Annotated in this window: 60 protein-coding genes and 2 tRNA genes (2 of these 62 cut by a window edge); 34 read left to right on the plus strand and 28 right to left on the minus strand. The window is 36.8% G+C overall.

The window, feature by feature from the left end; translation table 11 throughout:
• On the minus strand, positions 1-722 hold the beginning of the coding sequence (locus EPI11_RS15405) for a T9SS type A sorting domain-containing protein (RefSeq protein WP_128390878.1). Its footprint begins 895 nt before the window's first position; only the first 722 of its 1,617 coding nucleotides appear in the window; the start codon lies at positions 720-722; its stop codon lies off the left edge, out of view.
• Positions 723-840: 118 nt separating this feature from the next.
• On the opposite strand from EPI11_RS15405, the gene EPI11_RS15410 reads away from it, so the two are divergent.
• Positions 841-1,482 (plus strand): O-methyltransferase, encoded by a 642-nt coding sequence (locus tag EPI11_RS15410; RefSeq protein ID WP_128390879.1) that lies wholly within the window; start codon positions 841-843, stop codon positions 1,480-1,482.
• Here EPI11_RS15410 and EPI11_RS15415 read toward each other — a convergent pair.
• From EPI11_RS15415 to EPI11_RS15460, 10 genes are all read right to left on the minus strand, one after another.
• Complete coding sequence (locus EPI11_RS15415) at positions 1,479-2,054, minus strand: phosphatase PAP2 family protein (RefSeq protein WP_128390880.1); 576 nt, start codon at positions 2,052-2,054, stop codon at positions 1,479-1,481. The two genes, EPI11_RS15410 and EPI11_RS15415, sit on opposite strands and share 4 nt — an antisense overlap.
• A gap of 1 nt (position 2,055) precedes the next feature.
• A complete protein-coding gene (locus EPI11_RS15420; protein ID WP_128390881.1) occupies positions 2,056-2,352 on the minus strand; it encodes a Sec-independent protein translocase subunit TatA/TatB in 297 nt (98 codons plus the stop codon).
• A 107-nt stretch (positions 2,353-2,459) separates the two neighbouring features.
• Positions 2,460-4,712 carry a M1 family metallopeptidase gene (locus EPI11_RS15425; RefSeq protein WP_128390882.1) on the minus strand — a complete coding sequence of 751 codons (2,253 nt, stop codon included), beginning with the start codon at positions 4,710-4,712 and terminating at the stop codon, positions 2,460-2,462.
• A gap of 9 nt (positions 4,713-4,721) precedes the next feature.
• Positions 4,722-5,225, minus strand: a complete 504-nt coding sequence (locus tag EPI11_RS15430) for a DUF6702 family protein (RefSeq protein WP_128390883.1) — start codon at positions 5,223-5,225, stop codon at positions 4,722-4,724.
• A 27-nt stretch (positions 5,226-5,252) separates the two neighbouring features.
• Positions 5,253-6,044: a carboxypeptidase-like regulatory domain-containing protein gene (locus EPI11_RS15435; RefSeq protein WP_128390884.1), complete on the minus strand. Its 792-nt coding sequence runs from the start codon at positions 6,042-6,044 to the stop codon at positions 5,253-5,255.
• A 9-nt stretch (positions 6,045-6,053) separates the two neighbouring features.
• Complete coding sequence (locus EPI11_RS15440) at positions 6,054-6,794, minus strand: hypothetical protein (protein WP_128390885.1); 741 nt, start codon at positions 6,792-6,794, stop codon at positions 6,054-6,056.
• Positions 6,787-7,533 (minus strand): hypothetical protein, encoded by a 747-nt coding sequence (locus tag EPI11_RS15445; protein WP_128390886.1) that lies wholly within the window; start codon positions 7,531-7,533, stop codon positions 6,787-6,789. The genes EPI11_RS15440 and EPI11_RS15445 overlap by 8 nt, the downstream gene beginning before the upstream one ends.
• Positions 7,523-8,254 carry a hypothetical protein gene (locus EPI11_RS15450; protein WP_128390887.1) on the minus strand — a complete coding sequence of 244 codons (732 nt, stop codon included), beginning with the start codon at positions 8,252-8,254 and terminating at the stop codon, positions 7,523-7,525. The genes EPI11_RS15445 and EPI11_RS15450 overlap by 11 nt, the downstream gene beginning before the upstream one ends.
• Entirely contained in the window at positions 8,247-8,993 is a 747-nt protein-coding gene (locus EPI11_RS15455) for a hypothetical protein (RefSeq protein ID WP_128390888.1), read from the minus strand. The genes EPI11_RS15450 and EPI11_RS15455 overlap by 8 nt, the downstream gene beginning before the upstream one ends.
• The gene (locus tag EPI11_RS15460) at positions 8,980-9,693 is read right to left on the minus strand and encodes a hypothetical protein (RefSeq protein WP_128390889.1); all 714 of its coding nucleotides are present in this window, start codon (positions 9,691-9,693) and stop codon (positions 8,980-8,982) included. The genes EPI11_RS15455 and EPI11_RS15460 overlap by 14 nt, the downstream gene beginning before the upstream one ends.
• Positions 9,694-9,810: 117 nt before the next feature.
• Between EPI11_RS15460 and pepE the strand changes: the two genes are divergently transcribed.
• Positions 9,811-10,518, plus strand: a complete 708-nt coding sequence (pepE, locus tag EPI11_RS15465) for a dipeptidase PepE (protein ID WP_128390890.1) — start codon at positions 9,811-9,813, stop codon at positions 10,516-10,518.
• Between the two features lie 49 nt (positions 10,519-10,567).
• Here the strand turns inward: pepE and EPI11_RS15470 are convergent.
• Positions 10,568-10,640 (minus strand) — tRNA-Gly (locus EPI11_RS15470).
• Positions 10,641-10,767: 127 nt separating this feature from the next.
• Positions 10,768-10,840, minus strand: a tRNA-Gly gene (locus EPI11_RS15475).
• Between the two features lie 125 nt (positions 10,841-10,965).
• Here EPI11_RS15475 and EPI11_RS15480 point away from each other — a divergent pair.
• Both EPI11_RS15480 and EPI11_RS15485 read left to right on the plus strand, forming a co-directional pair.
• On the plus strand, positions 10,966-11,403 hold the full coding sequence (locus tag EPI11_RS15480; RefSeq protein WP_128390891.1) for a GNAT family N-acetyltransferase: 438 nt from the start codon (positions 10,966-10,968) through the stop codon (positions 11,401-11,403).
• A gap of 86 nt (positions 11,404-11,489) precedes the next feature.
• The gene (locus EPI11_RS15485) at positions 11,490-13,082 is read left to right on the plus strand and encodes a L,D-transpeptidase family protein (RefSeq protein WP_128390892.1); all 1,593 of its coding nucleotides are present in this window, start codon (positions 11,490-11,492) and stop codon (positions 13,080-13,082) included.
• Here the strand turns inward: EPI11_RS15485 and EPI11_RS15490 are convergent.
• Positions 13,071-13,778, minus strand: a complete 708-nt coding sequence (locus tag EPI11_RS15490; RefSeq protein ID WP_128390893.1) for a murein L,D-transpeptidase catalytic domain family protein — start codon at positions 13,776-13,778, stop codon at positions 13,071-13,073. The two genes, EPI11_RS15485 and EPI11_RS15490, sit on opposite strands and share 12 nt — an antisense overlap.
• Positions 13,779-14,116: 338 nt before the next feature.
• Here EPI11_RS15490 and gpmI point away from each other — a divergent pair, with 338 nt between their 5' ends.
• Positions 14,117-15,637 (plus strand): 2,3-bisphosphoglycerate-independent phosphoglycerate mutase, encoded by a 1,521-nt coding sequence (gpmI, locus tag EPI11_RS15495; RefSeq protein WP_128390894.1) that lies wholly within the window; start codon positions 14,117-14,119, stop codon positions 15,635-15,637.
• 40 nt (positions 15,638-15,677) lie between these two features.
• Here the strand turns inward: gpmI and EPI11_RS15500 are convergent, their stop codons facing one another.
• Positions 15,678-16,946, minus strand: a complete 1,269-nt coding sequence (locus tag EPI11_RS15500; RefSeq protein ID WP_128390895.1) for an acetyl-CoA hydrolase/transferase family protein — start codon at positions 16,944-16,946, stop codon at positions 15,678-15,680.
• Between the two features lie 129 nt (positions 16,947-17,075).
• Between EPI11_RS15500 and map the strand changes: the two genes are divergently transcribed.
• Together map and EPI11_RS15510 are read left to right on the plus strand one after the other, a co-directional pair.
• Positions 17,076-17,894, plus strand: a complete 819-nt coding sequence (gene map / locus EPI11_RS15505) for a type I methionyl aminopeptidase (RefSeq protein ID WP_128390896.1) — start codon at positions 17,076-17,078, stop codon at positions 17,892-17,894.
• Positions 17,895-18,662 (plus strand): class I SAM-dependent methyltransferase, encoded by a 768-nt coding sequence (locus EPI11_RS15510; protein WP_128390897.1) that lies wholly within the window; start codon positions 17,895-17,897, stop codon positions 18,660-18,662.
• 75 nt (positions 18,663-18,737) lie between these two features.
• On the opposite strand, the gene EPI11_RS15515 is transcribed toward EPI11_RS15510, so the two are convergent.
• Positions 18,738-21,545, minus strand: a complete 2,808-nt coding sequence (locus EPI11_RS15515; protein ID WP_128390898.1) for a M16 family metallopeptidase — start codon at positions 21,543-21,545, stop codon at positions 18,738-18,740.
• 173 nt (positions 21,546-21,718) lie between these two features.
• Here EPI11_RS15515 and EPI11_RS15520 point away from each other — a divergent pair, with 173 nt between their 5' ends.
• From EPI11_RS15520 to pruA, 3 genes are all read left to right on the plus strand, one after another.
• A complete protein-coding gene (locus EPI11_RS15520) occupies positions 21,719-22,987 on the plus strand; it encodes a type IX secretion system plug protein (protein WP_128390899.1) in 1,269 nt (422 codons plus the stop codon).
• Positions 22,988-23,101: 114 nt separating this feature from the next.
• Entirely contained in the window at positions 23,102-23,488 is a 387-nt protein-coding gene (apaG, locus tag EPI11_RS15525) for a Co2+/Mg2+ efflux protein ApaG (protein WP_128390900.1), read from the plus strand.
• A gap of 112 nt (positions 23,489-23,600) precedes the next feature.
• On the plus strand, positions 23,601-25,226 hold the full coding sequence (gene pruA / locus EPI11_RS15530) for an L-glutamate gamma-semialdehyde dehydrogenase (protein WP_128390901.1): 1,626 nt from the start codon (positions 23,601-23,603) through the stop codon (positions 25,224-25,226).
• A gap of 42 nt (positions 25,227-25,268) precedes the next feature.
• Here the strand turns inward: pruA and rsmG are convergent, their stop codons facing one another.
• A complete protein-coding gene (gene rsmG / locus EPI11_RS15535; protein ID WP_128390902.1) occupies positions 25,269-25,898 on the minus strand; it encodes a 16S rRNA (guanine(527)-N(7))-methyltransferase RsmG in 630 nt (209 codons plus the stop codon).
• A 111-nt stretch (positions 25,899-26,009) separates the two neighbouring features.
• Here rsmG and EPI11_RS15540 point away from each other — a divergent pair, with 111 nt between their 5' ends.
• The 4 genes from EPI11_RS15540 to purT all read left to right on the plus strand — a co-directional run bounded on the left by EPI11_RS15540 (position 26,010) and on the right by purT (position 30,088).
• Positions 26,010-27,104: a fatty acid desaturase family protein gene (locus tag EPI11_RS15540; RefSeq protein ID WP_128390903.1), complete on the plus strand. Its 1,095-nt coding sequence runs from the start codon at positions 26,010-26,012 to the stop codon at positions 27,102-27,104.
• 26 nt (positions 27,105-27,130) lie between these two features.
• Positions 27,131-28,315: a pyridoxal phosphate-dependent aminotransferase gene (locus EPI11_RS15545; RefSeq protein ID WP_128390904.1), complete on the plus strand. Its 1,185-nt coding sequence runs from the start codon at positions 27,131-27,133 to the stop codon at positions 28,313-28,315.
• A 46-nt stretch (positions 28,316-28,361) separates the two neighbouring features.
• A complete protein-coding gene (locus tag EPI11_RS15550; RefSeq protein ID WP_128390905.1) occupies positions 28,362-28,856 on the plus strand; it encodes a hypothetical protein in 495 nt (164 codons plus the stop codon).
• 65 nt (positions 28,857-28,921) lie between these two features.
• Positions 28,922-30,088 (plus strand): formate-dependent phosphoribosylglycinamide formyltransferase, encoded by a 1,167-nt coding sequence (purT, locus tag EPI11_RS15555; protein ID WP_128390906.1) that lies wholly within the window; start codon positions 28,922-28,924, stop codon positions 30,086-30,088.
• Positions 30,089-30,156: 68 nt separating this feature from the next.
• On the opposite strand, the gene EPI11_RS15560 is transcribed toward purT, so the two are convergent.
• Positions 30,157-31,785 carry a hypothetical protein gene (locus EPI11_RS15560; protein ID WP_128390907.1) on the minus strand — a complete coding sequence of 543 codons (1,629 nt, stop codon included), beginning with the start codon at positions 31,783-31,785 and terminating at the stop codon, positions 30,157-30,159.
• A 345-nt stretch (positions 31,786-32,130) separates the two neighbouring features.
• Between EPI11_RS15560 and EPI11_RS15565 the strand changes: the two genes are divergently transcribed.
• The 8 genes from EPI11_RS15565 to EPI11_RS15600 all read left to right on the plus strand — a co-directional run bounded on the left by EPI11_RS15565 (position 32,131) and on the right by EPI11_RS15600 (position 38,300).
• On the plus strand, positions 32,131-32,805 hold the full coding sequence (locus EPI11_RS15565) for a response regulator transcription factor (protein ID WP_128390908.1): 675 nt from the start codon (positions 32,131-32,133) through the stop codon (positions 32,803-32,805).
• 1 nt (position 32,806) lies between these two features.
• A complete protein-coding gene (locus EPI11_RS15570; RefSeq protein WP_128390909.1) occupies positions 32,807-34,207 on the plus strand; it encodes a sensor histidine kinase in 1,401 nt (466 codons plus the stop codon).
• 77 nt (positions 34,208-34,284) lie between these two features.
• Positions 34,285-35,010 (plus strand): adenine nucleotide alpha hydrolase family protein, encoded by a 726-nt coding sequence (locus tag EPI11_RS15575; RefSeq protein WP_128390910.1) that lies wholly within the window; start codon positions 34,285-34,287, stop codon positions 35,008-35,010.
• Positions 35,011-35,048: 38 nt separating this feature from the next.
• A complete protein-coding gene (locus tag EPI11_RS15580) occupies positions 35,049-36,002 on the plus strand; it encodes a bestrophin family protein (protein WP_128390911.1) in 954 nt (317 codons plus the stop codon).
• A gap of 113 nt (positions 36,003-36,115) precedes the next feature.
• The gene (gene fabD / locus EPI11_RS15585) at positions 36,116-36,994 is read left to right on the plus strand and encodes an ACP S-malonyltransferase (protein ID WP_128390912.1); all 879 of its coding nucleotides are present in this window, start codon (positions 36,116-36,118) and stop codon (positions 36,992-36,994) included.
• Positions 36,995-37,085: 91 nt separating this feature from the next.
• Positions 37,086-37,268, plus strand: coding sequence for a hypothetical protein (locus tag EPI11_RS15590; RefSeq protein WP_128390913.1), 183 nt, complete (start codon positions 37,086-37,088; stop codon positions 37,266-37,268).
• A gap of 6 nt (positions 37,269-37,274) precedes the next feature.
• Positions 37,275-37,751, plus strand: a complete 477-nt coding sequence (locus EPI11_RS15595; RefSeq protein WP_128390914.1) for a GNAT family N-acetyltransferase — start codon at positions 37,275-37,277, stop codon at positions 37,749-37,751.
• A 54-nt stretch (positions 37,752-37,805) separates the two neighbouring features.
• Positions 37,806-38,300 carry a GNAT family N-acetyltransferase gene (locus EPI11_RS15600; protein ID WP_128390915.1) on the plus strand — a complete coding sequence of 165 codons (495 nt, stop codon included), beginning with the start codon at positions 37,806-37,808 and terminating at the stop codon, positions 38,298-38,300.
• 80 nt (positions 38,301-38,380) lie between these two features.
• On the opposite strand, the gene galE is transcribed toward EPI11_RS15600, so the two are convergent.
• The 6 genes from galE to EPI11_RS15630 all read right to left on the minus strand — a co-directional run bounded on the left by galE (position 38,381) and on the right by EPI11_RS15630 (position 43,401).
• Complete coding sequence (gene galE, locus EPI11_RS15605) at positions 38,381-39,394, minus strand: UDP-glucose 4-epimerase GalE (RefSeq protein ID WP_128390916.1); 1,014 nt, start codon at positions 39,392-39,394, stop codon at positions 38,381-38,383.
• Positions 39,395-39,396: 2 nt separating this feature from the next.
• Positions 39,397-39,831 (minus strand): hypothetical protein, encoded by a 435-nt coding sequence (locus EPI11_RS15610; protein ID WP_128390917.1) that lies wholly within the window; start codon positions 39,829-39,831, stop codon positions 39,397-39,399.
• The gene (locus tag EPI11_RS15615) at positions 39,831-40,961 is read right to left on the minus strand and encodes a DegT/DnrJ/EryC1/StrS family aminotransferase (protein ID WP_128390918.1); all 1,131 of its coding nucleotides are present in this window, start codon (positions 40,959-40,961) and stop codon (positions 39,831-39,833) included. Before EPI11_RS15615 ends, EPI11_RS15610 begins: the two co-directional genes overlap by 1 nt.
• Before the next feature lie 106 nt (positions 40,962-41,067).
• Positions 41,068-42,519, minus strand: a complete 1,452-nt coding sequence (locus tag EPI11_RS15620; RefSeq protein ID WP_128390919.1) for a LytR/AlgR family response regulator transcription factor — start codon at positions 42,517-42,519, stop codon at positions 41,068-41,070.
• A complete protein-coding gene (locus EPI11_RS15625; RefSeq protein ID WP_128390920.1) occupies positions 42,519-43,034 on the minus strand; it encodes a hypothetical protein in 516 nt (171 codons plus the stop codon). Before EPI11_RS15625 ends, EPI11_RS15620 begins: the two co-directional genes overlap by 1 nt.
• A gap of 115 nt (positions 43,035-43,149) precedes the next feature.
• The gene (locus EPI11_RS15630; protein ID WP_128390921.1) at positions 43,150-43,401 is read right to left on the minus strand and encodes a hypothetical protein; all 252 of its coding nucleotides are present in this window, start codon (positions 43,399-43,401) and stop codon (positions 43,150-43,152) included.
• Between the two features lie 242 nt (positions 43,402-43,643).
• On the opposite strand from EPI11_RS15630, the gene EPI11_RS15635 reads away from it, so the two are divergent.
• Both EPI11_RS15635 and EPI11_RS15640 read left to right on the plus strand, forming a co-directional pair.
• A complete protein-coding gene (locus EPI11_RS15635) occupies positions 43,644-44,873 on the plus strand; it encodes a 3-deoxy-D-manno-octulosonic acid transferase (RefSeq protein WP_128390922.1) in 1,230 nt (409 codons plus the stop codon).
• Positions 44,873-45,325, plus strand: a complete 453-nt coding sequence (locus EPI11_RS15640) for a GNAT family N-acetyltransferase (protein ID WP_241657645.1) — start codon at positions 44,873-44,875, stop codon at positions 45,323-45,325. The genes EPI11_RS15635 and EPI11_RS15640 overlap by 1 nt, the downstream gene beginning before the upstream one ends.
• Before the next feature lie 38 nt (positions 45,326-45,363).
• On the opposite strand, the gene EPI11_RS15645 is transcribed toward EPI11_RS15640, so the two are convergent.
• Together EPI11_RS15645 and EPI11_RS15650 are read right to left on the minus strand one after the other, a co-directional pair.
• A complete protein-coding gene (locus tag EPI11_RS15645) occupies positions 45,364-45,798 on the minus strand; it encodes a carboxymuconolactone decarboxylase family protein (protein WP_128390923.1) in 435 nt (144 codons plus the stop codon).
• Between the two features lie 80 nt (positions 45,799-45,878).
• Positions 45,879-46,451, minus strand: coding sequence for a Crp/Fnr family transcriptional regulator (locus EPI11_RS15650; RefSeq protein WP_128390924.1), 573 nt, complete (start codon positions 46,449-46,451; stop codon positions 45,879-45,881).
• A 125-nt stretch (positions 46,452-46,576) separates the two neighbouring features.
• Between EPI11_RS15650 and EPI11_RS15655 the strand changes: the two genes are divergently transcribed.
• Both EPI11_RS15655 and EPI11_RS15660 read left to right on the plus strand, forming a co-directional pair.
• Positions 46,577-48,721, plus strand: coding sequence for a S46 family peptidase (locus EPI11_RS15655; RefSeq protein WP_128390925.1), 2,145 nt, complete (start codon positions 46,577-46,579; stop codon positions 48,719-48,721).
• 231 nt (positions 48,722-48,952) lie between these two features.
• Positions 48,953-49,156 carry a hypothetical protein gene (locus EPI11_RS15660; protein ID WP_128390926.1) on the plus strand — a complete coding sequence of 68 codons (204 nt, stop codon included), beginning with the start codon at positions 48,953-48,955 and terminating at the stop codon, positions 49,154-49,156.
• A 536-nt stretch (positions 49,157-49,692) separates the two neighbouring features.
• Here EPI11_RS15660 and EPI11_RS15665 read toward each other — a convergent pair.
• Entirely contained in the window at positions 49,693-49,962 is a 270-nt protein-coding gene (locus EPI11_RS15665; RefSeq protein ID WP_128390927.1) for a hypothetical protein, read from the minus strand.
• On the minus strand, positions 49,955-50,881 hold the full coding sequence (locus EPI11_RS15670) for an IS1595 family transposase (protein ID WP_128390928.1): 927 nt from the start codon (positions 50,879-50,881) through the stop codon (positions 49,955-49,957). Before EPI11_RS15670 ends, EPI11_RS15665 begins: the two co-directional genes overlap by 8 nt.
• Positions 50,882-51,164: 283 nt before the next feature.
• On the opposite strand from EPI11_RS15670, the gene EPI11_RS15675 reads away from it, so the two are divergent.
• The 8 genes from EPI11_RS15675 to EPI11_RS15710 all read left to right on the plus strand — a co-directional run.
• Positions 51,165-51,656 carry a hypothetical protein gene (locus EPI11_RS15675; RefSeq protein WP_128390929.1) on the plus strand — a complete coding sequence of 164 codons (492 nt, stop codon included), beginning with the start codon at positions 51,165-51,167 and terminating at the stop codon, positions 51,654-51,656.
• Between the two features lie 3 nt (positions 51,657-51,659).
• Complete coding sequence (locus EPI11_RS15680) at positions 51,660-51,797, plus strand: LPXTG cell wall anchor domain-containing protein (protein ID WP_128390930.1); 138 nt, start codon at positions 51,660-51,662, stop codon at positions 51,795-51,797.
• A gap of 10 nt (positions 51,798-51,807) precedes the next feature.
• Positions 51,808-52,020 (plus strand): hypothetical protein, encoded by a 213-nt coding sequence (locus EPI11_RS15685; RefSeq protein ID WP_128390931.1) that lies wholly within the window; start codon positions 51,808-51,810, stop codon positions 52,018-52,020.
• Between the two features lie 101 nt (positions 52,021-52,121).
• Positions 52,122-52,859: a hypothetical protein gene (locus EPI11_RS15690; protein WP_128390932.1), complete on the plus strand. Its 738-nt coding sequence runs from the start codon at positions 52,122-52,124 to the stop codon at positions 52,857-52,859.
• A 74-nt stretch (positions 52,860-52,933) separates the two neighbouring features.
• Positions 52,934-53,611, plus strand: a complete 678-nt coding sequence (locus tag EPI11_RS15695) for a response regulator transcription factor (RefSeq protein ID WP_128390933.1) — start codon at positions 52,934-52,936, stop codon at positions 53,609-53,611.
• The gene (locus tag EPI11_RS15700; RefSeq protein ID WP_241657646.1) at positions 53,604-54,884 is read left to right on the plus strand and encodes a sensor histidine kinase; all 1,281 of its coding nucleotides are present in this window, start codon (positions 53,604-53,606) and stop codon (positions 54,882-54,884) included. Before EPI11_RS15695 ends, EPI11_RS15700 begins: the two co-directional genes overlap by 8 nt.
• 76 nt (positions 54,885-54,960) lie before the next feature.
• Complete coding sequence (locus EPI11_RS15705; RefSeq protein ID WP_128390935.1) at positions 54,961-56,919, plus strand: LTA synthase family protein; 1,959 nt, start codon at positions 54,961-54,963, stop codon at positions 56,917-56,919.
• Positions 56,919-57,671: the 5' portion of a diacylglycerol/lipid kinase family protein gene (locus EPI11_RS15710; RefSeq protein WP_128390936.1), read on the plus strand. Its footprint extends 129 nt past the window's final position; 753 of the gene's 882 nt are visible here — the first part of the coding sequence; the start codon lies at positions 56,919-56,921; the stop codon falls past the right edge of the window. Before EPI11_RS15705 ends, EPI11_RS15710 begins: the two co-directional genes overlap by 1 nt.

Below are 57,671 nucleotides of genomic sequence, written 5' to 3' on the forward strand. Positions count from 1 at the left end.
ACATTGTTTATCAATGCTCCTGTACAAAAGCTCGAGTTATTTACAATAATAAGTCCTACCGATTTTTTATTAATGTCTTTTAAGTCATCAATACCTGCCATAGAACAGTTTACATCATAATTACAGTTACCAGATACGTTTAGATCTTGATCCGGAGATTTGGCAAAATTACCTACTGTTCTATAACCATGAATAACTTTAAATATTTCCAGTTTTCCCGCTCCCGCAACAGCAGCAGGCTCATAATATTCGATCCATATATCATCACCGGTAACCATCCAGGTACCTAAAACACGCTCATCATTATTCTGTCCTGCGTCATATGCTCCAAGCAGATCTGACCTGTCACTATTATACAAATACACATTTGCACCTTTAGGCATATAATAATCACTAAACAGGAAATTTATTGTTTTAGCACCTTTAGACACATAGTGTATTCTCCACACTCTATCACCATTTGGCAAAATGGTCCACACACCACTATTAGTCAAATTATTGTCTACTAAAAACTCAAATCCATAACGCCATGGTTTATCTTTTTGCTTGTCATTAGCAGCATCTTCTTTCTGCAGTGCTTCTAAATCAAATTTTGGCATAACAACAGCCTTTACATCTGCCAGTTCTGTTATTTCCCAACTCTTTGGCTGACCTTCGTTAGTTACCTGGCTGTAGCCAATACTTATAAACAAAAGAAAAAGGAGTGTAATTTTAAGCTTCATTATCTTGATTTTAAGACAGTAAAAATAAAAGTTTTTATGTTAAATAAACCTACTGCTTAAATTTATTCTAAATAATTATCATCATAGCATATTTATTAACTTTGCAAAAAACATTACAATGCATTTTATATCTGAAGAGCTGGAAAATTATGCTGCTTTACATAGTGAAGACGAGCCGGAATTATTAATAGCACTACACAAAGAAACCCATCAAAAAATATTACAGCCAAGAATGCTTAGCGGGCATTTTCAGGGAAGGATTTTAAGTATGATTTCTAAACTTATCAATCCTGAGCATATTTTAGAAATAGGCACTTATACAGGCTATGCTACCTTATGCCTTGCTGAAGGATTAAAAGAAAATGGTACTATTGACACCCTGGATATTAATGAAGAATTGTATGATTTTCAACGAAAGTATTTTGACCTTTCGCCTTGGAAAAATCAGATAATACAGCACTTAGGCGATGCTGTCGAGATTATCCCAATACTGGATAAAAAATTTGATCTTGTTTTTATTGATGCCGATAAAGAAAACTACATTGCCTATTTTAACATTGTAGTACCTATGATGAAAAAAGGAGGTATCATATTATCTGACAATGTATTGTGGAGCGGAAAAGTATTAGAACCGCTAAAGCCAAACGACAAAAGCACGCCTATACTTTTAGAGTACAATAAACTTTTAAAAGACGATCCAAGAGTAGAGACAGTATTACTGCCTATTCGTGATGGTCTAACGGTTAGCAGGGTTATTTAAACGCCCTGCTCTCCTTGAAAATACCTGTTTCTTAAATAGATATACAATTTAAGGATAAGAAAACCGGTTAAAAGCCCAAGGCAGTAACCTGCCAGAATATCTCCAGGGTAGTGAAGTCCAAGATAAATACGGCTGTAAGCAAATACTAAAGGCCATAAAAAGATAAAGCCCATATATTTATAGTAGCGTCTTAGTACCATAAATAAAAAGAAAGCTGAGGCCATTGAATTTGAAGCATGCCCAGACACAAAACTGAAGGACTTTCTTTTCACCACTGCCCTTATAACATCTGCAATCTCAGGATTATTACACGGTCGAAGTCGCTGTACCGTATTCTTGATCAGGTTAGTAGCCTGATCTGTAAAAGCAACTAACAGGGCGATCATACCTACAATAAGTAATGTATGGCGCCATCCCAGCTTTTTATAAGCAAGATAACCTATAAATAAAAAAACCGGAGTCCAGTAAATTTGTTTTGTAATAACTTTCCAAATAGGGTCAAAAGTCTCAGAGCCCAGGGAATTTAAATATACCAACAAATCCCGGTCCAGTTGCTGCAGTGTTTCAAGCATATTATCGATCTAAACGTTTTATTGGCCCTGTCATATCGTCTAAATTCTCTTTCATTTTATCAACCTCTCCTGTAATATTTTTAGAAATATCTTCAGTACCTATTTCAGTAAATGTCTTTTTTATGCCATCAAGATCGGCACTTTTATGAATTTCACTTTTAATGTCGTTTGTAGCATTCTTAAGCTGCTGCATCCCTTTACCAAGGCCGCGCGCAATTTCAGGTATCTTGTCAGAACCGAAAAGCATCAATACAATTAGTATAATGACGAAAAACTCTCCTCCTCCTATTCCAAACATAACTTCAAAATTTTAATATGCAAATGTAATTATAATTACGTTTTTAATCTATCGCCAGATGTGGTTTTATCGTATTTAATCCTAATTTAACGTATAGGCATATTTAATTATCCTCCAAACTGATCAAATTTTGAGTTACCCGCTTCTTTTGGCCATGTATTGTTTGTTACATCAATATCAGCCGTTTGCAGTTTTGGGTCGATCACGATCTTTTTCACTGCCTTCTCGGTAGCAAAAACACGCGATGCCGTTTGGTTGTTTTTACGCCAAATCTGTACAGGGAAAGTATTCATTTCTGTAGTACCGTCTTCAAAAGTAAGTTCAACAATTATAGGCATAAGCATATCTCCCGGCCTATCAAAAGTAACTTCATAAAAATACTTGGGTGACTTTAATTTCGCTCTTTCCTCTGCAGAGAATTTCTCTTTAAGATAGCTATCCAGCAATTTCACATCGGCAGTTGCCAATGCTTTCTTCTCTTTTTTATTGCTATCAGACCCCTCTGCTACCATATAAACAAAAGGACCTTTGTCCTGGCCAAATCTCCCTTTTTTTACAGCATGGTCTTTCATTTCCTCAGGCTGTTTTTCTGTAACATAATACTGTTTCACTTCTTTGATACCAAGGTCTACATAATCTGTGGTATAAAACCATCCTCTCCAAAACCAGTCAAGATCTACTGCCGACGCATCTTCCATAGTCCTGAAAAAATCCTCAGGGGTTGGATGTTTGAACTTCCATCGCATAGCATAGGTTTTAAAAGCATGATCAAACAGTTCCCTGCCCATAATAACTTCACGAAGTATATTAAGACCTGTGGCAGGCTTAGCATAAGCATTAGCCCCAAATTGATGTATCGCTTCAGAGTTGGTCATTATTGGTTCCAAAAATTTCTGGTCACCACTCATATAAGGAACAATTTTAGCTGCAGGGCCACGGCTTGACGGATAGTTTGGCATATACTCCTGTTCTGCTAAATACTCCAGGAAAGTATTAAGGCCTTCGTCCATCCAGGTCCACTGTCTTTCATCAGAATTCACGATCATCGGAAAAAAATTGTGTCCTACTTCATGAATTATAACACTTGTATTACCGTATTTAATCCTGTCACTCACAAAGCCTTTTTCATCAGGGCGCCCATAATTCCAACAGATCATCGGATATTCCATTCCCTGATCTTCGGCAGAAACCGATATTGCTTTAGGGTACGGATAATCAAATGTATATTTAGAGTAGGTTTTTAAGGTATGTGCTACCACTTTTGTAGATGTTTCTCCCCAAAGCGGATTGGCTTCTTTAGGATATAATGAAATTGCCATTACCGTTTTCTCTGAAAGTTTCACTGCCATAGCATCATAAATAAACTTCCTTGAGGTAGAGAAAGCAAAATCCCTTACATTCTTAGCGTTGAATTTCCACGTTTTCTTTTTATCCGAAAATCCTTTTTCCGATTTTTCTGCTTCGTCCTGTGTTACAATTACAACGGGCTTATCGAATGTTTTTTCTGCAAGCTGATAACGCTTTAATTGTTCCGCGGTTAACACCTCAGCCCTGTTTGTTAAATCTCCTGTACCATCCATAATATGGTCGGCAGGCACCGTTATACTTACCTCAAAGTTTCCAAAAGGAAGGGCAAACTCACCTGCGCCCCAAAACTGCATATTCTGCCACCCCTCTACATCATTATAAACAGCCATCCTTGGGTAAAACTGTGCAATTACATACAGGTTATTATTGTCTTTATTAAAATGCTCGTAACCTGAACGACCGCCTACAACCTGGTAATTATTAATATTATACCACCATTTTATAGAAAACGAAATTTTTTCTCCCGATTTTAAAGGTGCCGGCAAATCAATACGCATCATAGTTTGATTCACGACATACTTCATCGGCTTACCATTAGCATCCTGCACATACTCTAAATTAAAACCGCCTGCAAAATTATCTTCCATAAAGCGCCTCGAAAAATCATCCGGTTTATATGCGGGATCCATTTTCTGGCTTTCTACCAGCTTCGATTTAGAATCTTTTGTATTTATATTCTGATCCAGCTGCACCCACAAATATTCTAAATTTTCGGGTGAGTTGTTATGATAGGTAATTGTTTCCTTACCATACAGTTTAGTATTTTTATCATCCAGTTCAATATCCATCTTATAGTCTGCCTGCTGCTGATAGTAAGCAGGTCCCGGTGCCCCCGAAGCCGTTCGGAACATATTTGGCGTAGCCAAAAGATCATACATCTGGCTAAACTTATTAATATCGCCATGACCCGGTTCACGCTTTTGCGATGGTGTTTCCTGCGCTGTTAACTGTACAGAAACAAGTATTGATAATAGGTATAAAGATTTTTTCATGATACTATATTAAAACTCAAACAATCCCTTAGGTTCGTCATTAGTAAGCAAAAGGCTTTTTTTGTTACGGTTTATATTGGTGTGGATAATATTCTGTTGATCTTCAAACAACTCAAAAAGAGTGGTGTTGCTTATTTCCAGAGATTTGATGGCATGCTCTGCCGGGAAAGTATAATAGCAGATAATTATGTCGTCTTCTATTTCCTTTCCTAAAAATTTTATGGATTTTTCTTTGCCGTTTATTTTTATGTGCACCTTCTCTATAAAATACTTTTTTAGGTACTCATTCGCATCGGCGGCTTCTGTAGGAGTGCCTAAATAAAATTTCTTCTTGTACTTTTTCGCAAAAGCAGCTTCAAGATCGTCTATAAAAATGCGGGAAGTCATCTGTACCGTTTTTTTTGCAGGAACATAGTCCAGCTGAAAAACAGCCACATAGTATTTGTGCACCGCCATAGAAGTTAATGACATTGCAAGCAACAGCAGGAATAAATAGTTTGTTATTTTCCTCATCGCCCCAAATGTAATAAACTTAATGAATTATTTATCCTTTTCAAGATATTCCTTGCTCTTGCCTACAAGATAATCAGTCAGCTCAAATTCTTTTTTTGGATCAAGGAGCGCATAGCTCTCTTTCCCTTTATCGCAAAAATTAAGGAACAAGCCTATTTCCTCTTTTGGTATTTTAAGCATCTGGGTAAAAAAATAATAGGTAAAACGTTCCTTTACCGCCACCGAAAAAGGCTTAGCATCTTTTGTTCCATATATTTCTCCGGCATCTTTTCTTTTGCGTTTTTTAAAGACCAGCTTATAGACCTCTCCAAAATTCACCCCTGTAAGGGTACTTCCTGTAACACTGGAAGGCAAAGCGGTGTTTACATTCGCTTTTGGGCGGGGTATATCTGTTTCTATTACCTTATAAGAATCTATCCCCGATGTTATAAGCATTGTTTTTGTTTTCTTACTGTCTTTATCCAGCTGCCCTGTAAGTGTTCTTGGTGTAATAACAACCTCATCAAGCATGATATAGTTAACATCCAGCCTGATGATCAATGGTTTTTCCAAAACATCTCTTTCCGTTAAAACCAAACGTACCGACCTGTAAGTAACACTCGAAAAGAAAAGCGTGTCTTTAGGGCGGGCATAAATAGTAAAACCACCTTCTTTATCTGTTACAGCACCTATATTAGAACTTACATTGTATACCGACAAACCTTCTACTTTTAAAGAATCGGCCACTACCCTTCCGTTTAATATTTGTCTGGATCTGCCCTGGGCTATTGCAACTATAGGCAATATGAACACTAGTAATAACAGTAATTTAGTTTTCATGGCTTTGAATTATTTTTGGTACTGGTACTGAATATACTTTTTCTTTAAATAAGCGATTAGCTCTTCTTTATTTTTAGGATCTAACAAGTAACGTTTTGCTTCGGCATTACAAAAGTTTAGAAACAAACCCAGTTTCGCTTTCGGTATCCCTACAGTCTCAGTAAAAAACGATTCAGGGAAATTTTCCTGTACTATTTTAGAAAAACTCCTGTGTTCTACAGAAGATACATTCTTGTAAATATCTTCTATAGATTTCGGCTTAGGCCGTATAGCATTGGCGGCCATCCCTAAAATCGACATAAAATTTATATTCCCTGACGGATTTGACGGTACAACGTTCTTATTAATTTCGGCAGGATCAAAGAGATGGTTCAACAGCATAACCTTTGTGTTCTTACTATCTATAGCCAAATTTCCTGTAAGTCCTGTTAACACCACCTCATCAAGCATTATAGACGAGGGCACAACTCTAACTACAAACAACTCTTCTTTAAAATCTCTACTGTTTAAAACATGCTCAAGCGTCTTAAAAATTTCCGACGAAAACTCCAAAACATCATTTACTCCTGCTTCTATAGTAAAGTTACCTTCATTATCTGTAACTGTTGTTATGTTTGCGGTTTTATTTTTTACAATAAGATTCTGGGCAGTAATCCTGTCGGATATCGCTTTCCCTTTCAGCAACTGTCTCTCCTGGCATAACACGATAATAGGAGACAGTGTAAACAAAAACAGGAAAAATTTATTCATTAGGTATTAGTTTTAGGTATTTTTCTGCCAGACCGGTCATTAAAAATTTTGCCATTGTAGTATTCTGCGCTTTCATGTTTGCAGCAAATTCAGGATCTTCGGATACATAAAAAACAAAGCCCTGCACATATTCTTTAGGTACTTTAAACTCCCTAACAATATCTTCTTCACTATAAATATTGTTTATCCTGTCCATAAAAGCCATCTTCCTTTCGATCACTATTTCTTTTTTGATCTTATCGGTTCTGCCGTTAATTTTATTTATTATCGCATCTACATTTAATGATCCTCCCAAGAGGCCTAATAAATGGATTGGTTTAAAATCTCCGGCAGTAAACAGCCTTCGCTCACGGGGTGTGTTTTTCTTTTGCCCTTTAGACACCAGTCCCAACGACTCTGATGTTATATTTTTTTCAATAACCAGTTCATCCAGTTCGTTTGCAGTATAGTTAACCGTAATAACAAATGGCTGTATAGTAAAAGAAGTTTGTGTAAGTTTTATTTCTCTTACAATTATTTTCGAATTGTAAAATATAAGTATATCTCCCGGAGAAGCCAGAATGCTGAAATTGCCGGAGGCATTTGTTTTAGTTTCTATACCGGTATTTTTATTTATAACAAAAACACCAGAAACCTCTGTGTTGTCTAAAAGCGTTTTGCCATGTAGAAGCTGTCTATCCTGTGCTATTACCGGGAGAGCTATAAGTAATAGTAAAACACAATACAGCCTATTTATCATTGGCAATAAGCTTAAGGTATTTTTCAGCAAGATCTGTCATTAAAAAATTGGCCAGTATTTTGTTCCTTCCTTTAATTGCTGCAGCAAATTCCTTATTCTCTATTGCATAAAACATAAACCCCCTTACATACTGCTCGGGTATTTTATAGTTTTCCATTATCTCGTCCTCATTATAAAGCCCCCCCATAAGAGTTAAAGAAGATTCGAGCTTTTCTATTTCGTATGCTTTTTTCAGCATCCTTGTACGTCCAGAAATTGCATTAAGAATAGGATCTAAGCCTATAACCGTACCCACTGTCATTGCCGATGCCGTATACAGCCTTCTTTCGGCAACCGTATATCGTTTTTGCCCTTTTGGCACGATTCCCAGTCCCTCTGAATTTATTTTACCATATTTATTGATAACCAACTCATCCAGTTCCTGCGGACCATAATTAACAGAAATAACTAAAGGTGATGTTTTAAAAGAATCCTGGTTAAGTGTAAACTCCCGTACTATAATTTTTGAATTATAGAATATAAGTCCGTCACCTGATTTTGCCTGAATAGTAAAATATCCTTTATCATCTGTTTTAACTTCCACACCTGCCGTTTTATTAATAACAAAAACATCCGGTACACCATTAGGCCCGGTTATGATCCTGCCCAACAGATTTTGCCGTTCCTGGCAAACTGCCTGAAGCGTTAGCAATAACATAATTATATAAAGTAGTCTATTCATTATTCTTTATTAATTCGAGATATTTTACAGCCATGCCACTCATAAGAAACTGTGCCATCACTACATTTTTTGAACTCATACTCGTAGCAAATGCAGGATCTTCGGCAACAAAAAAGAGAAAACCCTGTACATATTCTTTCGGGATCTTAAACTGCTCTGTTATTTCATCTTCATTAAAAAGTCCATTTAATTTATCGATAGCCATTTCTTTCCTTTCAATAGCCAATGCCCGTTTCATTGCTTTGGCATTTCCATTAATCAGGTTATAAACCGGATCTAAAGGTACGAAGCCTCCCGTCATCTCCGGATCAAAAAAGGGTTTTACACTGGCGGCCTCCTTATATCGCCTTTCGGCAACCGTATGCGTAGCCAGCCCTTTGGGAATGATTCGCAGCGCAACAGCACTAATAGTGTTGTACTTTGTTATTACAACCTCATTGAGTTCATAAGAAGGGATCTCGACAAGAAAAGGGATCTGCTTAAAATCAGCTTCTTTAAGCACAATGTTTTTTGGCCTACTCACTGCTGCAATTATGGTATCGCCCGGTCTTGCCATTAAGGTAAAATTCCCCAAACTATCGGCTCTTATTTCCCGTTGCGAACTAAGATTAACCACAAGCTGTCCTTCGGCAGGTATCGGTCCCGAAACGACACGCCCATAAAAAGGCTGCCGTCCCTGCGCGCAAACTAATACAGGCGAAATACATGCAGCAATATAGATCAATTTACTTTTCATCATTAATCAGCTTTAGGTACTTGCCCGCTAATCCACTCATTAAGAATTTTGCCATGGTATCGTTTTTATCTTTAATTGCTCTTGCAAAATTTGCATCTTCAACCAGATAGAAAACAAAACCTCTCACATATAGTTTCGGAATTTTAAACTGAGAAATTAATTCTTCTTCAGTATAAATATAATTAATCTTAGCCATTATCTCTTCCTTCTTAGAAGTCTCAACAGCTGTTTTTAACATTTTTGTGCGGCCACTAATTGCGTTAAACAAAGCATCTACCCCATTAGTTGCTGTAAATAATTTTCTTTCTGCCGGTGTATATTGCTTTTGCCCCTTAGGAACAAGTCCTAATGATTCGGCATTTATATGCCTGTAATCTACAATTATAAGCTCATCAAGTACACGTGTATTTTTTTCTAACGGCACCAGCAAGAGCTTTTTGTTATCCATGTCGTTTTCTTCTAAAACAAGTTCACGGGCTACAAACTGCATTGCTGAAAATATGATAGTGTCATTAAATTTGGCATTTATGGTGAAGTATCCGCCGCGGGCAGTGATAACAGAAAGGTCGGCGGTTTTATTAATCACATAAATCCCTTCCAGATCGTCAAAATCTGAAGTAACTTTTCCATTAAGCGGCATACGCCCCTGAGCGTGTAGAAAAGAAAAAGAAAGTAGACTTAGTAAGAAAAATAAGATTTTCAAGCAGGTAATTTTAAGTGATTGGTGATTAGAAAGACAAAGTAACCCAGTTTCCTCAAAAACATACAATCCCGCACATCAAAATCTTTGTAACTTTACCTTTTCTTACACAAATAACGAATGAAAAATCTAATTATTGCAAGCACCTCTACATTACATGGGGGCGCTTATATGGAATATTTACTTCCAACACTGACAGCTCACTTTAAAAATTGCAGCTCACTACTGTTTATTCCCTATGCAAGACCGGGCGGCATAAGCCACGACGATTACACTAAAAAAGTAGCCGAAACTTTTGGATCAATAAACATAACTGTAAAAGGTATCCATGAATTTGACAACCCTGTTACCGCTGTAGAAAACGCTGAAGCTATTTTTACAGGAGGAGGCAATACTTTTCTACTTGTTACCCAATTGTATAAAACCGGAGTAATGGCGGCAGTACAAAAAGCAGTAAACAGTGGCATACCATATTTAGGAAGCAGTGCCGGTAGTAACATTTGCGGCATGACCATGAAAACCACAAACGATATGCCTATTATTTACCCGCCAAGCTTTGATACACTGGCATTGGTGCCATTTAATATTAACCCTCATTACCTTGATCCTATTGAAGGTTCTACTCATATGGGTGAAACACGTGAAACCCGTATTAAAGAATTCCATCAGTTCAACGCACAGCCAGTATTAGGTCTTCGTGAAGGCAGCTGGCTGGATGTACAGGGTGATACTGTTATTTTAAAAGGCAATTTACAGGGAAGGTTATTTTTACAGGGAAAAGAACCACAGGAACTGGAAACAGGAAGTGATTTGTCTTGGTTGAAATAGTCACTATAAAGCATAAAAAAAGCCCAAACGTTTGTTTGGGCTTTTGCAGAGCGGAAGACGAGGCTCGAACTCGCGACAACCAGCTTGGAAGGCTGGAGCTCTACCAACTGAGCTACTTCCGCATTATTGTGGTGCAAATATAAGCAATATCTTTTCTTATATGCAAGCTTTTTTTAATCCTATTTATCATGACCATAATAATCATAAAAAAGCATAAAAAAACCCAAACGTTATGTTTGGGTTTTGCAGAGCGGAAGACGAGGCTCGAACTCGCGACAACCAGCTTGGAAGGCTGGAGCTCTACCAACTGAGCTACTTCCGCATTATTGTGGTGCAAATATAAAGAATATCTTTTCTTAGATGCAAGCTTTTTTTTGAAAAATTTAAAACCTGCCACACCTTTTAATTTAACCTATTTATTATTAATTCGTTACCAAATAAAAAAATATGTATTCCATTAAAAAAATTCCTTCTCAGGAAACTTTTATCATTCGCTTACCTGTACTAAGACCGGGAAAACCTGTTGAATCCTGCATTTTTGACGGCGATGATCTTGAAACTACTGCCCATTTTGGCATTTATGACCATGAAAATATTGTGGGAGTGGCCTCCGTATTCGAAGCATCAACCCCGCTGTTATCAGAAAAAAAACAATTTCAGCTGCGTGGTATGGCTATTTTAGACTCTCATCAAAAAAGAGGACTGGGCGATCAATTGGTTCAAAAGGCCGAACAACATACCAGAGAACAAAATGGTGAAGCAATATGGTTTAATGCCCGTGAAATTGCTGTTGGCTTCTATAAAAAAATGGGATATGCCATTATAGGCGAACCTTTCACTATAGGAGATATTGGTATTCATTACATTATGTACAAAATAGTATAGTCTGCGTTTTCACAAAAATTTATGCTTTTAGCAATTGATTGTCAGCTATTTGTTTTGTAAATTTAAAACAAGTAAACACACATACAATGCTAAAGGTTATCACCATAGTGATCCTCACATTTCTTTTGCTCCCGTCATGTAAAAACACAACCGGGAGCAAAGAAAATTCGGTTAAAACAGCCGTGAACACTGCTCATCTTAAAAACACTTCACACCCTATCGACAGTTTACTGCTTAGTGAAAAAACAATTCCTTTAAAAACATTTTACAGAACGAACAACTATACTACCGTATGGCTTAACGAAACCGATCGTAAAGCCCTTTATAAAGCCATAGAAGACGCTGTATTGGACGGACTCCTTCCCTCAGACTATAACAACAAAGCCTTATTAAAGTTTGAGAATAGTAAAACCATTACAGAAGAAGAATGTATTGCTTATGATGTTTTAATGACCGAATCGTTTAGAAAACTTGCTAATCATTTATTTAAAGGCAAGGTAAAAGCATCAGGCTTATATCCTGACTGGGCATTAGCGCCAAAATCACTCAATGCGAATACATTACTTACCGAAGCATTAAACAGCCACGATATAACTGAAGTTCTCGATCGCTGCAGACCTAAACATCCGGTTTATGCCGGTCTTAGAAAAAGCCTGCAATACCTCAACGACTTACCTGATGACAATTCTTTATCTAAAATAACTATAACATCCCCTATTACCCTTAAAGACTCAGGTGTGGTAGTACATAACATCAAGGAACGCCTTGCCTACTGGAAAGACCTTGCTCCAAAAGATGCTGAGAATAACATATACGATTTCAGAACTGTAAAAGCCTTAAAACATTTTCAGCAGCGTCACGGCATTTATCCTGACGGAAATTTAAACAACCGCACTGTAGCTGCTCTTAACACCCCTAAAGCGAAACGAATAGAACAAGTAGTAACAAATTTGGAACGCTGGCGCTGGTTTGCTTACGATTTTGGTGAAAGGGCAATTGTGATCAACATTCCTAATTATCGTATGGATGTAATAGAAAATGCTGTTGATACTGTAGAAACTTACAGGGTAGTAGTAGGAAAACCGGAACGCAGGACTCCTATTCTATATTCTATGCTTAATTTCCTTGTTATTAACCCAACATGGACTGTACCTCCTACCATACTTAAAGAAGACCTTACCCCTTCGGCAACTAAAGACCGAAGTTATTTTGCCAATCATAACATGAAAATATTCTATGGTCGCGATACTATAGAAACCACTCCTGAAGACTGGGTTCCCGAAAAAGCAGATCATTATCGTTATGTACAGGGACCCGGCGTAAACAATTCGTTAGGCCTGGTAAAATTTAATTTCAGGAACAGCTACAGTGTTTACCTTCATGACACTAATCATCGTGAGCTTTTTAGCAGAGGGCAAAGAGCACTTAGCTCCGGTTGCGTGAGGGTACAGGATCCGCTTAAACTGGCAGGCTATATTCTGGATAAAGAAGATACCGGTTGGAGTGAAGAAAAATTACAGGAAATTATAGACTTGGGTAAAACACAAAACGTGGGCCTTAAAAAAGGAACCCACGTTCATCAATTGTACTGGACCGCCTGGATGGACAAAGACGGATTGCAGTTTCGAAACGATATATATGATCTCGATAAAGTGCTTTATAACAAACTACGACAGTAACTTAGAAGCTGCCTCATAGTTTTGTGACGGATGATAAATAAACAAACATGATTTGTCTTTTATCAGGTTAATTACTTCCTTATTAAGAGCTGCCGGTAATGCAGGACATCCTTGGCTTCTACCTAATCTTTTGTGTGCTTTTATGAAATTATCACTCACATAGTCTGCAGCATGCATAACTACAGCTCTACTGCGTGCATTGCTGTTTATTCCATTTTCTAATCCGTCAAGACGAAGTGATTCGCCATGTTTACCTTTATAAATTTCGCCTGTAGCATAAAATCCAAGGCTGCTTTTGTTAGAACTTGATGCATTTGAGAAAGCTGTAGCAAACTCATCGCCACTATTTTTACCGTGTGCAACAAGGGTATTGTATAAAACAGTTTGAGTAGCCATATCTATAATCCAAAGCCTTTTAGCATTCGAAGACAGGCTGAAATCGATAAGTGTAATGATGTCTTTTTTAATCTTACCCTGTTCTTTAAGATGCTTGAATCCTATTACGGCTTTTTCAAACACATTAAACTGCGGCATTGAGGCAGAATGTAATTTAATGCGATTGTAAACAGACTGCGTTTCGGATACTACACCCACTTTTGCCAAAGTAAGGGTTTTTGCAGTTTCAGTTGGTTTTGGTGTTGTTGCTGTTAGTGAAAAGAACAATAGAAAAACGGACGTAAAAAAGTTGTAAACCATAAGTAATCTAGTAGTTGTGTTTTTAATCAGGTTGCTAAAATAGGATAACAATTTCGAACAAAAAAATAGCAACACTGTTAAAATCAATTATTTAACATTTTTTCATTTGGCAGGCCTCTTCCCAGGGCTGTGCCTCTCGCTTCATTAATAATCACTCATTATAACGGGTTCAAAATAAAAATATTGTACTGTTTTTAAAATTTTCCCGTATTTTCATCAAAACAATACACAAACCCGCCATTCAACATACAAGACTGCTTAAATTATAGTAATTTTATGCCTTGGTTTAGGTTTATAAATAACCCAAAACCATGCCAAAAATCCATAATCTATTCAAAATGAACAAGAAAGTAATTCTTATGATCCTTGACGGATGGGGAAAATCGCCCGATCCTAAAGTATCTGCCATAGACAATGCAAACATTCCGTTTATCAATAGCCTGTACACAAAATATCCTAATGCATCACTGCGCACAGACGGTCTTAACGTAGGTTTACCGGAAGGTCAAATGGGCAATAGTGAGGTTGGACACATGAACCTTGGTGCAGGTAGGATTGTATATCAGGATCTTGTAAAAATAAACCTTGCCGTACAAAATAAAACACTTGCAAAAGAGCAGCCACTTGTAGATGCCTTTAATTATGCAAAACAAAACAACAAGAAAGTACACCTGCTTGGACTGGTTTCTAATGGTGGCGTGCACTCACACATTGAACATTTAAAAGGGTTGGTAGATGCTACGCAGGAAGCAGGACTTGATAAGGTGTTTATTCATGCTTTTACCGATGGTAGGGATGTTGACCCAAAATCGGGAGTGTTTTTTATATCAGAACTTGAGAATCATATTAAAGATACCAACGCAAAACTAGCTTCTATAGTAGGACGCTATTATGCAATGGACCGTGACAGACGTTGGGAAAGAGTTAAAATAGCCTACGACCTACTGGTTAATGGCGAAGGAACTCCGTCTACCAATGCTGTAAGCAGCATACATGACAACTATAACGAAGGTATTACTGATGAATTTATCAAACCGATTGTTATGGCAGACGATAATGGTAAACCTTTAGCTACTATCCAGGATGATGATGTTGTAATTTTCTTCAACTTCAGGACAGACCGTGGAAGACAGCTTACCGAAGTACTTAGCCAGGTGGATATGCACGAGCAAAATATGCACAAACTAAATCTGTACTACGTAACAATGACCAATTATGACGATAGTTACAATAATGTTCATGTTCTTTACGACAAAGACAACTTAACCGAAACACTTGGCGAAATTGTATCACGTAATGGTAAAAAACAAATACGTATTGCCGAAACAGAGAAATACCCGCACGTTACTTTCTTCTTTTCCGGAGGTCGCGAAGAACCTTTTGAAGGTGAGAAACGTTTACTATGCCCTTCTCCAAAAGTAGCTACTTATGACCTAAAGCCCGAAATGAGTGCTTTTGACCTTAAAGATGCTTTGATTCCTGAACTTAAAAAGGGAGAGGTAGATTTCGTGTGCCTTAACTTTGCTAACGGAGATATGGTAGGCCATACCGGTGTGATGGAAGCTGCTATAAAAGCCTGCGAAGCTGTAGATGCCTGCGTAAAAGAAGTGATAGAAGTCGCTCTTGAAAACAACTACACTACGATTGTAATTGCCGATCACGGTAACTGCGAAACCATGATAAACCCGGACGGAAGCCCTAACACGGCACATACAACGAATCCGGTACCGATTATCCTGGTAGATAAAGAACTTACACATATTAAAGATGGCGTGCTGAGTGATATTGCCCCTACCATTCTTGAGCTTATGGGACTGGAACAGCCTGCTGTAATGACAAGACATTCGCTGGTTTCTTAAACAATTAAAAAAATCCTCTGCCAAAGCAGAGGATTTTTGTTTATTTAAAATAGTCAAAATAAGCTTTATCAACAGCCTCCCTATGATCCGGGTGGGCAACATTGGTCATTGCAGTTGCGCGCTGTCTCAGCGTTTTGCCATAAAGATCGGCAATACCATATTCGGTCACCACATGATGCACATTAGCACGTGTAGTAACAACACCTGCTCCCTGCTTAAGGAACGGAACGATCTTGCTTTCTCCACTTTTTGTTACCGATGGCAATGCAATGATAGCCTTGCCGCCTTCGCTTAAAGAAGCGCCTCGGATAAAATCCATTTGACCTCCTACTCCCGAATACATTTTGGCACCAATAGAATCGGCACACACCTGCCCGGTAATATCTACTTCGATAGCCGAATTTATAGCAACCATTTTAGGATTACGCCGGATTACTGCAGTATCATTTACAAAAGATGATTCGCGCATGGAAATGAACGGATTGTCATTCACAAAATCATACAGCCTTTGCGAACCGATAAGAAAAGTAGCCAGTGCCCTGTTTTTGGTCACTCCTTTGTATCGACAATTGATAACACCACTTTCGATCAGGTCGATAACCCCATCCGAAAACATTTCGGTATGCAGCCCAAGATTTTTATGGTTTACCAATTTTTTCAATGCAGCGTTGGGGATAGACCCGATTCCCATTTGCAGCGTGCTTTCATCTTCTACAAGAGAAGCTACAAAACCACCTATAAGTTCTTCCTGGTGGGATATCTCCGCTGTACCATGTCCGTAAATAGGAGTATCTACCTCAACCACATAATCTATTGCCGAAAAATTCATAACGCTGTCACCAAATGTACGCGGCATTTGCGGATTGACCTGTGCAATAACGATTTTCGCATTTTCTATAGCCGCTTTAGTTGCCTCTACCGAGACCCCTAATGAACAATACCCATGGCTATCGGGCGGTGTAACATGGATAAACACCACATCCAGCGGTAATATATTTTTACGGAACAGGCTTGGTATCTCGCTCAAAAAAACAGGAGTGTACGACCCATTTCCGGCAGTAAGGGTATGCCTTACATTTTTACCTATAAAAAACGAATTAACATGAAAACTATCTTTAAGTTCGGGAGCGGCATAAGCAGCCTCACCCTCTGTATGCAAATGACAAATCTCTACATTGCGCAATTCTGATGCACGCTCTGCTAATGCTTTGGTTAAAACAGTGGGAGTTGCAGCAGCAGCCTGCACATATATTCGGTTACCGGATTGTACTACTTTTACAGCTTCGGCCGCAGTTACATATTTACCCATATCTCTATTTATATTTTTAAGTAAAATTAGTTTTACATAAAGATATAAAACATGACATATCTCATGTTATACTCCTACTTAAAATAATCCGTTTGAAAGTTGTACTTTTGTAGCCGTAAAATTTTGATCATGATTATCCAAAAGACGAGAGAAGAGATTGAACTGATGCGTCAAAGCGCACTTATAGTTTCTAAAACACTAGGCATGATTGCCACCGAAATAAAACCAGGAGTTACTACACTCCACCTAGATAAACTTGCTGAACAATTTATCCGTGACCACGGAGCTGTTCCGGGGTTTCTTGGCTTATATGACTGCCCTTCTACCCTGCTTACCAGTGTAAACGAACAGGTAGTACATGGCCTGCCAACTAACCGCCCTATTGAAGAAGGTGATATCGTATCTGTAGATTGCGGCGCCATCCTTAACGAATATTATGGTGACCACGCTTATACTTTTGAAATTGGCGAAGTTGCCGAAGAAACTAAAAAACTACTTAAGGTAACTAAAGAGTCACTTTATGTGGGTATCCGTGAATTCAAAGCAGGAAACCGCGTGGAAGATGTTGGAAGTGCTATCCAGAAATATACTGAGTCTTTTGGCTATGGTGTAGTGCGTGAACTTGTAGGACACGGACTGGGTAAAAAAATGCACGAAGATCCTGAAATGCCAAACTATGGTAAACGAGGCCGTGGAAAACTTTTTGTAGAAGGTATGGTTGTGGCTATTGAACCGATGATCAATATGGGTACAAAAAACATAAAACAGCTTAAAGACGGGTGGACAATTGTTACTGCTGACAGAAAACCAAGTGCCCACTTTGAACATGATGTTGCTCTTGTAGATGGTAAGCCTGAGCTGCTTTCTACTTACGCCTATATTTACAAAGCACTAGGAATAGAATCTGATGAGGAAAACGAATTCCGTAAACAACCTTTAGTGCTTTAAATGAAGAAACTATTCAAGTTCATACTTAATACCATCCCCCGCCCGGCACTTATAAGGCTTAGCTATATTGCAAGACCTGTATTGGCGTTTGCCCTAAAAGGAAAAACCTACACAGATCCTATAGATGGCAAGAGCTTTAAAAACTTTTTGCCTTACGGGTATGGCCACCAGCGTAACAATGTGCTGTCACCAAGCACACTATCGCTGGAAAGACACAGATTACTATGGCTGTACTTAAACAGGGAAACTGATTTCTTTATTTCTCATAAAAAAGTATTGCATTTTGCTCCGGAGCAGGCATTTTACAGGCGTTTTCGTAACCAGAAGAATTTAGATTACACTACAACTGATCTTTTCTCCCCACTGGCAGACGTTAAAGCAGATATATGTAATCTTCCGTTTGAAGACAATGCTTATGACCTTATATTGTGTAACCACGTTTTGGAGCATATACCAGACGACACTAAGGCCATGCAGGAGTTATACAGGGTGTTAAAACCCGGCGGTATGGGAATATTTCAAATACCACAGGACCTGAAAAGGGAAATAACTTTTGAAGACAATTCTATTACTGATGCTAAAGAGCGCGCCAGGATATTTGGCCAGTATGACCATGTGAGAGTATACGGCCGTGATTATTTTGATAAGCTGCGTAGTATTGGTTTTCGTGTAGAAGAAGTAGATTATACTACACAAATAGATCCGGAAGATGTAACACGCTTCTGCCTTGCAAAAGGAGAGATTATTCCTGTTTGCTATAAAGATTAAACACTACCATCACCTATATAAAAAACAAAATCGCCCCGCAATGCGGGGCGATTTCTTTTATGAGCTTTATTTAAATTAACTTTTTTCAGGCATAAGCATTGCAATTACCTTGTCTTTAGTAAGGAATTTTTTAGCCACATCCTGTACTTCTTTAGCAGTAAGTGCAGTTACTTTTTCTTCAAATTTAAAGATGTTTTCAGGATTCTCCCCTTCGGTATATCCACTCTTTAAATTGCTTAACCATGTACGGTTTTCTTTTATTTGTTTTTTATAATCTAAAAGTTCACCTTCTTTGTATTTCGCCAAATCTTTTGCTTCCGGTCCGTTGTCAATTATCTTTTGAACTTCACGAAGAGCAGAAGCTGTTAACTTCTCAGCATTATCAGGTCCGCATGGAAATGATATATTAAAACGGTAAGATCCATAAGGAATTTTGTTTAGGTATCCACTTGCATTAATACCGTACACGCCACTTTCATTCTCTCTTAACTGCTCTACTAATTTAATCGTTAGGATCTCTCCTAATGCTTCCATAGCTAATGCTTCTTTAGCATTGTAAGGTGTATCGCCATGGTACATTATCCTTACATTACTTTTAGGTTCTGTACCTTTATTTACAATCTTTTTAAGATCACCTTTAGGCAGACGGAAACCAAGATCGGTTGCTTTTTCTCTTTTACTGCTGGAAGGAAGTGAAGCAATATATTTAGCAGAGTATTCTTCGATAGCTTTATCATCAATATTACCTACAAAGAAAAATTCAAAGTCGGCAGCATTATCAAAACGCTCTTTATATTTTTTATACGAAAGTTCGTAATCTGTCTCAGTCCAGCTTTTTTGATTTGGGTACAAACCATTAAAACGCGGATTATCTTTATTAAGGAAGCTTAAATATTCCTGTGTAAAATATGAATTTGGGTTAGCAGCCATATTCTCATAATAAGCTGCCTGTTTTACTTTATACCCCTCATAGGCTTCTTTATCAAGATTTAGATCTGTAAAATAAGCGTACATCATCTGGAACATGTACTCCATATCTTTAGGAGTAGAACTTCCTCTAAAACCTTCAGTAGTACCTTGAATATATGGAAACACCCTTGCAATTTTACCTGTCATGAACTTATTGATATCATTCACTTTAAGCCCCGAAAAACCTGCATCAGTTAATGCACCATCTGCCCATTGCGTTTTTTTGTACTCCTCATTACTATAAAGGTTAGTACCTCCAAAACTTACAGCATCCATTAAAACTTCATCGGTTTTAAAATCGGTTTTTTTGTAAGTTACTTTCGCACCATTCGATAGGAAAAGGGTAGTTGTTCCCAGTTTAGCATTCGATTCTTTTTTAGTAATGCTGCCGGGCTTGACTTCATTTCTTAAAAGACTTTTAGCAACTTCGGTTTCTTTATATGCAGTAAGATTATTGTCCTTTTGGTTCAATACACTAAGTATTTCCTGTTCTGTAGGCTTTTTAGCGTTTTCTTTTTCAGGGCCTGTAAAAACAACTACTCGGTTATCATCTTTGATATAGGTGTTTATAAGTCCGTTTATATCATTTACTTTTATTCCCGGCAATAATACTTTCATAGCATTGAATGACCATTCTATTCCCGGAACAGCTTCTTTTGTAAGGAAGTTTGATTGGTATTCACTTACAAAGCTCTCCGAATTTGTTTTGTCTCTTTCTTTGTATGCCTTTTCCATCATAGCCAGCCATTCAGTCTTTGCCCTTTCCAGTTCTGTTTCAGAAAAACCGAATTTTTTAACCCTTTGATTTTCTTCTACCAGGGTTTTTAAACCGTCAAGCTGTTTTCCTTCCTGCGTCATAGCAAACGACTGGTACCCTTCTTTCGTTCTTGCCCCAATACCGCCATGGAAACTATAACCATAAGTAAAGGGAGGCGTTGGTGAGTTCGTCAATTCTTCCAGCCTGTTGTTAAGCATGGTAGAAAAAAGCCCTTCATAAAGCTCATCCTTCATATCGTTAATAGTAAGTACCGGCTTAGGCTCTGAATAATCTTTATAAACCAACTGTACTCTTGCAGAAGATGCTTCTTTATCACTCTCAACTGCTACAAAAGTTTCTTTGTGATTAGGAACATCAAATATTTTTCTTGGACGTTCATTTTTAGGATTTTCATAAGACGAGAAATGATCTTTGATCTTTTTCTCCATCTCGGCAACATCAATATCACCTACCACAATTACAGCCATCAAATTTGGCCTGTACCAGTCTTTATAGAATTTCTTTATTTTTTCATATTTAAAATTCTCCAGTATTTCTTTCTGTCCTATTGGCAAACGATTGGCATAATGTGCCTTATACATCATTTTAGGCATAAACTGCTTTCTCATTCTGCTTTCTGCACCAAGACCAATTCGGTATTCTTCAAGTACTACACCTCTTTCTTTATCAATTTCTTCGGGTGTAAGTATGGTATTAAATGCCCAGTCTTCAATAATTTGAAATCCTTTTTCAAGTTTTACAGGGTCATCACTTGGTATAGGAAGAAAATAAACTGTTTCATCGAAGCTTGTATACGCATTAAGGTGCTGTCCAAACTTTACACCAATACTTTGCAAATAATCTACTAACTGGTTTTTAGGAAATCGTTTTGTACCGTTAAAGCACATATGCTCCATAAAGTGGGCAAGACCCTGCTGATCGTCGTCTTCGAGAATAGAACCGGCATTAATAACAAGCCTAAGGTCTACTTTGTTTTCCGGTTTTGCATTTTTCCTAATGTAATAAGTAAGTCCGTTCTTTAGTTTTCCGGTTTTTACAGCCGGATCAAACGGGATTAAGGCATCCCCTTTCAATTCCTGAGCCATACCTGACAGAGGTATTGCTGCGAGGAATACCCATAATTTAAAATGTTTCATAAATCGCTTATATTTATAGTTTTGGTTGCAAATAAAACTGGAACAATTTAAATTTATTGTTCTTTTTAATAATTAAAATCTTAATAAAACACGAATAGCCACATATTACAAAGTAAAAAGCTTATGTGTAATATATTTATTATATTTACGTTTACGAATAAAACCAGATTACAATGACAAATGCCTTTACACGGTTTATAGTTTTCGCACTGCTTTTTCTTTTGCCATTAACATTCTCTGCACAGGTACAACAAGAGGTTCCTCCTCCCTACAATATTAAAACGGTCTCTTTTTTAAGAGGTAATGAAAACGTATACCCTTTCTTTAGGCTGGGAGAAAGCTTCTCTTTTTCTTTTGATGATTTATTTGGTAACGAAGCCAACTATTATTATACAATAACCCATTGTAATTACGACTGGACACCATCGTCTCAGCTTACCGTAAACGATTACATACAAGGATTTGATAATCAAAGGATTCAAAATTATGAAAATTCTTTTAACACGCTTCAAATTTATTCGCGCTATACCTTATCATTTCCAAATAAATTTACGAAACTCCTACTTTCAGGCAACTATATCTTAAAAATACTTAACGACGATCGTGAGGTTGTTTTTTCGAGAAGATTTATACTTTATGAAGAGCAGGTAGCAGTACCCGTTCAGGTAAAAAGAGCAAGAGATATGGCTGTTATTCAGGAAAAACAAAACCTTGAATTTTCAATAAAAAGTAAGGCTATTATTTTCCAGAGTCCCTTGCAAAATGTAAAAGTAGCCCTATTCCAAAACGGACGTTTTGACAACGCCATTTATAACGTTAAGCCACAATATACTATAGGTAACGACCTTATTTACAAGTACGATAAGGAAACGCAATTTTGGGCAGGCAATGAATACCTGTACTTTGACAACAAAGACATTCGTAACGCTGTTAACAATGTACTGCGCATAACTGCCGGCGAAATTTACAATACCATCCTTTACCCAACCGAGGCACGTAGTGGTAAAACATACACCTACTACCCGGATGTTAACGGTAATTTCCAGGTAAGGAATATTAACCTTAATGTGAGCAATCCGGTATTGGAATCTGACTATTCATGGGTGTTTTTCAGCCTGAGTGCTCCGGCTTTTTATGAGAAAAAAGATCTTTATGTAGGCGGTATGTTTAACAACTATTCTAAAACTCCCGAGTACAAAATGGACTACAATGAAAAAACCGCCATGTATGAAAAAGCCATTATGGTAAAACAAGGCTTTACAAACTACATGTATGTTACTGCCGATAAAAATGGTAAAGTAGACGGCGAGCATGTTGTAGACGGTAACTTCTATCAAACTGAAAATGAATATACAATATTAGTATACTACAGGGAGAACAATGACCGTTATGATAAGGTAATCGGCATAGGATCGGCCAATTCAGAAAACATTATAAACTAAAAATCAATTAGTTAAATATTTTATATCACTAATTTAATGTTTGAAATTTAGCCCATAAAACAATAAATTTGTACTTTTGAGGCAAGAATTGAGAACCATTAAACAGGTTTTACTATGGTAACACAAATAACAAGAGGCATAAAAATATCAGTATCCACAAATTTTGAAGGAACCTACTTTAAAAACTACAGGATCCAATTTGCTTTTAGCTATGAGATAACCATAGAAAACCAAAGCAAAGATTCTGTGCAGCTGAATACCCGCCACTGGGAAATATTCGATTCACTAAACGACATTGAAACAGTAGACGGCGAAGGCGTAATTGGTAAAAAACCGGTACTTAAACCGGGTGAAAAACACACTTACAGTTCGGGCTGTCTTTTAGCATCACCATTTGGCGCCATGCGTGGATATTTCAGCATGATAAACTTCACTACAACCCGCACTTTCAAGGTTATAGTACCTACATTTAGGCTAAGTGCACCGTTTGCAATAAACTAACATTATAATCAGTGTTTTGTACTTTTTCCTGTATTTTTTGCAAATACGGGATGAATAATTTGTTGTACATTTGCACTACTTTATTTTTAATCCTTTAAAATTATTTTTTACTATGCCAAAAGGAATATACAATGTACCAAAAGCAATTAACGAAACCGTTAAATCTTATGCTCCGGGAACCCTAGAAAGAGAGCAGGTACTAGCTACATTTAAAGAAATGTACAACACTACAGTAGATGTGCCTTTATACATCGGTAGCGAAGAGATCCGCACCGGAAATACCCGAAATATAAACCCTCCATTCGATCACAAAAAAGTGGTAGGTGTTTTTCATCAAGCAGAAAAAGCGCATGTAGAAAAAGCGATCGCAGCTGCTCTTGAGGCAAAACCAAAATGGGCTGCAATGGCTTGGGAACAAAGAGCTTCTATTTTCCTTAAAGCTGCAGAACTTCTTGCAGGACCATACCGTGCAAAAATCAATGCCGCTACCATGATAGCTCAGGCTAAAACGGTACACCAGGCAGAAATCGATTCAGCTTGTGAGTTTATTGACTTTTTACGTTTCAACGTAGAATTTATGACTCAAATTTATGCAGAACAGCCGATATCTTCTGAAGGTATCTGGAACAGAATGGAACACCGCCCATTAGAAGGTTTTGTATATGCAATTACTCCGTTTAACTTTACAGCTATCGCTGGTAACCTGCCTTCTGCTCCAGCCTTAATGGGTAACGTAGTGGTATGGAAACCAAGCGCTGCTCAGGTATACAGTGCAAATGTAATTATGGAAGTATTTAAACTTGCAGGTCTTCCTGATGGTGTTATCAACATGGTACACGGTAATCCGGGTATGATCAGTGAAACACTAACATCAAGCCGTGACCTTGCGGGTGTTCACTTTACAGGTTCTACAGACGTGTTCAATAACCTTTGGACGATGATAGGCCAAAACATAAACATCTACAAATCATATCCAAGAATTGTAGGAGAAACTGGTGGTAAAGATTTCGTTATCGCTCACCCATCATCTATTCCTGCACAAGTATCTACAGCTCTTTCAAGAGGTGCATTTGAATACCAGGGACAAAAATGTTCGGCTGCATCGAGAGCTTACATTCCGCAGTCTATCTGGCCAACAGTAAAAGACTTACTGGTAAAAGACCTTGCTTCTATGAAGATGGGATCTCCTGAAGATCCTTCAAACTTTGTATCTGCAGTAATTACAGAGGCTTCATTTGACAAACTTGCCCGTTACATTGACACGGCTAAAGGCGCTAAGGATGCTGAGATTGTTGCAGGTGGAAACTACGATAAATCTGTAGGGTACTTTATAGAGCCAACCGTTATTGTAACTACAAACCCTAAATATGACACAATGTGTACTGAGCTATTTGGCCCGGTACTGACAATATACGTTTACGAAGATGCTAAATGGAGCGAAACGCTTAAGTTAGTTGACGAAACATCTCCTTACGCTCTAACAGGTGCTGTATTCAGCCAGGACCGTTATGCTATCGAAGAAGCTACAAAAGCGCTAGAGAACAGCGCAGGTAACTTCTACATCAACGACAAACCAACAGGTGCCGTTGTAGGTCAGCAGCCATTTGGTGGTGCAAGAGCATCAGGAACTAATGACAAAGCAGGTTCTATCCTGAACTTAGTTCGCTGGGTATCTCCAAGAACGATCAAGGAAACATTTGTTACACCAACAGATTACAGATATCCTTTCTTAGGATAATCAACATACAACAAAAAAGGCTTCCAAATCGGAAGCCTTTTTTTATGCTTTAAATTTCAATGGCAAATGCACCACTTTTTTTGTCTCAAAAAATTCATCTTTAAAAAAGTCAGATAAATTATACTCCGTTGCTTTTGGAAAATCCTGAAGTTCCTCAGTAAGATCGCCACCTTTTAAATACAGGATACCGTTCTTTAATTCGTGGTTTTGTTTTTTCTTAATTTTATCTTTTATCCACGTCACAAAATCGGGCATATTTGTTACGGCGCGACTCACAATAAAGTCGAAATCACCCTTTACATTTTCTGCACGAATCTGTTCTGCCTTTACATTTTTCAGTCCTAATCCCTCGGCTACCTCCTGCACTACTTTTATCTTTTTAGCGATCACATCGATAAGATAAAATCGTACTTCAGGAAAAAGTATAGCTAAGGGTATACCAGGAAAACCACCACCTGTACCCACATCCAGAACATAAGCACCTGGCTTAAAATCCATTACTTTTGCTATACCAAGCGAGTGCAAAACATGTTTGGTGTAAAGCGACTCAATATCTTTTCTTGAAATCACATTGATCTTAGCATTCCAATCGGTGTACAAAGCTTCAAGTCTTGCAAACTGTTCCAGCTGGATTTCGGTAAGATCCGGGAAATGCTTTATTATCTCCTCCATTATTTTTAATTTTAGCAAAAGTAAACATTTGGCACGATATTTTATACCTATGTTTAGTTTGGCTTTCCAAATATAACTACCTTTGAACCTCAATACTATATATTGTTTTATATGCATATAAATCCTCCCGTTTTCTCTAAAAATGACTCTATAAAATTCTTCCGAACGTTAAACAAACGGGTTAACGACTATTTCAAAGAGAACAACATAAAAAAAACCGGAAACTGGAAACTGCACCTTAAGGCAGTTATCATGTTTTCACTACTGCTTACCCCTTATTTTATTATCCTTGCCTTAAACATGCCTTTATGGATACAGTTACTGCTATCTATAGTAATGGGTATTGGTATGGCTGGCGTAGGTATGAATGTAATGCATGATGGCAACCACGGCTCTTATTCAAGTAAAGGATGGATGAACCAGTTTATGGGAGGAAGCCTTTACCTGCTCGCAGGGAATGTATACAACTGGCAGGTACAGCATAATGTACTTCACCACACATATACCAATATTCATGGACATGATGAAGACCTGGATGCCGGAAGGATAATCCGTTTTACACATACTGCCGAATGGATGAAGATCCATAAATTTCAGCACTACTACTCGATTTTTCTATACGGACTTTTAACTTTTAACTGGGCGATCACTACAGACATTAAACAGATGAGACGCTACATTAAAAGAGGTCTCTCTTATGGTGAGTTTCAAAGTCCTGTTAAACAGTGGACCGTATTATTTATTACAAAAATTATCTATGTGATGATATGGATCGTTACCCCAATACTTTTGGGTATTGTTTGGTGGAAAGTGCTTGTAGGCTTTTTTGTAATGCACTATGTTGCCGGACTTATCCTGAGTGTTGTATTCCAGCTTGCTCACGTAGTAGAAGAAACTTCAAACCCAATTCCTGATGATAATGGCGAAATGGAAAACACATGGGCCATTCACCAATTGTATACTACTGCAAATTTTGCCCCTAAGAACAAAATTGTAAACTGGTTTACAGGAGGTCTTAACCACCAGATAGAACATCACATTTTCCCAAATATAAGCCATATCCATTATGGTAAAATAGCCGAAATTGTAAAACAAACGGCTAAAGAACACAACTTGCCTTACCATGAGTTTAAAACCATGAGAGCTGCTGTTGCTGCCCACTTTAGACATTTGAAAGAATTAGGGATGAAACCCGCATTAAATTAGTATAATCCAAAAAACGTTCTACATCAATGAATCCGCTTTCTGACAGAATTAATAACTTATCTACATCACAAACCCTTGCAATGGCTGCAAAAGCCAGAGAGCTTAAAGCACAAGGAATAGACATTATTAGCTTGAGCCTTGGCGAACCAGACTTTAATACTCCTGATTTTATTAAAGAAGCTGCTATTAAGGCCATTCACGAAAACTATAGTACTTATACTCCGGTAGAAGGTTATGTAGAACTTAAAGAAGCTATTTGCAGAAAATTTAAACGAGACAATGATCTAGACTATAAGCCTTCGCAAATTGTAGTTTCTACAGGTGCTAAGCAGTCACTATACAACATTGCCCAGGTAATGCTTAATGATGGTGACGAAGTTATACTTCCTGCTCCTTACTGGGTAAGCTATTTTGAGATCATTAAACTTTCGGGAGGTGTGCCGGTAGAAGTACCAACATCTGTAGATACCGATTTTAAAATGACACCGGATCAGCTTGAAGCAGCTATCACACCAAAAACAAAAATGATGTGGTTCAGTTCGCCATGTAACCCAAGTGGATCTGTTTACAACCGCGAAGAGCTTACAGCACTGGCTAAAGTATTAGAAAAATATCCAAACATATATGTCGTTTCAGATGAGATCTATGAGCACATTAATTTCTCGGGGACTTTTTGCAGCATAGGTTCTATCCTTGGAATGATGGACAGAACAATTACTGTTAATGGTGTTGCTAAGGCATTTGCTATGACAGGATGGAGAATAGGCTACATTGGTGCTCCTGAATTTATCGCTAAAGCGTGTACAAAAATACAGGGCCAGGTAACCAGTGGTGCAAACAGTATTGCACAGCGTGCTACTATTACTGCTGTAGATGCCGATCCAAGCGTATTGAACGACATGGTAAAAGCATTCCACGGACGTAGAGATCTTGTAGTAGGTTTACTAAAAGAAATCCCGGGCGTTAAGATCAATGTTCCTGAAGGTGCGTTTTATGTATTCCCTGATATGTCTCACTTCTTTGGAAAAACACTTCGTGGTATAGCTATAAACAATGCAGACGATCTTTCTATGTATCTTTTAGCAGAAGCTAATGTTGCTACAGTAACTGGTGATGCATTTGGAAACCCTAACTGTATCCGTATATCTTACGCTACCAGCGAAGACATACTGAAAGAAGCATTTAAAAGAATAAAAGAAGCTCTGGCTTAAAAATACAGCCCTGCAATTTGCGGGGCTTTTTTTATACTTTTGTTTTATGGACACAGAAAAAACAGGCTCTATATTTTCATTGCTAATCGGACTTCCAATAGGTTTAGCAATGGGTACAATGGCACTTTCGGCATCAAAATTTTATCCATTTCGTTTTTTGTTAAATCTGGCCAGTTTTAAACTGTTTTGGAATCCGGCAGTATGGACTCTCATCGCAGCAGCATTAGCCATTATTTTATGGAGAACCGGTAAGACAATAGCTCCAAACCTGGAGAAAAAAGATATGCTTCGCACAAGCTTTCTTTTTACTTTTTTAGTTACCGTAAAACTTTTTGTTTTTATCGCAGCTATTTACTTTATTGCTATAATTGCCCAGTGGATTAGAATAGGTGATGCAGCATTTTTAGCCATTGTTCCTTATTCACTCATTGCAATGATTTTCTTTTTTGCTTTTACCACAGTAATTGTAGCATTTACAGGAGGATTATTAGTGGTGTACCTAACAAAGCAAAAACTTAAAATAATGCAGGGAACTCAATAAGCCAATGTTTAAAAACATTGTAACTTTAGCATTCCAAAAAATCATCTAAAAATACTATTCCAAAAATGCAGAAAAAAATATTACTCTTAGGATCAGGAGAATTAGGTAAAGAATTTGTTATTGCTGCACAGCGCATAGGCCAAACGGTTATTGCCGTAGACAGCTATGAAAATGCACCTGCCATGCAGGTAGCACATGGCTTTGAAGTAATAAACATGCTTGACGGTGCCGCTCTTGATGCTATTGTAGCCAAACATAATCCTGATTTTATTGTTCCGGAAATTGAAGCGATCCGCACAGAGCGTTTTTACGATTACGAAAAACAGGGTATTAAAGTAGTGCCATCTGCCAAAGCAGCAAACTTCACAATGAACCGTAAAGCAATTCGTGACCTCGCTGCAAAAGACCTTGGTTTACGTACTGCAAATTACCGTTATGCGACATCGGGTGAAGAACTTAAAAAGGCAGTTACCGAGGTAGGTATGCCATGCGTAGTTAAACCGTTAATGTCGTCATCAGGTAAAGGACAGTCTACTATAAAAACAAAAGAAGATATCGAGAAAGCATGGAAATATGCTGTTGAAGGTTCTCGTGGAGATGTGGTAGAGGTAATTGTTGAAGCATTTGTAAACTTCAATTCTGAAATCACGCTCTTAACCGTAACTCAAAATAATAACCCTACTCTGTTTTGTGCGCCTATCGGACACAGACAGGAACGTGGTGACTACCAGGAAAGCTGGCAGCCTGCCAATGTAATGGATAAGGATATAGCCGAAGCTCAGGACATGGCCCGTAAAGTGACCGAAGCCTTAGGCGGCGCAGGAATCTTTGGCGTAGAATTTTTCCTTACTGATGAAGGTGTTTATTTCTCTGAACTTTCGCCAAGACCGCATGACACCGGAATGGTTACCCTTGCCGGAACTCAAAACTTTAATGAATTTGAACTGCACCTGCGTGCGATACTCAGCCTGCCTATTGCAGAAATCACGCTTGAAAGAGCCGGGGCAAGTGCTGTAATACTGGCATCTGAAAACAGCGATAATCCAACGTTTAGCGGTGTAGAAGAAATTGCTGCGCTACCTAAAACGGACTTTAGACTGTTTGGTAAACCAACCTCCCGCCCTTACAGAAGAATGGGGGTAGCCTTAGTAAGTGAAAGTTTAGACACTCCTATTGAAGATATTATTGAAAAAGCAAAAGCTGCAGCCGGACTTGTTAAAGTCCATGCATAAACCAAAACTTATTTATATAGAAAAAGCCGCAGTTACCTGCGGCTTTTATTTTTTAAGGTAAGATAGAATTACTTCTTTCCTATCTTAAGGTTATCAAACGTAGAAACATCGATTACTTCTTCGTTGTCTACATCAAATGATATTTTAATGCTGTCTCCTACTATTGTTACAGGAAGCTCATTAGAAAGCTGTGACGAACCAATAAATATTTTAGGGTTACTGTTTACCGTAAAGTAATAAAAACTGTTACCGTTCTTAATATCGCTCTGTATACGGGTTACAACTGTACTAATTACAGTACGGCTGTCTTTCGTTCCCGGGTTTACCCTGTTTCCAGCCATATTATATACATTCTTGTAAGACATTAAAGTTTCACGCATAGTGTTACCCACGCCTACTATTGTATAATCGCCAATGGCAACCATAGCATACATTTTCACTAATCCTCCACCGTCTTTAAGCGTCATTACATAGGTAGGAATGTTATTGATATTATATGGAACGGGCAATGAAGCACGATATCCTTTTTCCTGCACTTTACCTTCGGCAGAACGCTGCGCAGCATACTCTGTAGCACCACTTTGATTATACATTGTTGTTTCTTTTGTACGGGTATCTACCAATACAAACCCAACTGCCGATTCTTCTTTACCTACAGATGATACTCCTGTATACCAGTATGATCTTCCGTCTTCACCATATACCAGGGTAAGGTCTTCGGTAATCATAAGCTTGTTTTCGTTACTCCAGTTCCAGTAACCTTTTACATACTCACCCCAGTCGCTTAACTGTTCAATGATAAACGATATAGGTTGTATCCTGTCTACCCATTTAGGCGTATCGGCAATAGAGTATTCACTAATAGCGCCGGTTTGAGCATCTACAAGTACTACACCTACGGCATCGTCTCCTGCAAAACCAATGCGTTTTTTATATTTAGTAGCTACCCAGAAAGGCTTACCATTATCATCAATTTCAAAATTATAGTCGGCTAATCCGGTAGTAGCATATCCATTAAAGTAAAGATGCCTTGCTACCTCACTGCCAAAGTAAGCACCCGGCTGGTATTTAATTTTCAGGTCGACACCATTAAGTGTCTGAACCAGTTTTACATCACGTTCGTTCGTTGCAGATACCATTACATATCCTTCGGTACCTTCGCGATTGTTCAGCCATTTAAAAAAACCTGAATGTAAAAGAGGTGCTACCCAGTAAAGATCGTTACCCACTTTCTGGATAAAGAATTCACCAAGTTCTGACTTACTGCCTAACGCAGGATCAGACCCCAGGATCTTCTCCCCTAATAAATAAGCAAGTTCCTCGTCTACCACCCTAACTTTATTGATAGGTAAAGGCGCAATGTGGTTTACCATTTCTTTACCCGGATGTACCTTGCCTATCATTTCGCGATAAGACTGGCTCTTAAATATTGGTGCACTTGTAATTAAGGGTAACAACGTTAAATAGACAACAATAACACCTGCTAAAGCAAACATCACTTTGTTGAACTTAGAAAATTTAATTTTCCCCTTGTTATTAATGATACTAATATCTGCCGTTAAAAAATTTCCTAACACGATAAGAAAAAGAAGAAGTACGGCAAAGCCTACGAATCCATAATTAATTACCGGTAAAGCGAAATAGAAAAATAAAAATGCAATGAAGAATAAAAAAAGAATTGCCAGTGGCTTTCTCATGATTGTTTTTGTGTTTGGTTACTTATTATACGCGAAATGCGTACAAATGTTACAAACAAATACAAATATTAATAAGAAAGCGATGATTACAAATAAAAAAATCCCTCTGGAAGGAAGGATTTAATTAAAAAAAATATTTTATTAGAAAACCCGTGGGTCTTAATAAGGTACTCAAATGTAATAATTTTATAAACACCTGGCACACAGTAAAAGTTAATTTAACTGTTAAATATTTTATGCTTCTTAAAAATTATATAAAAGCATGCCGGGCAGGCAACTCAAAAGTTGGTGCTACTAAAATAAAACCCTATTTTTGGCTGAATATAAAACCAAGACAACAAACTTATGAAACTGCTTGTTGTAGAAGATGAACCAAATTTGCTTTCGGTAATCCGAAAAGGGCTTTCGGAAAAAAACCACGATGTGAGTGCCGCTCTTGATGGCACTACGGCATTGCAAATGATAACAGAAAACACTTTTGACGTTGTTGTTCTGGACATTATGCTGCCCGATATTAACGGTATAGAGATATGCCGCCGGGTAAGAGCCGCAAATAATTTTGTCCCGATCCTGATGCTCACTGCACTTACCAGCAGCGAAAATATTGTTACCGGGCTTAATGCCGGTGCTGATGATTATCTCGCCAAACCATTTCGTTTTACCGAACTCGAAGCACGTATAAACGCGTTGGCGCGAAGAGCCGGGCAGGAACATAGGCCTTCTGAAATTATTAGCATTGCCGATCTTGAAATAGACCGTAAAGCCAAAACAGTAAAACGCGGGCAGGATACTATATTACTTACGGCAAAAGAATTTAAACTACTGTATTATCTTGCTAAGAATACCGGAAGCGTACTTTCGCGCGAGAAAATACTGGATAATGTATGGAACATTAATTTTGATATGAATACCAATGTGGTGGATGTCTATATAAATTATTTACGGAATAAAATAGACAAGCCCTATACAACTAAACTCATTCATACCTTAAAAGGACTGGGGTATGTATTAAAATCATAATATGCAGATTAAAAAGAAAATTACTATTACTTATGTTGCACTTTCAAGTGTAAGCACACTTGCGCTATGCATAGTTGTTTTCTTTTTATTCAAACAAAATAATCAGTACTACTTTTTAAAAAGACTTGAGGACAGGGCAAAGATTGCATCATCTATATATTCTCAAAAAGATCCTGTAAAAGCAGAGTACTATCAAAATCTTAAAACAAACGGGCTGGAAGAACTTGTTGATGAAAAGGATTATGTGCTCAAAATAAATGGCGAGAATACTTTTGAATACAATACAGAGCTCCAATTGCCTCCTGAATTTTATACCGAAGTAATGAAAAACGGCTACGCCTGGGTTATGCAGGACGAGCACAAATATTACTATGCACAACTATTCAATGAATCGGGATTAAACTACATGGTTATTGTTACCGCAAAAGACCGCAGGGGTAACACCAGCCTGATATACATAAGTCGTATACTTGCCATTGGCGGACTTGCCTTTGTAATTATAGCTTACTTTTTTGGACGTTTTCTGGCCATTAGGGTTATCAATCCGGTATCAAGGATCACAAAAGAAGTAAAACGCATTAGTGCTTCTAACTTACACAACCGTCTTTTAGAGCCCGAAGAAGGTGGCGACGATGAGATTGTAGACCTTACCAAGACATTTAACAACATGCTTGACAGGCTGGAGACATCATTTGAAATACAGGCTAACTTTATAAATAATGCATCTCACGAATTAAAAACACCAATAACCACCATTATTGCTGAAACCGAAATAACCTTACTTAAAGAGAGAGAGCCGTCTGAATACATGAGTTCTCTTGAAAACATAAACAAACAGGCCTCAAGGCTTGCTACTCTTACGGAAAGCCTGCTAAAACTTACACTAACCGGTTATGACGGGCAAAAACAGGTACAGGACATTGTGCGCATAGACGACCTGGTAATGGATGTAAAATGCAATCTGGACAAGTTATACCCCGAAAACAGGGTTAACATTAATCTCAATAAAATACCTGAAGACGATTCATTATTGGTGCTTCCCTGCAACAGGGCATTGCTTGAACTTGCCGTAGGCAATATTATCACCAATGGTGTTAAATATTCTGATAATGATGAAGTTTTTGTAAACCTGAGTGCCGATGCCAACACTATTAAAATTATAATTACCGATATAGGAATTGGAATACCTCCCGAAGATGTTCCTTACCTTTATGAACCTTTTTTCCGTGGAAAGAAGGCTGCTTCTAAATATGTAGGCTATGGTTTAGGTTTACCCTTAGCCATGAAAATTATACGTATTCATAATGGTGATTTAATTATCCAGTCGGAACCTGATAAAGGAACTGTAGTAACTATAGTCTTCAATAGATCCAACATTAAAAATTCTAATGTAAAATCTTAGAATCTTCTAATTTTATTTTAAACCCATTCTTATTTGCAGGTTGTTGTTTTGTATGTATAAACTAAAACGTATACATTATGAAAAACATATTAATTCCTACAACCCTTGAAACAGATTCATTAAACGCAGTAAAAACAGCTATTAAACATGCCGATGGACAGAACTGTTCCATTGTATTAATGCTTGTTTATAAAACTCCCGATGCAGATTCCGGATCACTTTTTTTAAGGGAACTGGCACTAAACCTTACTGTAGCGCAACTTAAAACATTACAGGATTGCCATGCTCTAGCAGATGCAACAGATAACTGTAGGTTAAAAGTGCACAACCAGTGCGGCATGTCACGTCCATTATTAAAAAATCTTATTGATCATCTGGGGATAGATCTTGTTATCCTGACAGCTTCATACAAAAAAGAGTGGGCCTACATCCATACCTATTGCACAAAACTGCTTTTAAACTGTAAATCGCCCATTCTTCATTTAGGGAATAAATACAGTGACTATGATTTTAATAAAGCGCTTTTCCTGGAACGCAATCAAACCAAAATTGGTGTTCAGGAATTACAGCAGATTACTAATAAACAATTCACATTTAAAATTGTAAGTCAGGCCAAATTCCCGGAGGAACAAAATTCGGCAGACATTACACCACTTCTTATTGAAACCATTTCAAAAAACAATATTGATCTTTTAATCGAGACCCGCAAAGTGGAAAAAAGAAATGCTAAGAGAAAAGAAAGCGCCGTAATTAACGAAGCATTGGGTTTACCTATGCTCTCCATATATGATGAGGTCGTATAAAGTTTATAAAATAATTACCGAATTTAATTCCTGAAAACATGCTTTTAAAGAAAAAAATACCAATGAAATATGTATTGGGCAAGATAAGAATCGAGCTCATACTCGTTATGCTGTATGCCACAAGCTTTGAAGTAGTACATCAGTTTTACCATAAAATATCAATAAACATACCTATTGCTGTACCTACTATAATAGGCACGATCATATCATTACTCCTTGCTTTTAAATCGAATCAGGCATATGACCGCTGGTGGGAAGCCAGAATTGTTTGGGGATCTATTGTAAATGATTCCCGTACATTATTAAGACAGGTGATTAGCTTTTACAGCGATCCTGATTTCTCTGTACAGGCGAATGATTTTAGGGAACGTTTTGCTAAAAGACAGGCAGCATGGTGTTATGCGCTTGGGCAGTCATTAAGGGGTAAAGACCCTATTAAACCCATAAAAACCTTGTTGTCTGACGAAGAATTTCGTTTTGTAAAAAGACACAAGCATGTTCCTAATGCTATACTTATGCTGCATGCCAAAGATTTAAAAAAAGCAGCCGAACAGGGTAAGATCAACGCATACCAACAGGTAGAGATCGACAAGACCTATACCAGGCTGTGTGAAGCTATGGGTAAATGTGAACGTATTAAAAATACAGTGTTCCCTACTACTTACAGTATGTATATCCGTTTTACATTATGCCTCTTCATTATGCTTCTTCCTTTTGGATTAACCGATTCTTTAGGATGGTTGCAGATACCATTAGTAACAACCATTGGAGCAGCATTCTTTCTTATAGAAAAAATGGCCATTCATTTACAGGATCCTTTTGAGAACAGGCCTACAGATACACCTATGATCTCTATTTCAAATACTATAGAGAAAAATTTATTACAAATGGTGAATGAATATAATGATGAGTTTGACCCTAAAGCAAAAGCATTGGAAGACCCGAAACTGCACCACATCCAGCCGGTTAAAAATGCGTATTTTGTTCTTTAAAAAAGATGGCTCTCTTTAGGTGAATCTTCCTTCATGTTTTATTCTACACATCAGGTTATTGCCTATGGCAGAAAAAAACTATTTTTGTAGCCACAAAATAAACTGAAGACAAAATGAAAGCATATGTATTCCCGGGTCAGGGTGCCCAGTTTACCGGAATGGGTAAAGACCTTTATGAACAATCAGCTCAGGCAAAAGAATTATTCGAAAAAGCCAATGAAATACTAGGCTTTCGTATTACAGATATTATGTTTGAAGGTACTGCCGACGAACTTAAAGAAACTAAAGTAACGCAGCCGGCAATATTTTTACACTCGGTTATCCTGGCAAAAACTTTAGGCAGTGATTTTAAACCTGAAATGGTAGCAGGTCACTCTCTTGGAGAATTTTCTGCCCTTGTAGCTGCCGGTGCACTAACTTTTGAGGACGGATTAAAACTGGTTTCTCAACGTGCTCTTGCAATGCAGAAAGCCTGCGAGATCACGCCATCTACTATGGCTGCTGTATTAGGCCTTGAAGATAAAGTTGTAGAAGATGTTTGTGCTTCTATAGATGGTGTTGTTGTTCCTGCTAATTATAACTGCCCAGGGCAATTGGTTATTTCGGGAGAAACATCAGCTGTAGAGAGAGCTTGTGAGGCAATGAAAGCTGCCGGAGCTAAAAGAGCCCTTATTCTGCCTGTAGGTGGTGCGTTCCACTCTCCAATGATGGAACCGGCACGCGAAGAGCTTGCTGCTGCTATAGAGAAGACTACTTTTACAGCTCCTGTTTGTGCAGTATACCAAAATGTAACGGCAAGTGCTGTAACAGATCCTACAGAAATTAAACAAAACCTGATCATACAGCTTACTGCTCCGGTAAAATGGACGCAGTCTGTACAGCAAATGATTGCCGATGGTGCTACTTTATTTACAGAGGTAGGCCCAGGAAATGTATTACAAGGTTTGGTTAAAAAAATAGATAAAGATGCCCAAACAGCATCTGCAAGCTAATAAAGCTTAGTACTAAAATATAGAATCCTCATTGCTTTTAGTGATGGGGATTTTTTTAAATAAATTGTATATTTATTCAAATCTTTCGAACATGAAATTTAAAGCAGTAATACTATTGGGAACATTAATTGCAGCTACAGTGAGTACAATCATGTTTATGCGATTTAGCAACGATCACAAAGAATGCCATACTACTATAAAGCGGGTAACCAATGTTAAGGGTAAGACTGTTACTGTACAAGAACATGTTTGCAAAGAAAAATACAATATCTAATTTTTTATGCCCATTACCTTAAGACAAGCCACACATGGGGATCTTCCTGAAATGAAGGAACTATATGTTGGTACAATTACAACTGTTTGTACCAATGATTACACTCCTGAGCAAGTTGCTATCTGGGCTTCTTCTGCACAAAAAGCACAACGTTGGATCGATCTTATAGATCATCAACTGGTTTTAATTGCTCAAAAAGATAATAATATAGTTGGATTTTGCTCTCTGGATAAAAACGTATACATCGACTTTATGTATGTGCACAAAGATTACCAGCACCAGGGTATTGCCAAAACACTTTTATTAGCGATTGAAGATAAAGCCCGGAATACCGGCACTAGTACAATTACATCAGACATAAGTAAAACCGCAAGGCCTTTCTTTGAAAGAAAAGGCTATAAAGTAATTAAGGAACAAATAAACATAAGGCAGGGTATAGAGATTATTAATTATAAAATGTCCAAAGATATAAATCCGGAATAATCCCACGAGAATGGGATACTGATTTTTTAATTTGAGATAGTGTATCTTTACCAAATGATATATGAACCGCTCCTACAGGATCCGCTAACTTTAAGGCAGGCCGTCCTTACAGATCTGGACGAAATTAAGGAGTTATTTACTGCCACAATTACTACTATTTGCACCAATGATTATACTCCCGAACAAATTGCAGTTTGGGCCTCTACTGTAGAAAATTCCCATCGCTGGTATGATGCCGTAGCCGGCCAGCTATTTTTACTTGCCGAAATGGATGATAAAATCGTGGGCTTTGCCTCTTTGGACAATAGTACATACATTGACTTTATGTATGTACATAAAGACTACCAGAGACAAGGTATTGCTGAGATATTAATGGAAGAGCTGGAAATAGAAGCGAGAGATTTTGGTACTATAACACTAACATCTGATGTTAGCAAAACTGCCAGACCTTTTTTTGAAAGAATAGGATTTGAAGTCGTTACCGAGCAATTGAATCTGAGGAGAGGTGTAGAAATTGTAAACTATAAAATGTCTAAAGCGTTACTATAACTCATCCTGATATAAAAAAATCCAAACCTAAGGTTTGGATTTTTTTATATCTTAAATTGTAAATCAATCTACAATTAATCCTATTTTCTGATTTTCTGCTCCCATTTCCAAGCCGATTCCAATGCATCGTCTAAAGTAAGTTCTGCATTCCAGCCCAGTACATTATTTGCTTTTGCAGTATCAGCATAAGCCTCTGTAATATCACCTACACGTCGCTCTACAATTTTATAATTAAGCGTTTTACCACTTACTTTTTCAAAGGAATTAATAACATCTAACACTGAACTTCCTGTACCGGTACCAAGATTGAACACTTCAGCTTTTTCTACATTCTCTTTATTCATTAAGCGCTTAAGCGCTTTTACGTGTGCTTTAGCAAGATCGACTACATGGATGTAATCACGTATACAGGTACCGTCGGCAGTAGGATAATCTGACCCGAACACAGATAATTGTTCTCTCAATCCAATCGCGGTTTGTGTAATAAAAGGAATTAGATTTTGTGGCGTACCTTTAGGAAGCTCGCCAATATTTATCGATTCATGTGCTCCTACCGGATTAAAATAGCGTAATAATATTGCATTAATATTACTAACTTTTACTACATCCTGTATTATCTCCTCGCCTATTTGTTTTGTGTTTCCATAAGGAGATAGTGCTGTTTGAATCGGAGCTTCTTCAGCTATAGGCATTATTGCTGCCTGGCCGTAAACAGTACAGGAGGAACTGAATATAAAATGCCCTTCAGGTTTCTTTTGAAGTTCCTGAAGTAGATATATAAGAGAGCTTATATTATTTTCATAATACAGTAATGGATTGTCTACACTTTCACCTACTGCTTTAGAAGCCGCAAAATGAATAACACCGGATACATCGCTATACTTTTTGAAAAACTGATGAACAGCAGCTTTATCTCGAAGATCTATCTGTTCAAAATTTGGCTGTTTGCCTATAATCGAGGTAATTCCATCTAAAACTTCTAATGAAGAATTTGACAGATCATCTATTATAACAACATCAAAACCTTCATTTTGCAATTCTACCACTGTATGTGAACCGATAAAACCAAGTCCTCCTGTTACAAGTACTCTCATATTTATTTTGTATTTTTTTTCGGCGTGATCGTAAAATCAAATAAATACTTACCGTTTTTATCTTTATAATGGTATTTTAACAAAACTGAATTATCTCTGATATAAGCCATCTGAGGATCTGTATCTGCTGCGTTTTGAGTAGTTTTCATTATATTTTTCTTAGACTCATCCAGATTTACAGTAAGAGAATCTTTGTTTACACGAACCGTGTAAAGATACACAAGTGTTAACGGATTTTCTGTTACCGTTGTGTTATCAAGTATTGTATAAGCATCTATAGTAATGGGACATTTTTTATTAATCTCCTCAGATGTTTTTATAACTTCAGACGCTACTGCATTATTACCCTTACACATAACACTAACTGCAATAGTCATTGTAAATGCTATTGCAAAAGATATGTACCTTATTATATTCTTCTTTTTGTGGCTATCCATTAACTAAGAAATTCTAAAACACTGTCTGTTATAAATTTAATTTGTTCATCATCCAGTTCTGTATGCATTGGCAATGATATAACTTCTTTAACCAATTGATTTGTTACAGGGAAATCAGCTTCATTGTAACGCGTATCAGCGTAAGCTTTCTGGCTGTGTAACGCTATTGGGTAATAGATTGCACAAGGTATGCTTTTATCTAACAAATACTGCATTAAACCATCACGATCTGCATTAATAATTCTTAATGTATATTGATGGAACACATGGCTGTTTCTTTCTCCTTTAACAATAGGCGTAATAATATTAGCATGACCTGCAAAGGCAGCACTATATTTTTCGGCAGCTGTTTGTCTTGCAACATTATAGGTGTCAAGATTAGGTAGTTTAACATTCAGTACTGCTGCCTGTATACTATCAAGTCTTGAGTTCACGCCGACTACATCATGGTGGTAACGCACATACATTCCATGGTTTACTATCCCTCTAAGTTTGTGTGCAAGTTCATCATCGTTAGTAAAAATAGCGCCACCATCGCCATAACAGCCAAGGTTTTTAGATGGAAAAAATGAAGTAGAAGCCACATGGCCCATTACTCCGGCTTTCTTTTTAGAGCCATCTGCGTACTTATAATCGGCACCAATTGCCTGAGCATTATCTTCAATAACATAAAGATTATGTTCTTGAGCCAACGTCATAATGGCTTCCATATCTGCAACCTGACCAAATAAATGTACAGGCACTATAGCCTTAGTTTTTGGCGTAATTGCTTTTCTAACTGCTTCTATAGAAATATTAAATGTATCCGGATCAACATCTACTAATACCGGTGTTAACTGCAATAAAGCAATAACTTCTACAGTAGCTGCAAAAGTAAAATCGGCAGTAATAACCTCGTCACCCGGTTTAAGGTCAAGTCCCATCATGGCAATTTGTAAAGCATCGGTACCATTTGCACACGGTATAACGTGTTTAGCACCAAGGTAATTTTCTAAATTTTTCTGAAAAAGGTGTACTTGCGGCCCGTTTATATATGATGTAGTATCTAGAACTTCCTGAATAGAAATATTTACAGTATCTTTAATCTGATCGTATTGACTTTTTAAGTCAACCATTTGGATTTTTTTCATATATGTTTCCTGATAATTCAGGATTGAATTAAAGGTTAATAATCATTTGCAAAAATAGTTAACTTAAATGGAGTAGACACCTTGGGCAAATGTTTTTTTGAACCTTTTATTCCAGTTTAAAGCTTCGTGATACAGGAACTTCTTCAAAATTAGTGAGCAATAAAGTTTTTGACGATACACTCTTAATATAATTTTTATTTACCACATAAGATCTGTGGCATTTTACAAAATTTGGAGGTAGTTCGGTTACAAGATGACTTAATTTCCCCCTGATGAAATTTCTTTTCCCATCCGTCGAAACAAGATTTAGGTAATGATCTTCCGCTTTTATGTAAATGAGCTTGTCAAGGTAAATTTTGGATTTATTTTTTAAAATGAGATGGTCTTCAATTACCAGCTGTTTTACTTTCTCAAGCTGTTCTACCGTTTTTGTGTGTTCTATTTCAATATCTTTCTTTTCAGCTTCAAGGCGTTTTTTATTGTAGTCAATTTTTTTCCATCGTATAAAAGAATACAGCGCTAGCAAAAATACCAAAAAAAGCAGGATACTGAATACTATTTTATTTTGTATAAGTTTCATTTTTATTTTTTGCAGCGCATTTATCTGCCTGTCTTTTTTTTCGACTTCATATTTTGTATTAATCTCATGAACCACAGCATTTTGTTCCATGTCTTTAATCTGGCTGTCAAGGCTGTCGTGTTTCTTTTCGTATTCGCGCCTCTCTTTATTATTATTCAGGTAATCAAACGTTTCAGCTATTTTTTTGTACAGCATTCTTTTCGATTTACCCTTATAATAAGGCAGCTGTATCTTTTCGGCTTTTAAAAAATAAACGATGGCCTCTTTATCACGCCCTTCTGTGAAATAGCTGTTGGCATAACTGTAGTTGTTTGCAAATAAATGAAACCTGTCTCCTGTACGGTTTATATATATTCCTGCAGAATCCAGATAAGAACGTGCCATGTTATATTTTTGCCATGTAACCATCAGCGTTCCTATATTACCATATACTTTTCCTTTTATAACATCATCGTTAGTTTTTTTTGCATGAACCAGAGCTTTGCTGAATAGTTTAAAGGCGTTGTCGGGAACCCGTTGATCTTTTAGGTTTTCATCAATTTTATCATGAGCATTTTTAGCATATTCGCTATAAGCATAAGCAAGTCTTATATCAGAATTGTTTTTTAGAGCATAACTGTAGTATTCATCTAAAAATGAAGTGCCATATTTATTATAGTTCTCCTGTGAAGAGATAACCAGATAAGCATCCAGTGCAATATCCTTAGAGAATTCAATGTTCTTTAGTTTATCAAATTCTTTTTTTGCATTGATAAAATGAATGAGTGCAAAGTCTTCCTTGTTTAAAAAAGCATAACATTTCCCTATTATGTACTGGTTTTTAGCATAGTCAGATCCCGATTTTACAGCCAACTTTTTTAATGAAACTATTGTGCTGTCGGGATTGGCTTCAATATTCCGGGTAATTAACGCAGACAGCGACTGACCATAACTTAGACAGCAGGATAACAAAAAGAGGAATGTTATTTTTTGTTTCATTAGCGTCTCATGAGTGTAAATATGCCGTCGCGTTTGGTAAATCTCGGAAGTCTTGAAGGAGTCTCTCCTCCGGCATCAAATACTTTGTTGCCAGGATGAAGGACATTCCAGCCCGCATTGAATTTTTTGTGGCCTTCATCGTCCATTTCACGATATCCAAATTTATTTAACCGGGTTTCAAAATAGGATGTCAGCTCATAAAAAGTTTTTGTATCATATTCATTTATATACATTACCCTTATTACATCCCCACTTTTCCATTCTTTAGGTTTTTCGATGCTGAAACGGATTGGCACTTCAGCGTTCATTTTTTCATTATCAGAAAGTTCAGGTTTCTGGGAATTATAATAGCTGAATATTATTGCTTTATTGCCATTATTGATGAGCATATTTAATTTGCCATATATATAGCTATCAGAAGAAGCCCATAAAACAAGAGCGACTTCAATTGTATCGTCATTAACATATAAATTACCTAAAAGGTATGCTGTTTTATTTTTAATGTCTGTACTCATTTTTATAGTTTTTAGCTATGATTGATTAACAATATTATAAAATTATTTATTTGAAATAAACGAAAAACCCCTTTTAATTGGGATTTTTCGTTTTTCTATTGAGATAATAAATCTTCTATCCCCATTTAACACAAATTTCTACCTGCAGCTTTTCATCCCATTTTACTTTTAGACAAACCTCCCCTCCCCTTGTATCATCATTATTGTCTCCAATTGCTCTATAGCAAACAGATCCGTCTTTAGAGGTAACTTGCCTTCCAAGCACTTCTTTTGTTGTTGTGTTTATCAGTGTTTTTTTATCATCTGATAATACTACTGTTCCGTTCTGAATAAGATCGTAAAGTTCTTCTCCGTTAATATTTTTCATGATATTTAAATTTTTATTTCCCTACTCTTTGATCCCGTTTTCGGTTCCCGGGTGTTTGGAATTCCGATGTCAAAACTCCAGTAAATAAACGGCTTAATAAAAAAAATGTCGTGAACTGCACAAAAAACTACGTGAACGGTAAAGCTGCATTAAGGATTTGCAAAAAGGAGTATGTTGTTGAGAATAATGAGGTTTAATTTCCTGAAAAAATAAGCGTAATTTAGCCCTTCAATTTTTTACCTATGTTTTTTCTTTATAACCTGCTCACTATTATTACCGGATATGCACTAAATATTGTGGCATTGTTTAGTCCGAAAATTAAACTTTTTGTTGAAGGCAGAAAGCACGTTTTTGAAACACTGCAGCAAAAAATAACAGCGACAGACAAAACCATCTGGTTCCATTCGGCGTCGCTTGGCGAATATGAACAGGGGCTGCCTGTTATGGAAAAAATAAAAATCCTTTATCCTAATCACAAGATTGTCCTTACATTCTTTTCGCCGTCAGGATATGAGGTGCGCAAAAACGCAAAAACTGCCGATGTTATCGTTTACCTGCCATTAGACACTAAAGCGAATGCACAGCGGTTTATAAAACTGGTACACCCGGAACTAGTATTTTTTATTAAATATGAATTTTGGCCCAACTACCTTAACGAACTTAAAAAGACCAATGCCTCATCTTACCTCATCTCGGGATTTTTCAGAGAGAAACAGGTATTCTTTAAATGGTATGGCGGCTTTTACAGGAATGCTTTAAAAATATTCAGCCATTTCTTTGTGCAGTATGAAAGTTCAAAAGTACTGCTTCAAAAAATCGGCTATAATAATGTGACCATTAGTGGCGATACAAGATACGATCGTGTAAGCGAAATACTGGAACGTGATAACTCACTCCCCTTTATTGAAGAATTTAAAAACGATAAAACTACTGTTGTATTTGGCAGCTCATGGCCAAAAGACGAAAGTATGTTTACTGATTACATTAACGCTTCGATATCCACCAAATTTATTATTGCGCCACATACAACCGCACCTGATCATATTAACGATATTAAAAACAGCATTACAAAAAAGACAGTTTTGTTCTCTGAAAAAGAAGGAAAAGACCTTTCAGAATATGATGTCCTGATCATTGATACTGTAGGGATACTTACCAAAATTTACAGTTATGCTGACGTAGCTTATGTAGGCGGAGGCTTTGGCACAGCCGGATTACACAATATATTAGAACCTGCTGCTTTTGGAGTTCCTATAATCATAGGGCCTAATCACCAAAAATTCCCTGAAGCAGTAGCTCTCGTACACATGGGTGGCTGTATAGCGGTAAAAGATAAAAAAGAAATGGAAGAAGCATTATCATCACTTATCCAGAATGATGATTATCGCTGGGAAAAGGGTCATATTGCAGATACGTTTGTATCCATGAACCGCGGAGCCGTAAATATTATATTAAAAAACATTACAGACTAATGAAAGCTACATTTAAACCTTTTGAAATTCAGGATATACCAACTGTGGTACCCATGATGAAAGAATTTTATGCTATAGACAATTACCCTATAGATGCTGACGTCACGACAAAAATGATGCATGAGTTTATTGAAAACGAGCACCATGGCAAAGGCTGGCTTATTATTAATGACGGTCAGGTAATGGGATACATTATATTAACTTTTGTGTTTTCTTTTGAATACAAAGGAAGAATTGCATTTTTAGACGAGTTATTTATCTCCTCTAAAGCACGCGGCATGGGACTTGGAAAACAAGCACTGGATTTTATACATGACGAAGCAAAAGCATTATCCTTAAAAATTCTTTACCTGGAAGTAGAGCAACACAACAAAATTGCCCAAAGTTTATATCTCTCTAAAAATTTCACGATCCATAACCGTGGATTAATGAAATTAGTAGTTAAACCATAAAAAAGCGGCTTAAAGCCGCTTTTTTATTATACCGATTATTACTCCGGCATTAAGCCCGTTGTAATTGCTAAACGGTTCCAGCAATTAATAGTAATGATCATCATGATAACCTGAGCAACATATTTTTCACCTAAAACGGCTGTTGCCTCATTATAGGTTTTATCGGTCACATGGTTGCTGATAAGCGTTACTTCTTCTGTAAGTGCTAAAACAGCTTTCTCATCTTCTGTAAAAAAAGGAGTATCTCTCCAGGCACTAAGCGTATAAATGCGCTGTTCTGTTTCGCCATGCTTACGGGCATCTTTAGTGTGCATGTCAAGACAAAAAGCACAACCGTTAATTTGTGATGCCCTTATTTTGATAAGCTCTTTATGAGTTTTAGTTAATTGTGTAGAGGCAATATATTTTTCGAGTGCCAATAATGCATTATAACCTTCCGGTTCTACTGCAGCTAGATTCATTCTTTTGTGCATAATGTTGACGATTTAATTTGTTCACTACAAATCTCCGACATATGATTTCCAAAAAACTTAAAGTAGATTAAGAAATGAATTTATTCTTTCTTAGCTCTTAACTTACTTAAAAATTCGGGGGTTATACCTAAAAAAGAAGCCAATAAATATTGTGGAATCCTCTGAACAAATTCAGGAAACCTACTATTCATAAGATTGTACTGCTCTTCTCCGGTAAGATTAAATATGTAATGAATACGCATAAGCTGTGCCGAATAGGCTTTTTCTGCAACGACTCTAAAATAGCGTTCCAATTTTGGGATCTTAGAGAACAGTTCTTCTACAACCTTTTTATGAAGTACTACAACTTGAGAATTTTCTACCGCCTGAATGTTAAATCCTGAAGGCTGGCCCGATTTAAAACTAACATAATCTGTAATCCACCAATTCTCTATACCAAACTGTATTACCTGCTCCACTCCCTTGGAGGTATTAATGTACATCCTGAAACAGCCTTTTATGATGAAATAATTCTCTGTACATACCTGCCCTTCTTTTAGCAAATGTTCTTTTTTCTTTACATCACGAATTGTTAGAGAGGAAGTAAGTATTTCTTCCTCAGCTGGAGTAAGCAAAACGTGTTTGTTTATATGTGTAATAATTGCTTCAAACATTTGGCAGGATCGTGTAAAAGTGAAAAATGAATGGTGTTTGTTTCATCCTATTAACAGTAAAGGTTCCTTCTTAGGTTTATAAAAATGTGTAACTTGCGCACCACAATAACAAATATATCCAAAATATGAGATTATTACGACTGCTAGTCCTATTACTTGTCCTGCCTGCCTATTCACAACAAGGCGGTATGTGGATACCATCCCTGCTTAAGGGAATGAATGAAAAAGAGATGAAGAGCCTTGGCATGAAAATGACAGCGGCAGACATTTATGATGTAAACAACTCCAGCCTTAAAGATGCCGTACCGCAATTTAACGGTGGGTGTACATCGGAAGTTATATCATCTAAAGGATTGCTATTAACAAACCACCACTGTGGTTTTGGCGAAATACAATCACATTCTACCGTAGACCACGACTATCTTACTGATGGTTTTTGGGCTATGACACAGGAGCAGGAATTACCTAACCCCGATCTTGAGGTTACTTTTATTGTACGCATAGAAGATGTTACAAATCAGGTTCTGGAAGGTGTAAGCACGCTTACTAACGAAAAAGACAAACAGAAAAAAATACAGGAGAACATTACCCGCCTTACCAATACTTTACCTAAAGAATCATGGCAGGGAAACAGCATTCGTACTTTTTATGAAGGTAACCAGTACATGCGTTTTGTAACCGAATCGTTTACCGATGTGCGCCTTGTAGGAGCGCCGCCATCATCAATAGGGAAATTTGGATCGGATACAGACAACTGGGTCTGGCCAAGGCATACAGGAGATTTTTCTCTTTTCAGGATCTATGCAGGCAAAGACAACCGCCCTGCAAAATATTCTAAAGACAATGTACCTTATACACCTAAACATTACTTCCCTGTATCTATTGGCGGTATAAAACAAGATGATTTTACACTTGTGTTTGGTTACCCGGGCAGAACTACAGAATATCTTCCTGCCGTTGCAGTACAGCAAATTGTAACCTCTCTTAATCCTGCTAAAATAGAACTTAGAGATGCTGCTCTTAAAGTAGCTGACGGATTTATGCGTAAAGACAACGCTATAAAAATACAGTATGCTGCAAAATATGCAGGTATTGCTAACTATTGGAAAAAATGGATAGGCGAAACACAAGGCCTTAAAAAATCGAATGCCATAGCGATTAAAAAAGCATATGAAAAAGATTTTATGAACTGGGTTGCTAAAGCCGGAAAACAGGCAGAATATGGAAACCTTCTGTCGGATTTTGAAAAAAATTATGCCGAAATAGCTCCTTATGCTTTAAGCAGAGATTATTTCATGGAAGTAGTTTTACGTAATACTGAGCTTTTATCTATTGGATACAAACTTTACCAATTGGAGCAGGTATACAATGCCCGGGGCGAGCAATCGTTTAACGACCGTAGAAACAATACCATTGCAGCTCTTGAAGAAACGTATAAAGATTTCAACAAAAATGTAGACGAGAAAGTATTCGAACAGCTTATAGAACTGTATGCTGCAAAATCGCCAAAACAATTTTTACCAAACGAACTTGTTGGTGCTAATATAAAAACGATGACCACTGAAGTTTACGGCCAGTCTAAACTTACATCATACAGCGGTACTAAAGAATTATTAAATGGCGATGCTAAAACCGTAATGACCAAGCTGAATGAAGATAAAGGTTATAAACTTGTAAAAGCACTTGCTGAGGCATACATGAATAAAGTAGGACCTAAATATGACGAGATCAACTTAAAGATTGCAGCATTACAGCGTACTTACATGAAAGGTATACTGGAACTTAGCCCTAAAGACGCACGTATTTTCCCTGATGCTAACAGTACACTTAGGGTAACTTATGGCAAAGTAAATGGCTATGCTCCTAAAGACGCAACCTACTATGAGCCGGTAACGTATCTTGGTGGTGTTATGGAAAAATACATCCCTGGCGATTATGAGTTTGATGTACCTCAAAAACTAATTGACCTTTATAACAAAAAGGACTACGGTCAATATGGCGAAAACGGTAAAATGCCGGTTTGCTTTATAGGTACAAACCATACTACAGGAGGAAACTCCGGAAGCCCTGCTATTGACGCAAAAGGCAACCTTATTGGTCTTAACTTTGACCGTGTATGGGAAGGAACTATGAGTGACATTCATTATGACCCTACAATTTGCCGTAACATCATGGTAGACATGCGTTATGTACTATTCATTATCGATAAATATGCAGGAGCTAAACGCCTTATTGACGAAATGAAAATAGTAAACGGAAAAGGAAAATAATATTCCTTTGTAATAACTAAAAATATTGGGTTTGGTTTTAAAACGCTTTATTGAGAATTAGCAGAAGAGGCACGTAAGGCTTATATGATGTTAAAAATCAAAAACAAGCACTCAATCAACTGATAATCAGTTATAAAAGATTTAAAAAAAAATTCATCATAAATATTTTGTGATATTAAAAAATTTATATCTTTGCTCCGAATTAATAATTAACCTTTATAATTTAGTAAGATGAAAAAAGTTGTTTTAAGCCTTGCATTAGTAGCTATGATGAGTGTTTCTTTTGTTTCTTGTAAAGAAACTGCTAAAGAAGAAGCTCCAGTTGAAGAAACTGTAGTTGAAGAAACTCCAGCTGTTGAAGAAACTCCTGCTGTTGATACTACTGCTGTTGAGACTGTTGAAGCTGCTACTCCAGCTGCTGCTCCTGCTCACTAAGAATTAGCAAGACTAGTAAAGTATAAGAAGCTCCGCATTGCGGGGCTTTTTTTATTTACCTGCTAGTAAATTCTACAAACAGCCCGGTTCTAAAAATTTAGGTAATTATATACCAGTTTACACTTGTTGATTGTTTTTATAACCTTTAAAATTATTTTTTCATTTTTTATAAGCTTAATATTTGTATTTAATTGATTTTGTATAACTTAGCACTATAATAGCTCAATGAGCAAATAATATTCGACTATGTACAATTTGAGTGACTAAAAAAGCCAAAAAAAGTCAGAATAAAAATACAAGGTATTTTTGGACTGAAAAGAACTATGAGACTACAATGTATACCTTTATTAAGGTATTAATTATTGTAAGTGTAACAATTATCATGTTAAATACCGATATCGTTACAGTTATAGGATATATAACTATAACGGGACTAATGAATAAAATTTTGTATCCTAAATAGAGTTACTTAAATATAAAGTTTAATATTTGTTCAGAGAAATCTGGAGACAATAAAGCCCCTCACTACAGGGGCTTTATTTATTCTTAGGATTAAATTTAAGTGCTTTAAGCAAGAGTTTATCGAACTCTGATAGCTCCTGTTCAGGAAGTTCTAAATCTTTGAGTCTGATGCAATATACAGGCTCATTATTTTCACCTATAGGTAATGGTATTGCTTTTGTTTCTTCTAAATCTATTGCTAATAGTTTTTGAAGGTCTTTAATACAGAAGTACCATTCACCATTAAATTCAGCTCTTTTTATGCTGTCATTTTTTAGTAAAGCCTCTTCGGTTATATTATGCATTTATAAGTTCTTTATATTTTGTTCTTATGCCAGAGTTCAAAAGTAACAAATTAAATCTTTCGCTATTTTGAACTTGTCTTAAATTATATCTGAATACAAATTCATCAACATACTTTTGCATGTGTTTTCTTGACCACCAATTATAAATACCATTATAGCTTCTTTTTAGAATGCCCCAAAACCCTTCTATTGTATTACTGTGTATTTCGGGATTATCATAAGAAACATATTGTTTTTTCCCGTGGTCGACTACATGATGGTCATACATGCTGTGTAAGCCTCTATATGCGTGCCATTCGTCAGAAATAAGTACACTGTCTTTGGCTACATGCTGTTTTATTATAGGTTGTATTGTCTTTGCTTGTGTATTTGGTACGACAAAAGCTCTGACATTGCCACCTCTTTCCAATAAACCAAGTACGGGAGTCTTATCTTTAAAACTTCTGCCTTGTGATTGAGCTACCTTTTTATCCTTATGTCTGTTTTTGTTTTTTCCTCCTACAAATGTTTCGTCTGCTTCAATTATACCTTCTAAAGGTTTGTCATTATCAATTCCAAAACAAGCACGTATTCTTTGCAACATAAACCAAGCTGTTTTTTGAGTTACGTTGATTTCTTTAGAAAGTTGAATTGATGATATACCTTTCTTATAAGAACAAACAAGCCATATAGCTAAAAACCATTTTTGCAATTCAACTTTAGTATTGTCAAACATTGTGCTTGTTTTTACATTGAAATACTTGCCAGTATTCTTACATCTGTAACGATTGTCTTTGCATTTGTACACCTTTGACGATGGGTCAAAAGGACTAACAATACCTCTATACCATAAGATTTTCTCTAAATGGTTTATACAACTTTGCTCGTCAGGAAAAGCCTTAACGAGTTCAAGCATCGATTTAAATTCAGTTACAAACATAGAAATATAGTTATACTACAAAATTACACAAAATAACCACTTAAGTGTAACAATCTACTAATAAAAATATCTTAAATTTTACTATCTTTGAATTGAAAACATATCGTACGCATACATTTATTGCCAGCCACAAATTACCACCCTGTTTAGCTAAACCAATAATGTATATAGTACGCCAATTTGGCGTGGCTATATCATTGGCTTTAGTGGGTTGTGGTAAACCTGTGGTGGCTTTGGTAGATGCCACGCTTTAATTATTAATTAATCACAAATTACCACCGTTATGAGAAAAACTATTCTCCTTTTTTCAGCATTTTTAATGCTTGCTTGTTCAAGTTCAGATGACAACAATTCAGAAGTAGTTAATCCTGAAAATGAAATCAATGTTCCAACATGGCTTACAGGTCTATACAAAGCCGACAATCTATTTTCACAATTTCCTTACCCAAAATCACACGCCTACAGCCTGAATTTTTCAACTAATGACATTGTTGTTAAGGGTGTAGCAACAAGTGAAACCAAAAGCATGAAAGCTTTTATTGATAGCTTAAAAACTATTGATAAGTTGGTATCTGTTGAAGAAACCAGTACGGCTAACACCTACAAAATCATAGTTAGTTACAAGAACACTGAAAGCCTTGCCGTTGACCCTGACAGATTTATCTATACAATTGACCCAGTTGAAGGTGTAGCAGGAAAAATCAATGTAGAGTACTATTATGTTGAGAAAGGCAGTGCCTATGATTATGGAACTGTAAGATATACAAAACAATAAGCTATGAATATAGCTAGTAATTTTATAGCTTTACAATACCGTACAGGTTCAAGTCCTGAAACAGGTGCAATTGTAATAGGAGCGTTAATTGTAGGGGTTGTTCTCTATTACATTAATAAACGTAAAAACAAAGACAACTAAATCAATTATTATGGCGTTCAGAGACGAATTAGAAAAACAAGTTAATACAAGCCTGATTATCGCAAGCATTAAAATAAAGGCGTTAAAAAGTGTATTAACAGAAGAACAATTAAAAAAGTACAGTGAAACTATTTCGCAGGAGAAAGTTAAAATGCAATCCGTATTGGCAGACCTCCTAACGAAAGAAGAACTTGACGAAGCTTTAAAAGCTTTAGGTGATTAGAGTTTTTCATAATTTCTAAGTATTAAAAAAGCCACTCCAATTACGGGTGGCTTTTGTTGTTAATAGTAATTTTCTTATATTAGCCTCATAAACAACTTATTATGAAGCTTAGATTCTACCCTTTTATCCTGACAGCTATATTAGCAGTAATAAATATTTTTCTTTTGTATCGAGTTATAAACTTTGATGCTAAATACGAAGTTCTAAATAGTACACTTCATAAAGTTTTAATCAATAAAAAACTTTCTCCTTCAGAAATTGAAATACAGAAAATCAAAGAGGAAAGTTATATAAGACAACAGGAGAGAGATACAACTCTAATCCTTACAGTCTTTGCACTTTTCGCAGGTTTTACAGCATTTCTTACATTTAGAAGTTTCTCTTCCAAGGTAGAAGAACATACCGCTATTATCGATAAGAAGTATGCAGACCACGAAGCCAAGAATGATGAACAGCATAGGCGTTTGAGTAAATTAGAGAATGACTTAAATTATGAAATGTACCGACTAAAAGAAATTGAAGCGGAAAAAGCATATATAGAAGAAAGATTGGAAGGATATATATTTTACAGTATTTATGCTAATTATCATATTTATACTTGCGTACAATATAATAAGGAACAAGGCAACTCTAAAAATGCAAAAAATTTAGTTGATAGTATAAAAATCAATTTAAAACTGATGAATACTAAAATAGATAAAGTAGAAATAAATGAAAGCTATAGAAATGTTATAATAAGTCAAATTAATGGAATTAATGAAATTGGAGACCATGAAATATTTCAAACATTTAGTGAAATATATAGTAAACTTGAGTTCAAATCCGAAATCCAAGTGTAAACTAGTATATAGTTACCAAAATTTATTATTATAAAATTCAAAATTCATTCAGAATTGAATTGCTAAATTGCAGTATGAAAATTTTGATAATAGAAGACGAATCAGAAATTGCTGTTAGTATTAAAGACTACTTTAAGCCTAATGGTGTACATTGTGAAATGGCCGGAAACTACAAAGAGGCCATGGACAAGATAAATATGTATGATTACGATTGTATATTATTAGACCTCATGCTGCCTGATGGTGACGGTTTTGATATTCTAAAAGAATTAAAACTACGCAATAAGACGGAAGGCGTAATTATTATCTCGGCCAAAGAAACACTGGACACCCGTATTGAAGGCTTTAATCTGGGAGCCGACGATTACCTTACAAAACCTTTTCACCTGTCTGAACTTCTGGTAAGGATACAGGCGCTTATCAGGCGTAAAAACTTTAAAGGCAACAATATCATTACTTTTAATGAGATAAGTATTGACATCTTTGCTAAAACAGTTACCGTAAATAACAATACCTTAGATATTACAAAAAAAGAAATCGACCTCTTATTGTTCCTGATAGGCAATGAGAACAAAGTACTTTCTAAAGGAGCGATTGCCGAGCATCTTTCGGGCGATATGGCAGATATGCTGGACAACCATGATTTTGTATATGCCCACATAAAGAACCTAAAAAAGAAACTGAGCAAAGCGGGAAGCGGTGATTATATAAAAACCGTATATGGCTTGGGATACAAATGGCAAAATGACTAGAAAATTACTTAACAAAACAACATACAGCTTTCTAATCTATTCGGTTATAATATTACTGATAGCTGCGCCTGTATTTTATTTTATAAGCCAATGGCTCTACATTTATGAAACCGATGAGGTTTTACTTTTTCATAAGGGCGCTTTCGCAAAAGAAAGTAAGGAGGATTTTACTGAAAGTGATATCGCAGCCTGGAACAAATACAACCGAGATGTAGAAATTGTGGGCGATATGGGTGTAACAAAAGACTCTATTGTAGGTAAAATGCTTTTTGACTCTATTGCCAATGAAAAAGAACCATTCCGTATACTTTATTCTCCTGTAACTATAAACGGTAAAAAATTTACTTATATTGAAAAAAGCAATCTGGTGGAGATGGAAGGCATGGTCTTTAGCATCGCTTCCATGTTTATCATTATCATTATTATTCTATTGGTTGGTATCATTATCCTATCAAAACGTTTGGCGTCAAAAATCTGGAAACCTTTTTATGACACCTTAAAACAGATAGAGGATTTTGAAATCGATAAAAACAAGCCACCTCATTTTACCCCTACCAGCATCGATGAATTTGACCGTCTTAATAAAAGCCTTGAACGACTTATCGAAAAAAACACAGCCATATACAAAAGCCAGAGGGAATTTGTAGAAAATGCGGCACACGAGCTGCAAACCCCTTTAGCATTGTTCCAGACAAAAATTGATACACTGTCTCAACTTCCGAATCTTACAAAAGAGCACTCACAGCTATTGGGCTCTTTAAACAATGATGTTTCCAGGTTAAACCGCCTTAATAAAAACCTGCTGCTGTTATCTAAAATAGAAAACGACAGTTACTTTGAAAAACAGCCGGTTATACTAAATGACTACATTAAAAAACACCTTGACTTTTTTAGCGAACAGGCAAAATCTAAAAGCATATCTATTGTTGTAGAATTTAACAAACCGCTGCAAATAAACTCCAATCCTGTATTAACCGAAGTATTGATCAATAATTTATTCCTGAATGCTATAAGACATAATAGTAAAGACGGTAAAATAATAATCAGGACATCAGATAAGACGATTACATTTTCTAATACCGGACCTGAAACGTCATTAAACATCAACAAGCTATTCAATCGATTTTCAAAATCAGACCCTTCTGCACAAGGCAACGGATTAGGGCTGGCCATCGTAAAAAAGATAGTAGAATTGAACAACTGGAATATTACCTATAATTTTCAGGACGGCTTACATAGCTTTACTGTACAATTTGAATTCAGTACAACGTAATCATAAACACTACCAAATCTAATTCAAAATTAATTCAAAATTGGATTGGAAACTTGCTGACTAAAATTAGTCAGGCATGTTTAAGAGAATTCAATTATCGGGCAGGTTCACCCTGCTGTTGTATTTTATTTTTTGGTTTCTTATTGTATCACAGTTATTAAGAATTTGCTTCTTTATATGGCAGTACAGTGAAGTCTCACTGAATATTATAAACGTACTTAGAACACTGTTAACCGGTCTTTTTTTTGACATAGGGGCGGTAACTTTTATAAGCCTCCCGGCAGTTTTATATTATGTTGTACTTCCAAATAAACTAGTTGGCTCATGGCTGGATAAAATTCTAATTTGGTTTTTTACGAGCCTTACCATAGTAATACTGGTCTTTACTTTTTTTGCTGAACTTACCTTTTGGGAGGAATTTAAAACACGCTTTAATTTTATCGCGGTAGATTACCTTATTTATACCCATGAAGTTATTTCTAACATTGACCAATCGTATCCACTTCCATTATTAATAGGTGGTGTGCTGCTAATAACATTTGCTGTTTTATTCCTGTTTTACAAAAGGCTGGCATTTACCAGGACTTTTACTCAAAAAGCTTCACTTAAGCAAAGGGCAATTGTTCTTTTAACAGCTTTGATCATGGCATTAGGTTATATTGCATTTATAACAAACAACCAGGCGGAGTGGTCGGCTAACCGATACAATTCTGAAATTTCCAAAAATGGTGTGTATGCCTTTTTTGCAGCCTTCAGGAACAATCAGATGAAGTATGATGAGTTTTATACTTCCATTAAAAACGATGATGCTTTTGCCATCATTAAAAACAAGCTAAAAAGCCCTAATTCAAAATACACTAGTGACGGCTCTTGTATCCATCGAACAATAACCGACAGTCTTCCTTCGCAGGAAAAGAAAAATGTTGTGTTTATTCTTGTTGAAAGCCTTAGCGGCAGCTTTATGAAAGAATTTGGCAATCAGGAAAACATTACTCCGTTTTTAGACAGCCTGGCACAAAAAAGCGTTTTCTTCGAAAACCTGTATGCCACAGGAACACGAACTGTGAGAGGCATGGAAGCCGTAACGTTATGCATTCCGCCAACTCCGGGGCAAAGCATTGTTAAACGTCCTGAAAACGCCAATCTCTATACTGTAAACAGCATCTTTAAAGCAAAGAACTACGATTGTAATTTCTTTTATGGCGGCGATGGCTATTTTGACAATATGAACTCCTACTTTGGCGGAAATGGCTTTAATATTTATGACCGTGGCAGAGGAAGTGTATTAAGCGATAAGATCAAAACTACCCGAAACAACATTGACGACAGCGAGGTAACTTTTGAGAATGCATGGGGTATTTGCGATGAAGACATATTTAACAAAATGCTTACGGTTGCCGATAAACAGTATAAGAACAAGCAGCCCTTTTTCAACTTTGTAATGACAACTTCTAATCACAGGCCTTACACGTATCCTGATGAGAAAATTGATATACCCTCAGGATCCAGCCGTCAGGGTGCTGTTAAATATACCGACTTTGCCATTCGAGAACTATTTAAAAAAGCAAAATCGAAACCCTGGTTTAAGAATACGGTATTTGTTATTATTGCAGATCATTGTGCCAGCAGTGCCGGTAAAGACGAGATCGATGTGGCCAATTACCACATCCCAGCATTTATTGTGAACCTGCCTGAAAACAGCAATCAGAAAATTGCAAAACAATGTTCGCAAATCGACCTGTTCCCTACCCTGTTCTCTTTAATGCACTGGAATTATCAATCGGATTTCTTTGGAAAAAGTGTTTTAAACAGACAGTTTGAAGAACGTTCTTTAATGGGAACCTACAGGAAACTTGTTTTAATGAAAAAAGAAAAGGTAATGATCCTGTCCGATCAAAAAAAACAGGCTTTTTACATCTGGAATAAAAAAGACAACAGCTTAAAAGCAATACCGATAGACAAGACTTTTTTAGACGAAACGATATCATGGTACCAAACTGCCGACTATCTTTTCACGAATAAACTTTTAAAATAATGCTGTACATTCATTTTATTGTTAATCCTATTTCGGGGAAAGGTAAGCATGTTATTACACACGCTACACTAAAAACCTTTTTCCCGGCAGATATGTTCAGGATTGAAGTGGATTATACCGAATATAAAAAACACGCTACAGAGCTCACTAAAAAAGCAGCAGCTAACAATCCGGATTATATTGTAGCCTGTGGCGGTGACGGAACTATAAATGAAGTGGCTTCCTGCCTTATTAATACCTCTATTAAACTAGGCATTATCCCCGTAGGTTCGGGCAATGGGCTTTCGGCACATTTGCAAATTCCTAAAAATATAGAACAGGCACTACAGCTTATTATCACCGGGCAGAGTACTTCTATTGATGTAGGTAAACTAAATGACAAATATTTCTTCAGCAATATGGGCGTGGGTATTGATGCCATGATCATCCGGAATTATGAAAGTTCAGGAAGACGCACTTTGCTTACATATATAAAAGCTTCCTTAGCTGCCAGTATGGAATTTAAACCCCAGAAAACAGCATTATCATTTAAAAATAAAGTTGTAGAAGAAAATTCTTTTATGCTGTTCATATCCAATTCAAATGAGATGGGGTACAATATGAGCCTTACACCAAAAGCCAGCCTTAACGATGGTATGCTGGATCTGATAACCGTACCTCAGCTCTCTTTTCCTGAGAAATTAGCTTTAGGGTATTATGTGCTGCGCAACAAAGTAGATAAATTCAAAAAAGCACAACATACCTTAGTTGAT

The sequence above is a fragment of the Flavobacterium cerinum genome (genome assembly GCF_004028155.1).
Lineage (GTDB): Bacteria > Bacteroidota > Bacteroidia > Flavobacteriales > Flavobacteriaceae > Flavobacterium > Flavobacterium cerinum.

Bases quoted from the DNA above. Each gene is read 5' to 3' on its own strand.
- EPI11_RS15435 (WP_128390884.1), bottom strand. From the start codon at position 6,044: ATGAAAACTAAATTACTGTTATTACTAGTGTTCATATTGCCTATAGTT.
- EPI11_RS15445 (WP_128390886.1), bottom strand. From the start codon at position 7,533: ATGATAAATAGGCTGTATTGTGTTTTACTATTACTTATAGCTCTCCCG.
- EPI11_RS15675 (WP_128390929.1), top strand. From the start codon at position 51,165: ATGAGAAAAACTATTCTCCTTTTTTCAGCATTTTTAATGCTTGCTTGT.
- map (WP_128390896.1), top strand. From the start codon at position 17,076: ATGATTATCCAAAAGACGAGAGAAGAGATTGAACTGATGCGTCAAAGC.
- EPI11_RS15705 (WP_128390935.1), top strand. From the start codon at position 54,961: ATGTTTAAGAGAATTCAATTATCGGGCAGGTTCACCCTGCTGTTGTAT.
- EPI11_RS15670 (WP_128390928.1), bottom strand. From the start codon at position 50,881: ATGTTTGTAACTGAATTTAAATCGATGCTTGAACTCGTTAAGGCTTTT.
- EPI11_RS15410 (WP_128390879.1), top strand. From the start codon at position 841: ATGCATTTTATATCTGAAGAGCTGGAAAATTATGCTGCTTTACATAGT.
- EPI11_RS15500 (WP_128390895.1), bottom strand. From the start codon at position 16,946: ATGGGTAAATATGTAACTGCGGCCGAAGCTGTAAAAGTAGTACAATCC.
- EPI11_RS15650 (WP_128390924.1), bottom strand. From the start codon at position 46,451: ATGTTTGAAGCAATTATTACACATATAAACAAACACGTTTTGCTTACT.
- EPI11_RS15450 (WP_128390887.1), bottom strand. From the start codon at position 8,254: ATGAATAGACTACTTTATATAATTATGTTATTGCTAACGCTTCAGGCA.
- EPI11_RS15700 (WP_241657646.1), top strand. From the start codon at position 53,604: ATGACTAGAAAATTACTTAACAAAACAACATACAGCTTTCTAATCTAT.
- EPI11_RS15570 (WP_128390909.1), top strand. From the start codon at position 32,807: ATGCAGATTAAAAAGAAAATTACTATTACTTATGTTGCACTTTCAAGT.
- EPI11_RS15430 (WP_128390883.1), bottom strand. From the start codon at position 5,225: ATGAGGAAAATAACAAACTATTTATTCCTGCTGTTGCTTGCAATGTCA.
- EPI11_RS15455 (WP_128390888.1), bottom strand. From the start codon at position 8,993: ATGATGAAAAGTAAATTGATCTATATTGCTGCATGTATTTCGCCTGTA.
- EPI11_RS15690 (WP_128390932.1), top strand. From the start codon at position 52,122: ATGAAGCTTAGATTCTACCCTTTTATCCTGACAGCTATATTAGCAGTA.
- EPI11_RS15660 (WP_128390926.1), top strand. From the start codon at position 48,953: ATGAAAAAAGTTGTTTTAAGCCTTGCATTAGTAGCTATGATGAGTGTT.
- EPI11_RS15630 (WP_128390921.1), bottom strand. From the start codon at position 43,401: ATGAAAAATATTAACGGAGAAGAACTTTACGATCTTATTCAGAACGGA.
- fabD (WP_128390912.1), top strand. From the start codon at position 36,116: ATGAAAGCATATGTATTCCCGGGTCAGGGTGCCCAGTTTACCGGAATG.
- EPI11_RS15680 (WP_128390930.1), top strand. From the start codon at position 51,660: ATGAATATAGCTAGTAATTTTATAGCTTTACAATACCGTACAGGTTCA.
- EPI11_RS15540 (WP_128390903.1), top strand. From the start codon at position 26,010: ATGCATATAAATCCTCCCGTTTTCTCTAAAAATGACTCTATAAAATTC.
- EPI11_RS15665 (WP_128390927.1), bottom strand. From the start codon at position 49,962: ATGCATAATATAACCGAAGAGGCTTTACTAAAAAATGACAGCATAAAA.
- EPI11_RS15550 (WP_128390905.1), top strand. From the start codon at position 28,362: ATGGACACAGAAAAAACAGGCTCTATATTTTCATTGCTAATCGGACTT.
- EPI11_RS15485 (WP_128390892.1), top strand. From the start codon at position 11,490: ATGCTAAAGGTTATCACCATAGTGATCCTCACATTTCTTTTGCTCCCG.
- galE (WP_128390916.1), bottom strand. From the start codon at position 39,394: ATGAGAGTACTTGTAACAGGAGGACTTGGTTTTATCGGTTCACATACA.
- gpmI (WP_128390894.1), top strand. From the start codon at position 14,117: ATGAACAAGAAAGTAATTCTTATGATCCTTGACGGATGGGGAAAATCG.
- EPI11_RS15620 (WP_128390919.1), bottom strand. From the start codon at position 42,519: ATGAAACAAAAAATAACATTCCTCTTTTTGTTATCCTGCTGTCTAAGT.
- EPI11_RS15560 (WP_128390907.1), bottom strand. From the start codon at position 31,785: ATGAGAAAGCCACTGGCAATTCTTTTTTTATTCTTCATTGCATTTTTA.
- EPI11_RS15565 (WP_128390908.1), top strand. From the start codon at position 32,131: ATGAAACTGCTTGTTGTAGAAGATGAACCAAATTTGCTTTCGGTAATC.
- EPI11_RS15635 (WP_128390922.1), top strand. From the start codon at position 43,644: ATGTTTTTTCTTTATAACCTGCTCACTATTATTACCGGATATGCACTA.
- pruA (WP_128390901.1), top strand. From the start codon at position 23,601: ATGCCAAAAGGAATATACAATGTACCAAAAGCAATTAACGAAACCGTT.
- EPI11_RS15645 (WP_128390923.1), bottom strand. From the start codon at position 45,798: ATGCACAAAAGAATGAATCTAGCTGCAGTAGAACCGGAAGGTTATAAT.
- EPI11_RS15600 (WP_128390915.1), top strand. From the start codon at position 37,806: ATGATATATGAACCGCTCCTACAGGATCCGCTAACTTTAAGGCAGGCC.
- EPI11_RS15625 (WP_128390920.1), bottom strand. From the start codon at position 43,034: ATGAGTACAGACATTAAAAATAAAACAGCATACCTTTTAGGTAATTTA.
- apaG (WP_128390900.1), top strand. From the start codon at position 23,102: ATGGTAACACAAATAACAAGAGGCATAAAAATATCAGTATCCACAAAT.
- EPI11_RS15440 (WP_128390885.1), bottom strand. From the start codon at position 6,794: ATGAATAAATTTTTCCTGTTTTTGTTTACACTGTCTCCTATTATCGTG.
- EPI11_RS15480 (WP_128390891.1), top strand. From the start codon at position 10,966: ATGTATTCCATTAAAAAAATTCCTTCTCAGGAAACTTTTATCATTCGC.
- EPI11_RS15510 (WP_128390897.1), top strand. From the start codon at position 17,895: ATGAAGAAACTATTCAAGTTCATACTTAATACCATCCCCCGCCCGGCA.
- EPI11_RS15580 (WP_128390911.1), top strand. From the start codon at position 35,049: ATGCTTTTAAAGAAAAAAATACCAATGAAATATGTATTGGGCAAGATA.
- EPI11_RS15595 (WP_128390914.1), top strand. From the start codon at position 37,275: ATGCCCATTACCTTAAGACAAGCCACACATGGGGATCTTCCTGAAATG.
- EPI11_RS15545 (WP_128390904.1), top strand. From the start codon at position 27,131: ATGAATCCGCTTTCTGACAGAATTAATAACTTATCTACATCACAAACC.
- EPI11_RS15610 (WP_128390917.1), bottom strand. From the start codon at position 39,831: ATGGATAGCCACAAAAAGAAGAATATAATAAGGTACATATCTTTTGCA.
- EPI11_RS15655 (WP_128390925.1), top strand. From the start codon at position 46,577: ATGAGATTATTACGACTGCTAGTCCTATTACTTGTCCTGCCTGCCTAT.
- EPI11_RS15685 (WP_128390931.1), top strand. From the start codon at position 51,808: ATGGCGTTCAGAGACGAATTAGAAAAACAAGTTAATACAAGCCTGATT.
- pepE (WP_128390890.1), top strand. From the start codon at position 9,811: ATGAAAAATCTAATTATTGCAAGCACCTCTACATTACATGGGGGCGCT.
- EPI11_RS15490 (WP_128390893.1), bottom strand. From the start codon at position 13,778: ATGGTTTACAACTTTTTTACGTCCGTTTTTCTATTGTTCTTTTCACTA.
- purT (WP_128390906.1), top strand. From the start codon at position 28,922: ATGCAGAAAAAAATATTACTCTTAGGATCAGGAGAATTAGGTAAAGAA.
- EPI11_RS15640 (WP_241657645.1), top strand. From the start codon at position 44,873: ATGAAAGCTACATTTAAACCTTTTGAAATTCAGGATATACCAACTGTG.
- EPI11_RS15615 (WP_128390918.1), bottom strand. From the start codon at position 40,961: ATGAAAAAAATCCAAATGGTTGACTTAAAAAGTCAATACGATCAGATT.
- EPI11_RS15695 (WP_128390933.1), top strand. From the start codon at position 52,934: ATGAAAATTTTGATAATAGAAGACGAATCAGAAATTGCTGTTAGTATT.
- EPI11_RS15590 (WP_128390913.1), top strand. From the start codon at position 37,086: ATGAAATTTAAAGCAGTAATACTATTGGGAACATTAATTGCAGCTACA.
- EPI11_RS15520 (WP_128390899.1), top strand. From the start codon at position 21,719: ATGACAAATGCCTTTACACGGTTTATAGTTTTCGCACTGCTTTTTCTT.
- EPI11_RS15420 (WP_128390881.1), bottom strand. From the start codon at position 2,352: ATGTTTGGAATAGGAGGAGGAGAGTTTTTCGTCATTATACTAATTGTA.
- EPI11_RS15425 (WP_128390882.1), bottom strand. From the start codon at position 4,712: ATGAAAAAATCTTTATACCTATTATCAATACTTGTTTCTGTACAGTTA.
- rsmG (WP_128390902.1), bottom strand. From the start codon at position 25,898: ATGGAGGAGATAATAAAGCATTTCCCGGATCTTACCGAAATCCAGCTG.
- EPI11_RS15515 (WP_128390898.1), bottom strand. From the start codon at position 21,545: ATGAAACATTTTAAATTATGGGTATTCCTCGCAGCAATACCTCTGTCA.
- EPI11_RS15415 (WP_128390880.1), bottom strand. From the start codon at position 2,054: ATGCTTGAAACACTGCAGCAACTGGACCGGGATTTGTTGGTATATTTA.
- EPI11_RS15575 (WP_128390910.1), top strand. From the start codon at position 34,285: ATGAAAAACATATTAATTCCTACAACCCTTGAAACAGATTCATTAAAC.